This window comes from Pseudomonas sp. 2835 (assembly GCF_050435905.1).
GTDB lineage: Bacteria > Pseudomonadota > Gammaproteobacteria > Pseudomonadales > Pseudomonadaceae > Aquipseudomonas.
In genome coordinates this window covers 1-55,016 of sequence record NZ_JBNDLE010000017.1, presented here as the reverse complement: position 1 = coordinate 55,016, position 55,016 = coordinate 1, and the positions used below count along the sequence as shown (strand labels likewise).

The 55,016-nt window shown below is 63.8% G+C and carries 56 protein-coding genes and 1 riboswitch (1 of these 57 running past the window's edge); of the genes, 20 read left to right on the top strand and 36 right to left on the bottom strand.

Annotation, left to right across the window (positions count from 1 at the left end; all coding sequences use genetic code 11):
- The 12 genes from ABIE20_RS21135 to cobO form a co-directional block, all read right to left on the bottom strand.
- Positions 1–55, bottom strand: partial view of an MFS transporter gene (locus ABIE20_RS21135; RefSeq protein WP_429507104.1) — the beginning only. 1,148 nt of this gene lie to the left of the window's left edge; the window shows 55 of its 1,203 coding nt (coding positions 1–55); it begins with the start codon at positions 53–55; the stop codon falls past the left edge of the window.
- A gap of 62 nt (positions 56–117) precedes the next feature.
- Positions 118–522, bottom strand: coding sequence for a MarR family winged helix-turn-helix transcriptional regulator (locus tag ABIE20_RS21130; RefSeq protein WP_429507102.1), 405 nt, complete (start codon positions 520–522; stop codon positions 118–120).
- A 50-nt stretch (positions 523–572) separates the two neighbouring features.
- Entirely contained in the window at positions 573–1,301 is a 729-nt protein-coding gene (locus ABIE20_RS21125; protein WP_429507100.1) for an adenosylcobinamide-GDP ribazoletransferase, read from the bottom strand.
- Between the two features lies 1 nt (position 1,302).
- Positions 1,303–1,872: an alpha-ribazole phosphatase family protein gene (gene cobC / locus ABIE20_RS21120; RefSeq protein WP_429507098.1), complete on the bottom strand. Its 570-nt coding sequence runs from the start codon at positions 1,870–1,872 to the stop codon at positions 1,303–1,305.
- A complete protein-coding gene (gene cobT, locus ABIE20_RS21115; RefSeq protein WP_429507097.1) occupies positions 1,869–2,924 on the bottom strand; it encodes a nicotinate-nucleotide--dimethylbenzimidazole phosphoribosyltransferase in 1,056 nt (351 codons plus the stop codon). The genes cobC and cobT overlap by 4 nt, the downstream gene beginning before the upstream one ends.
- Positions 2,921–3,442 carry a bifunctional adenosylcobinamide kinase/adenosylcobinamide-phosphate guanylyltransferase gene (gene cobU, locus ABIE20_RS21110; protein WP_429507095.1) on the bottom strand — a complete coding sequence of 174 codons (522 nt, stop codon included), beginning with the start codon at positions 3,440–3,442 and terminating at the stop codon, positions 2,921–2,923. The genes cobT and cobU overlap by 4 nt, the downstream gene beginning before the upstream one ends.
- Position 3,443: 1 nt before the next feature.
- Positions 3,444–4,898, bottom strand: a complete 1,455-nt coding sequence (locus ABIE20_RS21105; RefSeq protein ID WP_429507093.1) for a cobyric acid synthase — start codon at positions 4,896–4,898, stop codon at positions 3,444–3,446.
- The gene (gene cobD / locus ABIE20_RS21100) at positions 4,895–5,887 is read right to left on the bottom strand and encodes a threonine-phosphate decarboxylase CobD (RefSeq protein WP_429507091.1); all 993 of its coding nucleotides are present in this window, start codon (positions 5,885–5,887) and stop codon (positions 4,895–4,897) included. Before cobD ends, ABIE20_RS21105 begins: the two co-directional genes overlap by 4 nt.
- A complete protein-coding gene (gene cbiB, locus ABIE20_RS21095) occupies positions 5,880–6,788 on the bottom strand; it encodes an adenosylcobinamide-phosphate synthase CbiB (RefSeq protein ID WP_429507090.1) in 909 nt (302 codons plus the stop codon). The genes cobD and cbiB overlap by 8 nt, the downstream gene beginning before the upstream one ends.
- Positions 6,788–7,441, bottom strand: coding sequence for a 5,6-dimethylbenzimidazole synthase (gene bluB / locus ABIE20_RS21090; RefSeq protein ID WP_429507089.1), 654 nt, complete (start codon positions 7,439–7,441; stop codon positions 6,788–6,790). Before bluB ends, cbiB begins: the two co-directional genes overlap by 1 nt.
- Positions 7,432–8,727: a cobyrinate a,c-diamide synthase gene (locus ABIE20_RS21085; RefSeq protein WP_429507088.1), complete on the bottom strand. Its 1,296-nt coding sequence runs from the start codon at positions 8,725–8,727 to the stop codon at positions 7,432–7,434. The genes bluB and ABIE20_RS21085 overlap by 10 nt, the downstream gene beginning before the upstream one ends.
- A complete protein-coding gene (cobO, locus tag ABIE20_RS21080) occupies positions 8,724–9,335 on the bottom strand; it encodes a cob(I)yrinic acid a,c-diamide adenosyltransferase (protein WP_010220352.1) in 612 nt (203 codons plus the stop codon). Before cobO ends, ABIE20_RS21085 begins: the two co-directional genes overlap by 4 nt.
- Before the next feature lie 163 nt (positions 9,336–9,498).
- Positions 9,499–9,722: riboswitch (cobalamin riboswitch) on the bottom strand.
- A gap of 148 nt (positions 9,723–9,870) precedes the next feature.
- On the opposite strand from cobO, the gene ABIE20_RS21075 reads away from it, so the two are divergent.
- Together ABIE20_RS21075 and ABIE20_RS21070 are read left to right on the top strand one after the other, a co-directional pair.
- Positions 9,871–10,449 (top strand): hypothetical protein, encoded by a 579-nt coding sequence (locus tag ABIE20_RS21075; RefSeq protein ID WP_429507087.1) that lies wholly within the window; start codon positions 9,871–9,873, stop codon positions 10,447–10,449.
- Between the two features lie 68 nt (positions 10,450–10,517).
- Complete coding sequence (locus ABIE20_RS21070; RefSeq protein ID WP_429507085.1) at positions 10,518–11,834, top strand: PQQ-dependent sugar dehydrogenase; 1,317 nt, start codon at positions 10,518–10,520, stop codon at positions 11,832–11,834.
- A gap of 60 nt (positions 11,835–11,894) precedes the next feature.
- Here the strand turns inward: ABIE20_RS21070 and ABIE20_RS21065 are convergent, their stop codons facing one another.
- From ABIE20_RS21065 to ABIE20_RS21040, 6 genes are all read right to left on the bottom strand, one after another.
- Entirely contained in the window at positions 11,895–12,542 is a 648-nt protein-coding gene (locus ABIE20_RS21065) for an O-methyltransferase (RefSeq protein ID WP_429507083.1), read from the bottom strand.
- Between the two features lie 17 nt (positions 12,543–12,559).
- On the bottom strand, positions 12,560–13,093 hold the full coding sequence (locus tag ABIE20_RS21060) for a C40 family peptidase (protein ID WP_123567119.1): 534 nt from the start codon (positions 13,091–13,093) through the stop codon (positions 12,560–12,562).
- Positions 13,094–13,227: 134 nt separating this feature from the next.
- Positions 13,228–13,863: a C40 family peptidase gene (locus ABIE20_RS21055; RefSeq protein WP_429507082.1), complete on the bottom strand. Its 636-nt coding sequence runs from the start codon at positions 13,861–13,863 to the stop codon at positions 13,228–13,230.
- Positions 13,864–13,978: 115 nt separating this feature from the next.
- Positions 13,979–14,683: a DnaA regulatory inactivator Hda gene (gene hda, locus ABIE20_RS21050; RefSeq protein ID WP_010220358.1), complete on the bottom strand. Its 705-nt coding sequence runs from the start codon at positions 14,681–14,683 to the stop codon at positions 13,979–13,981.
- Between the two features lie 157 nt (positions 14,684–14,840).
- Entirely contained in the window at positions 14,841–15,914 is a 1,074-nt protein-coding gene (locus ABIE20_RS21045) for an AI-2E family transporter (protein WP_429507081.1), read from the bottom strand.
- 25 nt (positions 15,915–15,939) lie between these two features.
- Positions 15,940–16,989: a DUF2066 domain-containing protein gene (locus ABIE20_RS21040; protein WP_429507080.1), complete on the bottom strand. Its 1,050-nt coding sequence runs from the start codon at positions 16,987–16,989 to the stop codon at positions 15,940–15,942.
- Between the two features lie 346 nt (positions 16,990–17,335).
- Here ABIE20_RS21040 and purM point away from each other — a divergent pair, with 346 nt between their 5' ends.
- The 4 genes from purM (at position 17,336) to ABIE20_RS21020 (ending at position 20,191) form a co-directional block, all read left to right on the top strand.
- A complete protein-coding gene (purM, locus tag ABIE20_RS21035; protein WP_429507078.1) occupies positions 17,336–18,394 on the top strand; it encodes a phosphoribosylformylglycinamidine cyclo-ligase in 1,059 nt (352 codons plus the stop codon).
- Entirely contained in the window at positions 18,394–19,047 is a 654-nt protein-coding gene (gene purN, locus ABIE20_RS21030; protein ID WP_115085736.1) for a phosphoribosylglycinamide formyltransferase, read from the top strand. The genes purM and purN overlap by 1 nt, the downstream gene beginning before the upstream one ends.
- A gap of 8 nt (positions 19,048–19,055) precedes the next feature.
- Positions 19,056–19,766 carry a DUF3108 domain-containing protein gene (locus ABIE20_RS21025; RefSeq protein WP_429507076.1) on the top strand — a complete coding sequence of 237 codons (711 nt, stop codon included), beginning with the start codon at positions 19,056–19,058 and terminating at the stop codon, positions 19,764–19,766.
- Between the two features lie 242 nt (positions 19,767–20,008).
- Complete coding sequence (locus ABIE20_RS21020; protein ID WP_038993913.1) at positions 20,009–20,191, top strand: hypothetical protein; 183 nt, start codon at positions 20,009–20,011, stop codon at positions 20,189–20,191.
- Between the two features lie 47 nt (positions 20,192–20,238).
- Here the strand turns inward: ABIE20_RS21020 and ABIE20_RS21015 are convergent, their stop codons facing one another.
- The 7 genes from ABIE20_RS21015 to ABIE20_RS20985 all read right to left on the bottom strand — a co-directional run bounded on the left by ABIE20_RS21015 (position 20,239) and on the right by ABIE20_RS20985 (position 28,557).
- Positions 20,239–20,778: a DUF2058 domain-containing protein gene (locus ABIE20_RS21015; RefSeq protein WP_115085734.1), complete on the bottom strand. Its 540-nt coding sequence runs from the start codon at positions 20,776–20,778 to the stop codon at positions 20,239–20,241.
- Between the two features lie 23 nt (positions 20,779–20,801).
- A complete protein-coding gene (gene mazG / locus ABIE20_RS21010) occupies positions 20,802–21,632 on the bottom strand; it encodes a nucleoside triphosphate pyrophosphohydrolase (RefSeq protein ID WP_429507075.1) in 831 nt (276 codons plus the stop codon).
- A 78-nt stretch (positions 21,633–21,710) separates the two neighbouring features.
- Positions 21,711–23,951: a GTP diphosphokinase gene (relA, locus tag ABIE20_RS21005; RefSeq protein WP_045195574.1), complete on the bottom strand. Its 2,241-nt coding sequence runs from the start codon at positions 23,949–23,951 to the stop codon at positions 21,711–21,713.
- 99 nt (positions 23,952–24,050) lie between these two features.
- Positions 24,051–25,409 carry a 23S rRNA (uracil(1939)-C(5))-methyltransferase RlmD gene (rlmD, locus tag ABIE20_RS21000; RefSeq protein WP_429507073.1) on the bottom strand — a complete coding sequence of 453 codons (1,359 nt, stop codon included), beginning with the start codon at positions 25,407–25,409 and terminating at the stop codon, positions 24,051–24,053.
- Complete coding sequence (cysM, locus tag ABIE20_RS20995; RefSeq protein ID WP_429507071.1) at positions 25,409–26,311, bottom strand: cysteine synthase CysM; 903 nt, start codon at positions 26,309–26,311, stop codon at positions 25,409–25,411. Before cysM ends, rlmD begins: the two co-directional genes overlap by 1 nt.
- 187 nt (positions 26,312–26,498) lie before the next feature.
- Positions 26,499–27,869, bottom strand: coding sequence for a histidine kinase sensor domain-containing protein (locus ABIE20_RS20990; protein WP_429507070.1), 1,371 nt, complete (start codon positions 27,867–27,869; stop codon positions 26,499–26,501).
- Positions 27,841–28,557, bottom strand: a complete 717-nt coding sequence (locus tag ABIE20_RS20985; protein WP_429507069.1) for a response regulator transcription factor — start codon at positions 28,555–28,557, stop codon at positions 27,841–27,843. Before ABIE20_RS20985 ends, ABIE20_RS20990 begins: the two co-directional genes overlap by 29 nt.
- Positions 28,558–28,770: 213 nt before the next feature.
- On the opposite strand from ABIE20_RS20985, the gene ABIE20_RS20980 reads away from it, so the two are divergent.
- The 4 genes from ABIE20_RS20980 to ABIE20_RS20965 all read left to right on the top strand — a co-directional run bounded on the left by ABIE20_RS20980 (position 28,771) and on the right by ABIE20_RS20965 (position 33,460).
- Positions 28,771–31,524, top strand: a complete 2,754-nt coding sequence (locus ABIE20_RS20980) for a response regulator (RefSeq protein WP_429507067.1) — start codon at positions 28,771–28,773, stop codon at positions 31,522–31,524.
- Positions 31,525–31,600: 76 nt separating this feature from the next.
- Positions 31,601–32,590, top strand: coding sequence for a 2-hydroxyacid dehydrogenase (locus ABIE20_RS20975; protein WP_429507066.1), 990 nt, complete (start codon positions 31,601–31,603; stop codon positions 32,588–32,590).
- A 31-nt stretch (positions 32,591–32,621) separates the two neighbouring features.
- Positions 32,622–33,059: a hypothetical protein gene (locus ABIE20_RS20970; protein ID WP_429507064.1), complete on the top strand. Its 438-nt coding sequence runs from the start codon at positions 32,622–32,624 to the stop codon at positions 33,057–33,059.
- The gene (locus ABIE20_RS20965; protein ID WP_429507063.1) at positions 33,056–33,460 is read left to right on the top strand and encodes an META domain-containing protein; all 405 of its coding nucleotides are present in this window, start codon (positions 33,056–33,058) and stop codon (positions 33,458–33,460) included. The genes ABIE20_RS20970 and ABIE20_RS20965 overlap by 4 nt, the downstream gene beginning before the upstream one ends.
- A 99-nt stretch (positions 33,461–33,559) precedes the next feature.
- Here the strand turns inward: ABIE20_RS20965 and ABIE20_RS20960 are convergent, their stop codons facing one another.
- Complete coding sequence (locus tag ABIE20_RS20960; protein WP_429507061.1) at positions 33,560–34,024, bottom strand: TlpA disulfide reductase family protein; 465 nt, start codon at positions 34,022–34,024, stop codon at positions 33,560–33,562.
- Between the two features lie 86 nt (positions 34,025–34,110).
- On the opposite strand from ABIE20_RS20960, the gene arsC reads away from it, so the two are divergent.
- From arsC to ABIE20_RS20945, 3 genes are read left to right on the top strand one after another with little or no spacing between them, the layout of a single operon-like run.
- Entirely contained in the window at positions 34,111–34,464 is a 354-nt protein-coding gene (gene arsC / locus ABIE20_RS20955) for an arsenate reductase (glutaredoxin) (RefSeq protein WP_429507059.1), read from the top strand.
- Entirely contained in the window at positions 34,461–35,066 is a 606-nt protein-coding gene (gene wrbA / locus ABIE20_RS20950) for an NAD(P)H:quinone oxidoreductase (protein WP_038608072.1), read from the top strand. The genes arsC and wrbA overlap by 4 nt, the downstream gene beginning before the upstream one ends.
- Entirely contained in the window at positions 35,059–35,475 is a 417-nt protein-coding gene (locus tag ABIE20_RS20945) for a DUF2069 domain-containing protein (protein ID WP_429507057.1), read from the top strand. The genes wrbA and ABIE20_RS20945 overlap by 8 nt, the downstream gene beginning before the upstream one ends.
- A 93-nt stretch (positions 35,476–35,568) precedes the next feature.
- On the opposite strand, the gene ABIE20_RS20940 is transcribed toward ABIE20_RS20945, so the two are convergent.
- Complete coding sequence (locus tag ABIE20_RS20940) at positions 35,569–36,240, bottom strand: DNA-3-methyladenine glycosylase I (RefSeq protein WP_429507055.1); 672 nt, start codon at positions 36,238–36,240, stop codon at positions 35,569–35,571.
- 5 nt (positions 36,241–36,245) lie between these two features.
- Positions 36,246–37,070: a tRNA 2-thiocytidine(32) synthetase TtcA gene (gene ttcA / locus ABIE20_RS20935; protein WP_038993896.1), complete on the bottom strand. Its 825-nt coding sequence runs from the start codon at positions 37,068–37,070 to the stop codon at positions 36,246–36,248.
- Positions 37,071–37,337: 267 nt separating this feature from the next.
- Here ttcA and ABIE20_RS20930 point away from each other — a divergent pair, with 267 nt between their 5' ends.
- Together ABIE20_RS20930 and ABIE20_RS20925 are read left to right on the top strand one after the other, a co-directional pair.
- Entirely contained in the window at positions 37,338–37,937 is a 600-nt protein-coding gene (locus ABIE20_RS20930) for a Yip1 family protein (protein ID WP_038993895.1), read from the top strand.
- A gap of 137 nt (positions 37,938–38,074) precedes the next feature.
- Complete coding sequence (locus ABIE20_RS20925) at positions 38,075–38,569, top strand: SprT family zinc-dependent metalloprotease (RefSeq protein WP_010220387.1); 495 nt, start codon at positions 38,075–38,077, stop codon at positions 38,567–38,569.
- Between the two features lie 71 nt (positions 38,570–38,640).
- On the opposite strand, the gene ABIE20_RS20920 is transcribed toward ABIE20_RS20925, so the two are convergent.
- The 4 genes from ABIE20_RS20920 to ABIE20_RS20905 form a co-directional block, all read right to left on the bottom strand.
- Positions 38,641–39,963, bottom strand: coding sequence for a dicarboxylate/amino acid:cation symporter (locus ABIE20_RS20920; protein WP_045195599.1), 1,323 nt, complete (start codon positions 39,961–39,963; stop codon positions 38,641–38,643).
- Positions 39,964–40,234: 271 nt separating this feature from the next.
- A complete protein-coding gene (locus ABIE20_RS20915; protein WP_429507053.1) occupies positions 40,235–41,590 on the bottom strand; it encodes an ATP-binding protein in 1,356 nt (451 codons plus the stop codon).
- Complete coding sequence (locus tag ABIE20_RS20910) at positions 41,587–42,264, bottom strand: response regulator (protein ID WP_010220390.1); 678 nt, start codon at positions 42,262–42,264, stop codon at positions 41,587–41,589. The genes ABIE20_RS20915 and ABIE20_RS20910 overlap by 4 nt, the downstream gene beginning before the upstream one ends.
- A 114-nt stretch (positions 42,265–42,378) precedes the next feature.
- Positions 42,379–42,981 (bottom strand): outer membrane protein, encoded by a 603-nt coding sequence (locus ABIE20_RS20905; RefSeq protein ID WP_045195603.1) that lies wholly within the window; start codon positions 42,979–42,981, stop codon positions 42,379–42,381.
- Between the two features lie 142 nt (positions 42,982–43,123).
- Here ABIE20_RS20905 and ABIE20_RS20900 point away from each other — a divergent pair, with 142 nt between their 5' ends.
- Positions 43,124–43,924, top strand: a complete 801-nt coding sequence (locus ABIE20_RS20900; RefSeq protein WP_429507051.1) for a dienelactone hydrolase family protein — start codon at positions 43,124–43,126, stop codon at positions 43,922–43,924.
- 149 nt (positions 43,925–44,073) lie between these two features.
- Positions 44,074–44,775, top strand: coding sequence for a 4'-phosphopantetheinyl transferase family protein (locus tag ABIE20_RS20895; protein WP_429507049.1), 702 nt, complete (start codon positions 44,074–44,076; stop codon positions 44,773–44,775).
- A gap of 3 nt (positions 44,776–44,778) precedes the next feature.
- Here ABIE20_RS20895 and fhuF read toward each other — a convergent pair whose 3' ends face one another.
- The 3 genes from fhuF to ABIE20_RS20880 are packed head-to-tail and all read right to left on the bottom strand — an operon-like array spanning position 44,779 to position 47,647.
- Positions 44,779–45,315, bottom strand: coding sequence for a siderophore-iron reductase FhuF (gene fhuF / locus ABIE20_RS20890; protein ID WP_429507048.1), 537 nt, complete (start codon positions 45,313–45,315; stop codon positions 44,779–44,781).
- On the bottom strand, positions 45,312–46,928 hold the full coding sequence (locus ABIE20_RS20885) for an ATP-binding protein (protein ID WP_429507046.1): 1,617 nt from the start codon (positions 46,926–46,928) through the stop codon (positions 45,312–45,314). The genes fhuF and ABIE20_RS20885 overlap by 4 nt, the downstream gene beginning before the upstream one ends.
- Positions 46,925–47,647, bottom strand: a complete 723-nt coding sequence (locus tag ABIE20_RS20880) for a response regulator (protein WP_429507044.1) — start codon at positions 47,645–47,647, stop codon at positions 46,925–46,927. Before ABIE20_RS20880 ends, ABIE20_RS20885 begins: the two co-directional genes overlap by 4 nt.
- A gap of 768 nt (positions 47,648–48,415) precedes the next feature.
- Between ABIE20_RS20880 and ABIE20_RS20875 the strand changes: the two genes are divergently transcribed.
- From ABIE20_RS20875 to ABIE20_RS20865, 3 genes are all read left to right on the top strand, one after another.
- Complete coding sequence (locus ABIE20_RS20875) at positions 48,416–51,304, top strand: ribonucleoside-diphosphate reductase subunit alpha (protein WP_429507043.1); 2,889 nt, start codon at positions 48,416–48,418, stop codon at positions 51,302–51,304.
- Positions 51,305–51,539: 235 nt separating this feature from the next.
- A complete protein-coding gene (locus ABIE20_RS20870) occupies positions 51,540–52,787 on the top strand; it encodes a ribonucleotide-diphosphate reductase subunit beta (RefSeq protein WP_045195614.1) in 1,248 nt (415 codons plus the stop codon).
- A 557-nt stretch (positions 52,788–53,344) separates the two neighbouring features.
- Complete coding sequence (locus tag ABIE20_RS20865; RefSeq protein WP_429507041.1) at positions 53,345–53,647, top strand: hypothetical protein; 303 nt, start codon at positions 53,345–53,347, stop codon at positions 53,645–53,647.
- Between the two features lie 54 nt (positions 53,648–53,701).
- Here ABIE20_RS20865 and ABIE20_RS20860 read toward each other — a convergent pair whose 3' ends face one another.
- Entirely contained in the window at positions 53,702–54,694 is a 993-nt protein-coding gene (locus ABIE20_RS20860; protein WP_429507039.1) for an asparaginase, read from the bottom strand.
- Positions 54,695–55,016 lie beyond the last annotated feature (322 nt).

The following is a 55,016-nucleotide window of genomic DNA, read 5'->3' as shown; positions in this document are numbered from 1 at the left end:
GGATCAGCGCCGCGCCAAGCAGAATCCACCCACTGGTTCGCCATACCGATGTCATTTTTGTTGTCTCCAGTGCCGCAAGGTTATGCGGGTATATACCCGCTTATAATCGTAAAACGCTCAGGCCAGCAGCTCCAGCAGGCGCACCAGTTCGTCACGCTGACCTTCGCCGAGGGTCTTGACCAAGCCGCTTTGAGCTTGCTCCCAGGCCGGTTCCGCCGCCTGCAGGCGCGCCCTGCCCTGCTCGGTCAGCAACACGATGCGGTTGCGCAGGTCCTGCCCTTCGGCCAGGGCCACCAGGCCCTCGGCTTCCAGTACCCGCAGGTTGCGCCCCAGGGTACTGCGGTCCAGGCCCATGGCGTCGGCCAGGGTGGAAATACTCGGTTGATCCAGGCGGCGCAAATGGCGCAGCAGGGAAAACTGCGCGACGTTGATCCCGAAGCCTTCGAGGGCCTCGTCGTAGTGTCGGCTCACCCCACGGGCAGCACGACGCAGGTGGGTGCAGATGCATTCGCTGGTCAACATAGTGCGTGTATATACCCGCACTTTGCCAACTGCAAGCTTTTATTCACCGCTCACAGCACCAGGGCGATCAATACCGCCAGCTCCAGCAGCTCGAGCAGTGCCCCGGCGGTATCGCCGGTGGTGCCCCCCAGCCGGCGCACCATCACGTGGCGCAGCCAGGCGAAGACGATGGCGGCCACCAGCAGCACCCATATGCCCTTAAGCCCTGCCAGCAGCACACAGGCCAAAGCACTGACGAGTAACACCAGCTTGCCCGCCCTGCGCGGCAGATGATCGGCAAGCGCCTGGCCGAGCCCGCCGCTGCGCACATAGGGCGTGCACAGGAACAAGCCCAGTAACGCCGCGCGGCCGATCAGCGGTGCGAGCAACAGCAGCAGCCCGTCACCTCGCTCGATCAACGCCAGCACGGCACAGAACTTGAGCAACAACACCAGTACCAGGGTGACCACGGCAATCGGCCCGCTGCGCGGGTCTTTCATGATCAACAAGGTACGCTCGCGGTCGCCAAAACCGCCCAGCCAGGCATCGGCGCTGTCGGCCAGGCCGTCCAGGTGCAAGGCGCCGCTGAGCAGCACCCAGGCACTGAGCAGCAAGGCGGCGTGCAGCAGCACCGGGCTGCCGGCCAGCAGCGCGTTCAGCCCCCAGAGCACCACCCCGAACAACAGCCCCACCAGCGGGTAGCACAGCAGTGAGCGACCCATTTGCTCAGGCGTCGGCATGCCCGGCAGGCGTACCGGCAAGCTGCTGAGAAACTGCAGGGCGATCCAGAACGCAAGCATCTCAGCGCACCTCGCGCAGGCTGCCGTCAGCCAGCAGCTCCAGGCGGCACAAGGCGCCATGGGCCACTTCGACCTGCAGCAGTTGCTCACGTGGCAGACCACGGGCACGGGCCAGCAACAGGCGCATGACGCCGCCGTGGGTGACCAGCAGCAACTGCTGGCCGGCATGGGCCTGGTGCAAGGCGCTGATGGCCTGCAACACCCGTGCGCAGAAATCCACCACCGGCTCGCCGCCTGGCGGTGTATAGGTATAGGGGTCAGCCCAGAACTGGCCGAGCTCGGCTTCGTGAGTGAGCATCAGCTCTGCTGCGCTACGCCCTTCCCACTCACCGAAATGCAGCTCCTGCAGCCCCGGCGCCAAGTGCAGCGGCAGGTTCAACTGCGCGCCAAGCTCCTGGGCAAAGCGTGCGCAGCGCTGCAATGGCGAGCTGACCAATGCATCCCAAGGGCCGGCATCACTCACCGCCGCGCGCATCTGCGCCCAGCCCTTGTCGGTCAGGGCATCGTCGAGGCTGCCGCGCAGGCCGCCACCCAGTTCGGTTTCACCGTGGCGCAGCAGGTCGATGATCATGCCGGGCGATCCGCTACCGCGGCTTCGGCAAAGGTCGCCATCTGCCCGTGCAGGTCACAGGCCAGGCGCAACACCGGCACCGCCAGCGCCGCACCACTGCCCTCGCCCAGGCGCAGGCCCAGCTCCAGCAGCGGCTCGGCGCCGAGCTCGGCAAGCACCCGGCGGTGGCCCGGCTCAGCGCCACGATGGCCGAACAGCAGCCAGTCGCGGCAACCCGGATTGATACGCGTCGCCACCAGCGCGGCAACGGTGCAGATAAACCCATCCACCAGCACCGCAACACCGGCCTGGGCGCAGCCCAGGTAGGCACCGACCAGCGCGGCGACCTCGAAGCCGCCAAAACACAACAGCCGCTGCAGCGGGTCGTCGCCCAGCGCTGCATGCTGCTGCAATGCCCGCTGGATAACTTCGGCCTTGTGCCGCACACCGGCGGCGTCCAGCCCGGTACCCGGGCCGCTGAGTTCCGTGGCCGGGCAGCCGAGCACGGCGCAGGCCAGGGCACTGGCGGCGGTGGTGTTGCCGATCCCCATCTCGCCGCCGATAAACAGCCGGGCGCCGCTGGCAGCCGCGCGCAAGGCACTCTCGCGCCCGCCCTGCAGAGCCTGCACGCACTGTTCGTAGCTCATCGCCGGTACCTGGGCAAAATTGGCCGTACCCGGGCCGACGCGCAGGTGACGTACACCCGGCAGCTCCAGCGCCAGGTCGATGGTGCCCAGGTCGATCACTTCCAGTTGAGCATTCAGCTGCCGCGCCAGCACACTGATCGCAGCGCCACCGCTGACGAAGTTGAGCAGCATCTGCCCGGTCACCGCTTGCGGGTAAGCCGAAATACCTTCGGCGACCACGCCGTGATCGCCGGCAAAGATCGCGATCCACACCTGCTCGACGCTCGGCTTGAGCTGGCCTTGCAAACCGGCCAGTTGCACCGCGAGCTGCTCCAGGCGGCCCAGCGAGCCCGCCGGCTTGGTCAGTTGCTGTTGCCGCGCCAGGGCCTGTTCGCGAACGTTCTGATCGACAGGTCGACAGGCTTCAAGCCACCAGGTTTGACTCATAGTGCAGGTCCTTTCAGGGTAAGCGGCAAGCCGGCGACAGTCAGCACCACGCGCTGGCAGCGCTCGGCAATGGCCTGGTGCAGCGCGCCTGCTTCATCGACATAACGGCGGGTCAGCTCGCCCATGGGCACCACGCCCAGGCCGGTTTCATTGCTGACCAGAATGATTTCGCCCGGCAACTGCGCCAGGCAGTCGAGCAACGCCGTGCGTTCGGCCGCCAGGCGCTCGGGGTTGTCGAGCATGAGCAAATTGGTCAGCCACAGGGTCAGGCAATCGACCAGCAGGCAGCGCTCGGCACAGGCAGTGGCGCGCAGCACCCGGGCCAACTCCAGCGGCTCTTCGATCAACGCCCACTCGGCCGGACGCCGCTCGCGGTGCAACTGCACCCGTGCATTCATCTCGCCGTCGAGCGGTTCGCTGGTGGCAATGTAGGTGACCGCCAGGCCGCTGTGCATCGCCAGTTGTTCAGCCAGGCGGCTCTTGCCCGAACGGGCGCCGCCAAGGATCAGGTTGAGCATTTCAGTTCAGTCCGCAGAGTTGGCGCAGGCGCGCGGTGTCCAGGTGCTGTTCGACCAGGTCGGCCAGGCGCTCGATGTCGCGTTCGCGCAGGGCGTGGTAGTCGATCAGTTCGACCTCCTGCAGCCCGGCCCAGCGCAACAGTGCAGCGCAGCAATGCGGCGCCTCGAACAGCCCATGCAGGTAGGTGGCGAGGATCTGCCCGTCGGCGCTGATGGCGCCATCGGCGCGACCGTTGTCGAGCAATACCGCGGGGCGCTCCAGCGCCGGTCCCTGGGTTACCCCGGCGTGAATTTCGTAACCGCTGATGGCTGCCTGCTCCAGTTGCAGGGTGCCGGCAACATTGCGCAGCTGCTTTTCGGCTTCCAGCACGGTGACAAAATCCAGCAGGCCAAGGCCATCGCTGGCCCCCGCTGGCCCTTCCAGGCCCAAGGGGTCTTGCACCCGTCGGCCGAGCATCTGCAGCCCGCCGCAAATACCCAGGACCTTGCCGCCATAACGCAGGTGGCGGCTGATTGCCTCGTCCCAGCCGCGCTCGCGCAACTGCGCCAGGTCGCCGCGCACGCTCTTGGAGCCGGGCAGGATGATCAGGTCGGCCGGCGGGATTGGCTGACCGGGGCCGATGAACTGCAGGTCGACCTGCGGGTGCAGGCGCAGCGGGTCGAAATCGGTGTGGTTGCTGATGCGCGGCAGCACCGGCACGATCACCTTGAGCTGGTGCCCGGCCTTGAGGCCCTGGCGCTGGTCGATCCCGTCTTCGGCTTCCAGGTGCAGGTCCATCACATAGGGCAGCACGCCCAGCACCGGTTTGCCGGTACGCTCTTCAAGCCAGTCCAGGCCCGGCTGGAGCAAGGCGATGTCGCCACGAAAACGGTTGATGACAAAGCCTTTGACCCGCGCCTGCTCGCTCGGTGAGAGCAGCTCCAGCGTGCCGACCAGATGCGCAAAAACGCCGCCACGGTTGATATCGGCAATCAGGATCACCGGGCAGTCGACCGCCTCGGCAAAGCCCATGTTGGCAATGTCACCGGCACGCAGGTTGATCTCGGCCGGCGAACCCGCGCCTTCGACCATCACCACCGGATACGCCGCGCTCAAGCGCTGGTGCGAGGCCAGTACGGCCTGCATGGCGATGATCTTGTAGTCGTGATAGGCCACGGCATTCATGCTGGTGACCGCCCGGCCATGGACGATCACCTGGGCGCCGGTGTCGCTGTTGGGTTTGAGCAGCACCGGGTTCATGTCGGTGTGCGGGGCCAGGCCCGCAGCCTGGGCCTGCACCGCCTGGGCACGACCGATCTCGCCGCCCTCGGCGGTCACGGCACTGTTGAGCGCCATGTTCTGTGGCTTGAACGGCACCACGGCGATGCCCTGGCGCAGCAGCCAGCGGCACAGTGCGGTCACCAGGGTGCTCTTGCCGGCATCGGAGGTGGTGCCCTGCACCATCAGGGTGGTCATGGGTATTCCTTGCGGTATTCGCTGAAGGCCTGGGCCAGGCGCTGAAAGTCCTGTTCACTGGCCGGCAGGCCGAAACGCAGGCTCGGCGGCTGGCTGAACAGGCGCAGGAGGATGCCGCGCCGGGCCATGAATTCATGCAGGCGCGGCGCCTGCTCGGTAACCAGGTACTGGAACAGGTCGCAGCTGCCGCTGGGGTCAAAACCTGCTGCACTGAGCACCGCGGCCAGGCGCTGGCTGGCAGCGGCGCAGCGGATGATCTGCTGCTGGTGGGCGGCGCCGTCGAGCAGGCAGGCCTGGCCGAGGATCCGCGTCGGGCCGCTGATGGTCCAGGGCCCGAGCTGTTCGGCGAGCAGTTGCAACAACTGGCGCTCAGCGAGAACAAAGCCCAGGCGCACACCCGCGAGGCCAAAGAACTTGCCGAACGAACGCAACACGATCAAACCGCTGCGCTCGGCATGGGCGCCAATGCTGTGCTGCGGGGTGTTGTCCATGAAGGCTTCATCAACCAGCAGCCAGCCACCTCGGCGGGCCAGGCGCCCATGCCATTCCAGCAGTTGCTCGGCAGCAATCAGCTGGCCGGTGGGGTTGTTGGGGTTGACCACCACCAGCACGTCGAGGCTGTCGAGGTAGTAATCGACCTGGTCCAGCGGCAACTCGCGCACTCGATGGCCTGCGCGGCGCCAGCCTTCGGCGTGCTCGGCGTAGCACGGCGACAGCACCCCGACCGTGCCGGGGCGGCGCAAGCGTGGCAAGGCCTGGATCGCTGCCTGGGAGCCGGCCACTGGCAACAGTTGCTCGACCTGGTAGTAATCACGGGCCGCCTGTTCGAGGCCGTCTTCGGTTTCGGGCAAACGCGCCCAGGCCCGTAGCGGAACTTCGGGGATGGCGTAAGGCCAAGGGGCAATGCCGCTGGACAGGTCCAGCCAGTTTTCGCGGGCGATGCCGTATTGCTGCACTGCGCGTTGCAGGCGACCACCGTGTTCAAGCATAGAATTCAGCCCCCAGGCACAACACCAGCAACCACAACCACACCCCCTGGCAAACCAGTCGCCAGCCGCGCTCGATGGCGTCGGCATCGGCCTGCGGGCCTTCGCCCAGTTGCGGGCGCTCGTGCAGCTCGCCGTGGTACACCGCCGGGCCGCCCAGCTCGACCCCCAGCGCTCCGGCCCCGGCCGCCATCACCGGCCCGGCGTTGGGGCTGTCCCACAACGGTGCCTGGCGCCGCCAGCAGCTCAGGGCCAGGCGGGTCTTGCCCAGCAGTGCGTAGGTCAGGGCCACCAGGCGCGCAGGAATGTAGTTGAGCAGATCGTCGATTTTCGCTGCGGCCCAGCCGAAGCGCTCGAAGCGTTCATTACGATAGCCCCACATGGCGTCGAGGGTGTTGCTCAGGCGATAGAGCACCACCCCCGGCACGCCAGCGACGACAAACCAGAACAAGGCGGCGAACACCGCATCGCTGCCGTTCTCCAGCACCGACTCGGTGGCGGCGCGGGCCACTGCGGTTTCATCCAGTTCGCGGGTTTCGCGGCTGACCAGATAACCGACGCGCTGGCGAGCTTTGTCCAGGTCGCCCTGGCGCAAGGCTTCGGCCACCGGCGTCACGTGCTCGCCAAGGCTGCGCAGGCCGAGGGCGCAGTACAGCGCCAGCACTTCGACCAGCCAGCCAATGTATGGCAGCCAGGACAACAGCATGGCGACGAAAGTCAGCGGCACCACCGCCAGGAACCAGGCACTGACGCCATGGCTGCGCCAGCCGCGGCCGCCGGCATTGAAACGCTGTTCCAGGCGCCCGGCCAGGCGCCCGAAGGCTACCAGCGGATGCCGGCGCTTGGGCTCGCCCAGCAGCGCATCCAGCGCCACCCCGGCCACTGTCAGCAACGCCACGCTCATCAAGACTCTCCCCACTGGTTTTCAAACAGCATGTCGTTCAGCGGCCGCGCCGTGGTCCAGCCTTCAAGCACCAGCATCGGTGCCGGGTAAAATTCCTGAACCGGGCCCAGGCAGAGGATTGCCAGCGGCTTGGCACCGGCCGGCATGCCCAGCAACTCGGCCAGGGCCTGGGGCTCGAACAGCGACACCCAGCCCATGCCCAGGCCTTCGGCGCGCGCCGCTAGCCATAAGTTCTGGATCGCACAGGACAACGACGCCAGGTCCATCTCCGGTAAGGTCCGGCGGCCGAAAATGTGCGCTTCGCGTTCATCCATCAGTGCCGCGACCAGCAGCTCGGCGCAGTCGCTGATGCCTTCGACCTTGAGCTTCATGAAGTCGTCGGAGCGCTCACCCAGGGCGTGCGCCGTGCGCAACCGCTCCTCCTCCACCAGGGCCTGGATACGCTGGCGCAGTGCGCGCCGGGTGATGCGGATGAAACGCCAAGGCTGCATCAGGCCGACGCTGGGTGCCTGGTGCGCAGCCTCAAGCAGGCGCGCAAGCAGCTCGGGGGCAACTTCGCCACCGCTGAAGTGACGCATGTCGCGACGCTCGCCGATGGCGCGGTAGACCGCCGCGCGTTCGGCCTCGGTAAAAGCATGTTCAGTCATGGACACAGCAGCGCCGCCGACGCCTGGGGGTTGGAAGCAAAATAGAAGTGCACGTAGGAAGCGGTCAAGCGGCCCTGGCGATACACCGCCTCGGCACCACGGCCGCCGTTGGGGCTTTGGCCGCGGGCAATCGGTTCAAGCCCGGTGCTGGTCAGCGAATGATGGTAGGTGTGCCCGCGCAAGGTGCCTTCGGGCAGCTCCACGGCCTGCAGGGCCAGGGCGGCCAGGCGCTTTTGCATCACCGCCTCGCCTGCCAGCAGGCCAAGCAGTTCGGCACGTTCGCCGGCAACATCGGTGAGGGCATCGAGCAGGTAGAGCATGCCGCCGCATTCGGCAAGCAACGGTTTGCCGGCGTGATGATGGGCGCGGATGGCGTCGAGCATCGATGTGTTGGCCGCCAGGGCCTGGTGGTGCAGCTCCGGGTAACCACCGGGCAGGTACAGGCTGTCGGCGGCTGGCAAGCTTGCATCGTGAAGCGGCGAGAAGAACGCCAGCTGCGCGCCCATGGCCCGCAGCAGGTCGAGGTTGGCGCCGTAGGTAAAGGCAAAGGCTTCGTCGCGGGCAACCGCGATGCGCACGCCTTGCAGCAAGGGCTCGATGGCAAGCTCGGTTGGCGCGGCGAAACGCACCGCTGGCGGCAACGCCGCATCGCAACTGGCGCCCAGGGCCGCTGCGGCAGCATCCAGACGCGCATCGAGGTCGTTCAGTTCACTGGCTTGCACCAGCCCCAGGTGCCGGCTCGGCAGCTCGATGCCGGTTTCTCGCGACAGCCCGCCGTACCAGCGCAGCCCTTCGGTCAGGCTGCCTTCGAGCAACTGGGCATGGCGCAGAGTACCGACACGGTTGGCCAGTACCCCGGCAAACGGCAGGTCCGGCTGATAGCGCGCCAGGCCCAGGGCCAGGGCGCCAAAGGTCTGGGCCATGGCGGTGCCATCGATCACCGCCAGCACCGGCACGCCAAAATGCCGGGCCAGGTCGGCGCTCGAAGGCGTGCCGTCGAACAGCCCCATGACCCCTTCGATCAGGATCAGGTCGGCTTCAGCCGCCGCTTCCCACAACAGCCGACGGCTTTCCTGCTCGCCGACCATCCACAGGTCAAGCTGATACACCGGCGCACCGCTGGCGCGCTCGAGGATCATCGGGTCGAGAAAGTCAGGGCCACACTTGAATACCCGGACCTTGCGGCCCTGGTTGCGATGCAGGCGCGCCAGAGCGGCGGTCACCGTGGTCTTGCCCTGGCCGGAGGCCGGTGCGGCGATCAGTACCGCCGGGCAGTGGCGCGCATCACTCATAGTTCGACGCCCTTCTGGGCGCGGATGCCGGCCTGGAAAGCGTGCTTGATCATGCCCATTTCGGTGACGGTGTCGGCCAGCTCGATCATTTCATCCTTGGCCGCGCGGCCGGTGACGATCACGTGCTGCATAGGTGGGCGCGCCTGCAGGTCGCTGAGCACCTGGTCGAGGTCAAGGTAACCGTGCTTGAGGGCGATGTTCAGCTCGTCGAGCACCACGAAAGCGATCGACGGGTCCTGGAGCATCTGCCGCGATACCGCCCAGGCGGCTTCGGCGGCGGCGATGTCGCGCTGGCGGTCCTGGGTTTCCCAGGTAAAGCCCTCGCCCATCACGTGGTAGCGCACCTGCTCGGGAAAGCGCCGGAAGAACAACTCTTCGCCAGTGCTGTTGCGGCCCTTGATGAACTGCACCACGCCGCACTGCATGCCGTGGCCCATGGCCCGGGCGAGCATGCCGAAGGCCGAACTGCTCTTGCCCTTGCCGTTGCCGGTGAGCACCAGCAGCAAGCCGCATTCGTTGGGCGAGTTGGCGATGCGCTCGTCGATCACGGCCTTTTTGCGCTGCATGCGCGCCAGGTGGCGTTCGTCGCGCTCGGTGGATTCAGTCATGAGGTTCTCCGCAAACCACTGTCGGCCGATCCGCAACGAGCGCAGCAGCCGGTGGCTGCTCAAGGTATCGAAGGAACGGGCATGACAGATGAATGGATATGGCAGACGGAAAACGCGCAGGGCTGCGGCACAGGCCGGAGGAACCGCGCATCACCCTCCGTGATGCCGTTGGCTGTTACAGGCCGGTCTCCGGGCTTGTGAGCGGGGCCATGGACACCCGGGACCGCACGCCTTCCCGAGTGCAAACACCCAGTGGCCCTGTGCGACCTTGACTCACCTACCGTTGCGGGGGCAGCGCCGGATTCGCGCGCCTCGCGCGCCCACCGGCTTCCCTGTTTCACCCTGCCAGGCCATCGCCTGCAGAGCACCTGAAACAAGTCGCGAAGGTTAGAGGGTTGCACCCGGAGCGTCAATGAAAGGCGCTGAACTGGCCTGGATCAATGGCGCCTTTGACATCTTGTGTAACAGTGACATCAGTGATATCAAATAGCCATATCTTCGGCTGTACTCGATCACAACTATAAGGGAGAGCAGCATGCAAGGCCTGATCATCAATAATGCGCGCCTGGAATTCCTGCGCCCCGCCCTGGAACGCTGGGTCGATTGCATCGACCGCTTCAACCAGACCCTCGGTGACGGCGAGGCGCCCTATTGGCACGGCGCCCAGGCCAACCTCGGCCTGCTTTCGGCCGCTGCCTGGCAGGCCGAGCTGGTAACCCTGCAACAGCACCAGAGCAAAAAGCAGCGCGATGACGGTGATCGCGAAGGCCGTTGCGACCTGTACATCGCCAACCGCGAAGAAGCTGCCTACCTGCAGGCCAGCCAGCGCTGGCCGCGGATCGCCAAGCTCGACCTGAACAACGCCCTGGGCGAAACCGTCTACGCCGCGCGGCAGATCGCCGCGCCCAGCCAGCTCAAGGTCGCCGCATTGTTCGCCAGCCCCTGGAAAGCCGGCCAGCACGCCAGCCCCGAAGAGCTGCAGGACCTGGTCGACGACCTGCAAAAGCACAATGCCTGCGCCATTGCCTGGTACTTCCCCTACGCCTACCGCAAGCTGCACAACGAAGCCGGCCAGTATCACCCCGGCATCGCCCTGTTGCTCAAGCAGGCCTGACCCGGGGAACCTCCCACGCGTGGCACGCCTCTACTGGCAATAGCGGCGATCATTGCGAGGGATACGACATGGGCATAAAACCGATTGCACTGCTGCTGGCAGTGACTGCGGGGTTAAGTGGCTGCGGCGAGAACGCACGCCTTGAAGTCAGCGACGGGGTTGGCCCGTCGCCGCAATTGCCCGAACCGAACAAGACCCTGATCCCCACCGTCAACATCGCCCCCGCCATTGGCTGGCCCCAGGGCATGGCGCCCAAGGCCGCGCCCGGCACCCAGGTAGCGGCCTTCGCCGAAGGCCTGGACCACCCGCGCTGGCTCTACGCCCTGCCCAATGGCGACATTCTGGTGGCTGAAACCAATGCCCCGCCCAAACCCGATGACGGCAAGGGCATTCGCGGCTGGGTGATGGGCAAGGTCATGGGCCGCGCCGGCGCCGGCGTGCCCAGCGCCAACCGCATCAGCCTGCTGCGCGACAGCGACCATGACGGCGTGGCAGAAACCCGCACACCCTTTATCGAGAATCTCAACTCGCCCTTCGGCATGGCCCTGGTCGGCAATGACTTCTACGTCGCCGACACCGATCGCCTGCTGCGCTTTCACTACGAACCCGGCGCCACCTCGATCAAAGGCCCGGGCACGCCGATTGCGGATTTGCCAGGTGGCACCCTGAACCATCACTGGACCAAGAACGTGATCGCCAGCCGTGACGGCAAGAAGCTTTACGTCACCGTCGGCTCCAACAGCAATGTCGGCGAAAACGGCATGGACCAGGAAAAGGGCCGCGCGGCGATCTGGGAAGTCGATCCGGCCAGCGGCCAGACGCGCATCTTCGCCTCGGGCCTGCGCAACCCCAACGGCCTGGCCTGGGAGCCGCACACGGGGCAACTGTGGACCGCGGTCAACGAGCGTGACGAGATCGGCAGCGACCTGGTGCCCGACTACATTACCTCGGTCAAGGATGGCGGCTTCTACGGCTGGCCTTATAGCTATTTCGGCCAGCACATCGATCAGCGGGTCAACCCGTCTGATCCGAACCTGGTCGCCAGCGCCATTGCCCCGGACTATGCGGTGGGGCCGCACACAGCGTCACTGGGCCTGACCTTTGCCGAACCGGGCGTGCTGCCGGCACCTTTCGAGCAAGGCGCGTTCATTGGCCAGCACGGCTCGTGGAACCGCAAGCCGCACAGTGGCTACAAGGTGATCTTCGTGCCCTTCAGCACTGCTGGCAAACCTGCGGGCAAGCCGATCGACCTGCTGACGGGATTTCTCAACGACGAAGGCAAGGCCATGGGCCGGCCGGTCGGGGTGATCAATGATCAACGCGGCGGGTTGCTGGTAGCCGATGATGTCGGGAACACGATCTGGCGGGTGAGCAAGGCCCGGTGAACTGGGGCCGCTGTGCGGCCCATCGCCGGCAACGCCGGCTCCCACAACCCCTGGGGGAACCTAGCGCTTGCGGCAGAGGGTCAGGCCATCGCCAATCGGCAGCATCGACAGGTCCACCCGTTGGTCGTCCTTGAGCGTGCGGTTCAGGGCCTGGATGGCCCGGGTGTCTTCGCTGTGCGGTTTTTGCTCAAGCACCCGCCCGCTCCACAAGGTGTTGTCGAACAGCACCAGCCCGCCGACCCGCAGCAGGCGCAGGGCCTCTTCCAGATAGTGCGGGTAGTTGGCCTTGTCGGCATCGATGAAGATCAGGTCATAACGCGCTGAAGGCAATGTCGCCAGGGTCTGCAACGCCGGCGCCAGGCGTAGCTCGATGCGCTCGGCGACCCCGGCCTCCTGCCAATAGCGCCAGGCCACGGCGTTGTAGCTGCCTTCAAGGTCGCAACAGAGCAACTGCCCGTGCGCCATGGCCTGGGCCATGCACAGTGCGCTGTAGCCGGTGAAGGTGCCCACCTCGATCACCCGCTCGGCGCCGATCAGGCGTACCAGCAGCGCCAGCAACTGGCCCTGCTCCGGTGCCACCTGCCAGCGCGCTTCGGGCAGGGCCTGGGTTTCTTCTCGCAACCGGGCAAGCAGCGGCGTCTCGCGCAGCGACACGCTTTGCAGGTAGTGGTAGAGGGGGTCGTCGAGGTAGAGCGTCCGGGCGGTCATCGTCTACCTCGCACAGGTCAGGGGTTGCGCGCCAGGTGCGCTGGCTGTATCACGCGCTTGGCGTTCAGGTAGGTCTTTTGCCAATAGCTGTTGGACAGGTAGTCCAGGCGCACCGTTCCGCCGGTAGCCGGGGCATGGACGAAGCGCCCTTCGCCGACATAAATGCCGGCATGGCTGACCTGCGAGCCACCATTGGTGGCGAAGAACACCAGGTCGCCCGATTGCAGGTCGTTGCGCTCGATGCTCGGTGCGCGGATGCCGATCATTTCCCGGGTCGAACGCGGCAACGAGATGCCGGCGGCATCACGATAGACGTAGCCGATCAAGCCGCTGCAATCGAAACCCGAATCCGGGGTGTTGCCGCCCCAGCGGTATGGCGTGCCGACCAGGCCCAAGGCGCGGAACAGCACGTCTTCAGCAACCGGGGAGAAATACACTTGCGGGGCCATGACTGCCGGTTCGACCACTTTACGCGGGGCCGGGGCATGACTTGAGCAGGCACCGAGCAGTGCTGCGAGGGAAAGTAGAGCGAAGCGCGCCATCATCGCCATGGTCAGAACATCCTGTCTGAAGCCGCTTCGGCCAAGAGCCGAAAAGAGTTGAGAATTTAGATTAGACGCTTTCTGTAAACACGCACGGCGACGAGCTTTTCAGCTACGTCGCCGTGGTCAAACCTGTCGAAGGATCAGTTGCGCGAGAGCGTGGTCGCGGCCGGAGCCATGGCCAGTGCACGCTTGGCTTCGATGAAGGTCTTGCTCCAGTAGCGATCACCGAGCTTGTCGATGCGCACGCCACCGCTGCGGCGGCTGCTGGAATGGATGAACTGGTCGTCGCCGAGGTAGATCCCGGCGTGGCTGACGCGGCCGCGACCATTGGTGCTGAAGAACAGCAGGTCGCCTGGCTTGAGGTTGTTGCGAGCAACCAGCGGGGCCTTGACGTTGATCATTTCGCGGGTGGAGCGCGGCAGGTTGAGGCCGGCTTCTTCGCGGAACAGGTAGCCAATGAAGCCACTGCAATCAAAGCCGGTGTTCTCGGAGGTACCACCGAAACGGTAGCGGGTACCGATCAGCGACATGCCGCGTTCGAGAATGTTGTCGGCCAGGGCTGGCAGTTGGTAAGGCTTGCTGCTGGAGAAATCTTGCAGCTCTGCTTCGGTGGCCAGCTCTTCCTCGAACGTCGCCTGGACGGAGGATTTGGTCAGAACCTGAGCGGAAACCGGTTGCTGCTGAACCTGCTGCTGCGATACGGGACCTGTCGTCGCGCAGCCAAAAAGCAGGGTCACGAGTGCGAGGGGCACGAGGGGTGCGAAGCGATTTAGCATGGGCACGACCGTGTCTGGAATTTAAAGAAGTCGAGACTATGCCTTCTATCGCATCGATTTGCAAATTCAATCGAAAAAAATGTGACTTTTATGTGCCGAGGCTCTAGCTCCTGCCTTACCAGCCCAAAGTTTCTTTCAAAAACGGGATGGTGAGCTTGCGCTGAGCCTGCAAAGAGGCCTGATCGAGGCGCTCGAGCAGGTCGAACAGTGCGCTCATGCTGCGGGTACCCCGGGTAAGAATGAAGTGTCCGACCTCGTCGGTCAGGTGCAGGCCGCGGCGCGAAGCACGCAGTTGCAGGGCGCGCAGCTTGTCTTCGTCCGACAGCGCACGCATCTGGAAGATCAGCGCCAGGGTCAGGCGCGACTTGAGGTCGGCGAGCTTGATCGGCAGTTCGCGGGGCGAGCTGGAGGCTGCGAGCAGCAGGCGCCGGCCGCTGTCGCGCAGGCGATTGAAGAGGTGGAACATCGCCTCCTCCCACTCCGGCTTGCCGGCAATCACATGCAGGTCATCGAGGCAGACCAGTTCGTACTGTTCGAGGTTGTCGAGCAGTTCGACGCCGCGGTCGAGCAATTGCGCCAGGGGCAGGTACACCGCCGGCTCACCCAGTTGCTCGAAGCGCAGGCAGGCGGCCTGCAGCAGGTGGGTGCGGCCCACGCCCTGTTTGCCCCACAGGTAGATCAGGCTTTCGGTCCAGCCGGCGTCGGCTTCGCAGAGTCGCTCGACGTAGCCCAAAGCGGCGGCGTTGGCACCCGGATAGTAGTTGATGAAGGTGGCGTCATCACGCAGACGCACACCCAGGGGCAACTGGATCGGTTTCATGCTGGCTGGGCCGTTCCGGGGAACCGCAAGGGGCCTTTTGTGAAAAGTCTGCAAAGTTTATACCCGTGGCGCCCCTCGCACAATCGGCGCATACCACAAGTAAAATCAAAGGCTTGCATTAGCGGGTAATGGCCAATGCAAGCCAGGTGCTATCAAGCTAGAGATCCGGGTCGATTTCGCCCGCATAGATATCCGACTCTTTATACAGGTCATGCACATGGCGCAGCAGCACCATGATCACCGCCGCCACCGGCAAGGCCAGCAGCACCCCGGTAAAGCCGAACATCTCGCCACCGGCGAGGATGGCGAAAATCACCGCCACCGGATGCAGGCCAATGCGGTCACCGACCAGCAATGGCGTCAACACCATGCCCTCCAGGGCCTGGCCAATCATGAACACTGCAGCGATGCCCAGCAGCGGGTACGGGTCGCCACCAAACTGGAACAACCCGGCGATCATCGCCGCACCGATGCCAATGATGAAGCCCATGTACGGCACGATCGCCGCGAGGCCCGCCAGCAGGCCGATCAGCAGGCCCAGCTCCAGGCCCACCAGCATCAGCCCCGAGGCATAAATGATGCCCAGCGCCAGCATCACCAGCAGTTGGCCGCGAACGAAAGCGCCCAGCACTTCATGGCACTCACCGGCCAATGCCACCACCCGTTCCTCGCGCTGGCGCGGCAGCAGGCTGCGGATCTTGGCCATCATCAGGTCCCAGTCGCGCAGCAGGTAGAAGCTCACCACCGGGATCAGCACCAAGTTGGCCAGCCAGCCGATCAGGGCCAGGCCCGAGGCGGTGGCCTGGGACAGGATGACCCCGACGATGTCGGTGGTCTGGCCCATGTGCTCGCTGATGGCGGCCTTGATCTTGTCGAACTTCCAGAAGCCATCGGCCAGGCCCAGGCGCGTCTGCACCCAGGGCAGGGCCTGGTGCTGCAGCCAGTCGAGCATCTGCGGCGCCAGTTCGTACAGGCGCACCAGCTGCTTGGCCAGCATCGGCACCAGCACCAGTAGCAGCAAGGTCAGCAGCAGGGTGAACAAGGCGAACACCACCACCACGCCCCAGGTGCGCGACAGGCCGGCGCGCTCCAGCCGATCGACCAGCGGATCGGCCAGGTAGGCCAGCAGGATGCCAACCAGGAATGGCGAAAGGATCGGGTGCAGCCAATAGAGCAAGGCCGCGCACAACAGCGCCCCGCCTACCCATACCCAGCGACGTGTATCAGTCATGAACGGCTCCCGGCCAGGTCAGGGTTTACCAACGAAAACGCAGCCCGTTGAAAGGTTGCGGGGCGGCGGCCTGGGTTGCCCCGGGGTTGCCCGGATCGGCAGCCACAGGTGCCGCTGGCGCTTCGGCCGGCAGTTCCTGCAATTTGGCCAGGCCCAGTTGCGCGCGCAACTGATCGCTATTGCCGGTGACCTGGTAGGTCAGGGTATCGCCCTGCACCACCTTGAGCCGCGCGCCGTAAGGTTCGAGCACCCGGCCCAGTTCGGCATAGCGCTCCAGGGTCATGCCCTGGACCTGCACCTGCATCTCGCTGCTGGCGCCCGGACGGGCGACGAAGCGCGGGGCCAGGCGGTTGCTGACGGCGAGCATGACGGCATCGGCCAGGGCCGCCTGATCGGCGCCCTCGGCGGTGCCCTGCTCGCGCTGGTCGCCCAGCCACAGGCGCCACTTGCCCTGCCATTTGCCATCGGCTTCGCTGGCGTGCACCGCCAGCAAGGCATCGGCGCCGTAACGCTCGGAAGCCTCGCGCAGCGGCGCCGGATCAGTGCCCTCAAGGTTCTTGCCGGTCGCCACCAACTGTTCCTGCAGGTCGGCCAGCGGCAAGCGCAGCGGCAGGCCGCGGTGCTGGGCGGCACGGCGCAGCGGTTCGGCGCTGCCCTGGCCGTCGCCGACCAGGTTCGAACCTTCGACGCTGTCGTTCAACCACCAGCCGAGGATCGAGGGCCGGTTGTTGCCCCACAGGGCCAGGCCTGCCTGGCGCAAGGCGCGCTCGGTGCTGCCCGGGTCGAAGTCGACCAGCACGGTTTCCGGCGGGCCGGCTTCGAAGCCGAACTGGCTGATGATCTGTTGCGGGTCTTTGCGCAGCGCAGCCAGGTTCGGGCTTTGCGCGGCCTTGGCGTCGCCGGTCAGGCGCAGCACCAGGGTTTCGAGGGCTTTTTCAGTGGCCTGGGTGCGGGCTTCGGCGCCCTGGCCAGTGACCGGTTCGCGGACCTGATAGAGGCCGGAGAGGGTTTCGGCCTGAGCCGAGAGGCCGAACAGGGCCAGACAGCCGGCGGCCAGGTAATTACGCAAACGCATGGAGGATTCCTGTCCTGGTAATAAAGAAGCGTGGGCGACAAAAATGGACGCAGCTCAGACCGCAGCACCCGGTAAAACATTCAACCGCTGGCGGCAAATTCTGCCCATCGCCTTTGCTATACCTTATACAGCCTGCGCCGCGGCAACCAGTCGCGCGCTGTTAAAGCGTATTTTTCGCAACATTTAAGGCCCTGCCCGTCGGCCTGAGGATGGCCGCTAGGGGGCAACCCTGATAAAATCGCGCGCCTTCGCAGACCGGCGACGGTCAGGCAGCCGGATTTCCTCCGCCTTGCCTGGCAGGTCACGGTCGATTCCCCTGAATCCCTCCCCCCTAAAGGCCTGGATCATGAGCAAGCAACCCTCCCTGAGCTACAAGGACGCCGGTGTAGACATCGACGCCGGTGAAGCATTGGTCGAACGCATCAAAGGCGTTGCCAAGCGCACGGCGCGCCCGGAAGTCATGGGCGGCCTGGGCGGTTTTGGCGCCCTCTGCGAGATCCCGGCCGGCTACAAGCAGCCGGTTCTGGTCTCCGGCACCGACGGCGTAGGCACCAAGCTGCGCCTGGCACTGAACCTGAACAAGCACGACAGCATCGGCCAGGACCTGGTCGCCATGTGTGTCAACGACCTGGTGGTCTGCGGTGCCGAGCCGCTGTTCTTCCTCGACTACTACGCAACCGGCAAACTCAATGTAGAGGTCGCCGCCACCGTGGTGACCGGTATCGGCGCGGGTTGCGAACTGGCTGGTTGCTCCCTGGTCGGCGGTGAAACCGCTGAAATGCCAGGCATGTACGAAGGCGAAGACTACGACCTGGCCGGTTTCTGCGTCGGCGTGGTAGAAAAAGCCGAAATCATCGACGGCTCCAAGGTTGCCACCGGCGACGCCCTGATCGCCCTGCCATCGTCCGGCCCGCACTCCAACGGCTACTCGCTGATCCGCAAGATCATCGAAGTTTCCGGCGCCGACATCGAAACCGTACAGCTCGACGGCAAGCCGCTGACCGAACTGCTGATGGCCCCGACCCGCATCTACGTCAAGCCCCTGCTCAAGCTGATCAAGGACACCGGCGCGGTCAAGGCCATGGCCCACATCACCGGTGGCGGCCTGCTCGACAACATCCCGCGGGTACTGCCAAAAGGCGCCCAGGCCGTGGTTGACGTCGCCAGCTGGGAGCGCCCGGCGGTGTTCAACTGGCTGCAACAGCAAGGCAACGTCGACGAGCACGAAATGCACCGCGTATTGAACTGCGGCGTCGGCATGGTCATCTGCGTTGCCCAGGACCAGGTCGACAACGCCCTGAAAGTCCTGCGTGAAGCCGGCGAGCAGCCATGGGTCATCGGCCAGATCGGCGTCGCTGCCGAAGGCGCTGCCCAGGTCGAGCTGAAGAACGTCAAGGCACACTGATGCCGAGCAAGACCTGTGATGTCGTGGTGCTGTTGTCCGGCACCGGCAGCAACCTGCAAGCATTGATCGACAGCACCCGCACCGGCGACAGCCCGGTGCGGATCTGCGCAGTCATCTCCAACCGCGCCGACGCCTACGGCCTGCAGCGCGCCAAAGACGCCGGTATTGCCACCGCCGTGCTCGACCACAAGGCCTTCGACGGCCGCGAGGCATTCGACACGGCACTGGTCGAGCTGATCGACGGCTACCAGCCGCAGCTGGTGGTGCTGGCCGGTTTCATGCGGATCCTCAGTGCCGGCTTCGTCCGTCACTACCAGGGCCGCCTGCTGAATATCCACCCTTCCCTGCTGCCCAAGTACAAAGGCCTGCACACCCACCAACGGGCGCTGGAAGCCGGCGATGCCGAGCATGGCTGCAGCGTGCATTTCGTCACCGAGGAACTCGATGGCGGGCCGCTGGTCGTACAGGCAGTAATACCGGTAGAGTTGGATGACACGCCAGAACGTCTGGCACAGCGGGTTCACAGCCAGGAACACCTGATCTATCCGCTGGCGGTGCGCTGGTTTGCCGAGGGCCGTTTGCGCCTGGGCGAGCACGGTGCTCTACTGGATGGCCAGCCTCTGGCGGCCAGCGGCCACTTGATTCGACCCTAGGAGAAATTATGCGTCGCGCCCTGCTCTTCGCTCTCGCCGTGCTCGCGCTGCCGTTGCAGGCAGCCGATCTGAAGCCTTTCTCGGCCAGCTACACTGCCGACTGGAAGCAGCTGCCCATGAGCGGCACTGCCGAGCGCAGCCTGGAAAAGAACGCCAACGGTACCTGGAACCTCAACTTCAAGGCGTCGATGATGATCGCCAGCCTGACTGAGCAAAGTACCCTGAAGCTGGACAAGGACACCCTGTTGCCACAGACCTACCACTTCGAACGTGGCGGCCTGGGCAAGGCCAAGAAGGTCGATCTGGATTTCGACTGGACCAGCAAGAAGATCACCGGCAGCGACCGCGGCGACGCGATCAACCTGCCGCTCAACCGCGGTGTACTGGACAAGTCCACCTATCAGCTGGCCCTGCAGCACGACGTGGCAGCTGGCAAGAAGAGCGTGAGCTACCAGGTGGTCGATGGCGACGAGATCGACACCTACGACTTCCGCGTCCTGGGCAGCGAAAAAGTCACCACCAAGACCGGCCAGGTCGATGCCATCAAGGTCGAGCGCGTGCGCGACCCGAGCCAGAGCAAGCGCATCACCGAGCTGTGGTTCGCCAAGGACTGGGATTACCTGCTGGTGCAACTGCGCCAGGTCGAGACCGACGGCAAGGAGTACGTGATCGTACTGCAGGACGGCACGGTCGACGGCAAGACGGTCAAGGGCAACTGATTGCCTGACTGCTGGTAACACCCGAAACCCCGCCAAGTGCGGGGTTTCTTTTTACACCCTTGGTAGGAGCGGGCTTGCCCCGCGATCGCAGGCTACCAGTCACATCGCATCGCGGGGCAAGCCCGCTCCCACAGGGACATGAAAGATGTTTCATGCGCCGTTTATTTACTTAGCCTGCTAACAAATTCTATAAAAGAGACCTGCGACACGGTGCCGCAGTTAACTGAAAGTGGAGTTTGCAGATGACTGTCAAAGTAACTGAGCGCGACGAAAGCAAAATGTCTCACGAAGGCCTGGCTGCAGGCGTGCGCATCTGGGATGTGCATCAGCAGGGCGAGTTGGTCGGCATGTTCCACAACGAGCATGAGGCCCACAGCTACCGTATCGAGCTGGAATACCTCGAGAACAGACGGCAACAGCAATAACCCCCTTCAGAATAAAACAAACCCCGCCGAAGCGGGGTTTGTCGTCTTTACCACATCAGATCGTCAGGGATCACGTAGGCCGCGTACGGATCGTCGGCATCCGGCTCTTCAACCTGGGTGTTGAGCAGGACAATGCGCTGCGGGTCGCGCTCCTGGATCTTCAGCGCCGCTTCACGGGGAATCACTTCGTAACCGCCGCCATGGGCAACGATCGCCAGCGAGCCACTGCTCAGCTTGCTGCGCATCAGGGCGTTGACCGACAGGCGCTTGACCTTCTTGTCGTCGACGAAGTTGTAGTAGTCCTCGGTGGTCAGCTTGGGCAGGCGCGAGACTTCGATCAATTGCTTGACCTGGGCGGCGCGGGCCTTCTGCTCGGCCTTCTCCTGCTGCTGGCGGTTGAGCTCCTGGTCGCGCTTGGCTTTTTCCGCCATGGCTTCCTTGGCCAGCCGCTGCTGGGTATCGTCGACCTCGACCTGGCCTTTGTGCTCCAGGCGCTTTTGTTTCTTCTGTTCTTTACTGACCTGCTTGACCTGTTTCTGGTTGACCAGACCGGCCTTGAGCAATTGGTCGCGAAGGGAAAGGCTCATCGTTCACTCACTTATGCAACAGCTCAGCCGCAGCTGGGCAGGTTCTTTTCCTGACGTTTGGCTTCGCCCCAGAGCGCGTCCATGTCTTCGAGGGTGCAATCTTCAATCGGACGGCCTATGTCGCGCAATGCCTGTTCGATAAAACGGAAACGTCGCTCAAATTTTTTGTTCGCCCCGCGCAGGGCGTTTTCCGGGTCGACCTTCAGGTGCCGGGCCAGGTTGACTGCAGCGAACAACAGGTCGCCGAGCTCATCGGCCAGTGCCACGCTGTCATCGTCGGCCATGGCCTGCAGCACTTCATCAAGCTCTTCGCGGACCTTGTCGAGCACCGGCAAGGCGTGCGGCCAGTCGAAACCGACCTGGGCCGCACGCTTTTGCAGTTTGGCCGCGCGCGACAGCGCCGGCAATGCTGCCGGCACGTCGTCGAGCAACGACAACTGCTCGGGCTCGCCCTTCTCGGCGCGCTCCTGGGCCTTGATCTGTTCCCAGCGCTGCTTGACCTGGGCTTCGTCTAGCCTGGGTGTGTCGAGGGCGGCGTACAGCTCGCCGCTTGGGAACACGTGCGGGTGGCGGCGAATCAACTTGCGGGTGATGCTGTCGACCACGCCGTCGAACTCGAAACGGCCTTCTTCGCGCGCCAGCTGGCTGTAGTAGACCACCTGGAACAGCAGATCACCGAGTTCGCCCTGCAGGTGCTCGAAGTCGCTGCGCTCGATGGCGTCGGCCACTTCGTAGGCTTCTTCGAGGGTGTAGGGGACGATGGTCGCGTAGGTCTGCTTGAGGTCCCACGGGCAGCCGTGCTGCGGGTCGCGCAGGCGGGCCATGAGGTGGAGCAGGTCGTCTAGGGTATACATCTTGGGTTCCTTATCGCGGGTCAAGCCCGCTCCCACAGAGCATCCCTGTAGAAGCGGGCTTGAGCCGCGATAGCAGTCTTACGGCGTACGGTTACGCCGCGTCTCGATGATGTTCGGCAGCTGCGAAATCCGCCCCAGCAAGCGCCCGAGGGCATCAAGGCCCGGGATCTCGATGGTCAGCGACATCAGCGCGGTGTTGTCTTCCTTGTTCGAGCGGGTGTTGACCGCCAGCACGTTGATCCGCTCGTTGAGCAGGACCTGGGAAACGTCACGCAGCAAGCCCGGACGGTCGTAGGCACGGATGATGATATCCACCGGGTAGGTCTGTACCGGCACAGGGCCCCAGCTGACCTGGATGATCCGCTCCGGTTCGCGCCCGGCCAGTTGCAGCACCGAGGCGCAGTCCTGGCGGTGGATGGTCACACCGCGGCCCTGGGTAATGTAGCCAACGATCGCATCGCCCGGCAGCGGCTGGCAGCAACCGGCCATCTGCGTGAGCAGGTTGCCGACGCCCTGAATCTGGATGTCGCCACGCTTGCCCGGCTTGTAGCCGGTAGCCTTGCGCGGCACCAGCTCGACGTGATCGCTGCGTTCGGGCTCGACCAGTTGCTGCGCGGCGTTGACCAGGTGCGCCAGGCGCAGGTCACCGGCGCCCAGCGAGGCGAACATGTCCTCGGCGGTGCGCAGGTTGGCTTTTTCCGCCAGGCGTTCGAAGTCGACCTGCGGCAAGCCCAGGCGGTTGAGTTCGCGTTCGAGCAGGGTCTTGCCGGCGGCGACGTTCTGATCGCGGGCCTGCAGCTTGAACCAGTGGACAATCTTCGCCCGTGCCCGCGAGGTGGTGACGTAGCCCAGGTTCGAGTTCAGCCAGTCGCGGCTGGGGTTGCCGTGCTTGCTGGTGATGATCTCGACCTGCTCACCGGTCTGCAGGCTGTAGTTGAGCGGCACGATGCGCCCGTTGATCTTCGCCCCGCGGCAGTTGTGACCGATCTCGGTGTGCACCCGGTAGGCAAAGTCCAGCGGCGTGGCGCCCTTGGGCAGGTCGATGGCGTGGCCGTCGGGGGTGAACACATAGACCCGGTCCGGCTCGATATCAACGCGCAGCTGTTCGGCCAGGCCGCCGATGTCGCCCAGTTCTTCGTGCCATTCCAGCACCTGGCGCAACCAGGAGATTTTCTCTTCGTAGTGGTTGGAGCTGGGTTTGACGTCGGTACCCTTGTAGCGCCAGTGCGCGCAGACGCCGAGCTCGGCCTCTTCATGCATGGCGTGGGTGCGGATCTGCACCTCGAGGACCTTGCCCTCAGGGCCGATCACCGCCGTGTGCAACGAGCGGTAGCCGTTTTCCTTGGGGTTGGCGATGTAGTCGTCGAACTCTTTGGGAATGTGCCGCCAGAGGGTGTGGACGATGCCCAGCGCGGTGTAGCAGTCGCGCATTTCCGGGACCAGCACGCGCACCGCGCGCACGTCGTAGATCTGGCTGAACTCCAGGCCCTTGCGCTGCATTTTGCGCCAGATCGAATAGATGTGCTTGGCCCGGCCGCTGATGTCGGCGTTGACCCCGGTGGCCAGCAGTTCGTTCTGCAGCTGGTTCATCACGTCGCTGATGAAGCGCTCGCGGTCCAGCCGGCGCTCGTGCAGAAGCTTGGCGATCTGCTTGTACTGATCGGGTTCGAGGTAGCGGAAGGACAGGTCTTCCAGCTCCCACTTGATATGACCGATACCCAGGCGGTGGGCGAGCGGTGCGTAGATGTCGAAGACTTCGCGGGCGACGCGGTTGCGCTTCTCGTCGTCGGCGCCCTTGACCGCGCGAATCGCGCAGGTCCGCTCGGCCAGCTTGATCAGTGCCACGCGCACATCGTCGACCATGGCCACGAGCATCTTGCGCAGGTTCTCGACCTGCGCCTGCGAGCCCAGCACCAGTGACTGGCGCGGGCTGAGGCTGGCGCTGATGGCGGCCATGCGCAGCACGCCGTCGATCAGCTTGGAAACCACCGGGCCAAAGCGCTGGCCGACTTCAGCCAGGGTCACCTTGCCTTCGCGGACGGCGCGGTAGATGACCGCGGCGACCAAAGAGTCCTGGTCGAGCTTGAGGTCGGCAAGGATTTCGGCGATTTCCAGGCCGGCCTGAAAACTCGACGTGCCATCGGCCCAGGAATGCTTGGCCGGGTTGCCCTTCTTCTCGATGTCCTGGGCGAACTCGCAAGCGGCCTTGAGGGCCTCCCGGTCCAGCGCCAGGTCGACGCTCACCACATGATCCAGCCATGCTTCGAGATTGATACTGCCGTCGGTGTTGACCGGCTGGTGCACTCTCACCTGTACCATCTTTGTTTACCTTTCCCTACAGCGCATTCGCGATGCGCTTGAAATCACTGGTGCTGCCCCTGCCGGACCCAAGGTGCAGCGCCGAACGCGTCAGCCTGGCTAACCCGCTTCGAATAACGCCATGGCTTCGACATGCGCCGTTTGAGGAAACATGTCGAGAATCCCGGCACTTTTTAACCGGTAACCCTGCCTGACCAGTTCAACGGTGTCGCGGGCCAGGGTCGCCGGATTGCACGATACATAAACAAGACGTTTCGCGCCGAGGTCTGCGATTTTTCGCACAACCTCAAATGCACCATCACGCGGTGGGTCCAAGAGTACCGCAGAAAAGCCTCCTGCGGCCCAGCCCGACGCCGCCAAAGGCTGCGATAAATCGGCCTGAAAAAACTGCGTGTTATGCAAATTGTTGCTACGGGCATTGGCGGCCGCCCGCTCGACCATCGCCTGCACCCCTTCCACCGCCACCACTTCCCGCGCCTGCCGGGCCAGCGGCAGGGCAAAATTGCCCAGGCCGCAGAACAGGTCGAGCACGCGTTCATCGGCCTGCGGCGCCAACCAGGCCAGGGCCTGCTCGATCATCGCGGTGTTGACCTGGGCGTTGACCTGGACGAAATCGCCCGGTCGGTACGCAAGCTCAAGGTTCCAGGGTTCAAGGCGGAAACCGAGGCTCTGACCGGCGTCCAGCGGCAAAGGTTCACCCTCGCCTTGCAGCCACAGCTGTACACCGGCTTCGGCGCAGAACGCCTGCAGGCGCGCCAGGTCGCCCTCGCCCAATGGCCCGGTATGGCGCAACAGCAGCGCCAGTGCGGTACCGCTGAACAATTCGACGTGCCCTACCAGTTGCGGCTTGCTCAGGCTGCGCAACAGCGTTGGCAGGTGGCGCATGATCGATTGCAAGGGTTGTACCAGCACCGGGCAGTCGTCGATGGCGACAATGTCCTGGCTGGCTTCGGCGCGAAAACCGACGTCCAGATGTTTCGCCTTGTTATCCCAACGCACGGCAACCCGTGCCCGGCGCCGGTAGCCGAATTCCGGCCCGGTCAGCGGTGCAGCCCAATGCTCAGGCTGCACGCCAGCGACGCGCTGCAACTGCTCGGCCAACAGGCGTTGCTTGAGCGCCAGTTGATCGGCATGGGGCAGGTGCTGCAGGTTGCAGCCGCCACAGCGGTCGAAATGCTTGCACGGGGCTTCGCGGCGCGCCGGGCTGGCAGTGAACACCCGCTCAAGGCGGGCCTCGACCACCTTGCCGTGGGTGTTGAGCACCCGCGCTTCGACGTCTTCCTCGGCCAGGGCGCCACTGACGAACCAGGTGCGACCGTCGAGAAAGGCGATGCCACGGCCGTCACCGGCCAGGCGCTCGATGCTCAGGCGCTGCTTTTTGCCGGTGGGGATCTGTGGCGCACGGGTGCCACCGGCCGGCTGAAAGCGCAGGCCGCTGTTGCGTTTGTTCTTGGACATCAGTTCACTGAATCGAAAATGCCGGTCGACAGGTAACGGTCGCCACGGTCGCAAATGATCGCCACCATCACGGCGTTTTCCAGCTCGCGGGACAGGCGCAGCATGGCTGCCACTGCACCACCGGAGGACACGCCACAGAAAATGCCCTCTTCACGGGCCAGGCGGCGGGTGGTTTCTTCGGCTTCGCTCTGGGCCATGTCGACCACGCGATCAACGCGCTCGGACTGGTAGATCTTCGGCAGGTATTCCTGCGGCCAGCGGCGAATGCCGGGGATGGCCGAGCCTTCCATCGGCTGCAGGCCGACGATCTGCACCGCCGGGTTCTGCTCCTTGAGGTAGCGCGAGCAGCCCATGATGGTGCCGGTGGTGCCCATGGAGCTGACGAAGTGGGTAATGGTGCCCTGGGTCTGACGCCAGATTTCCGGGCCAGTGCTCACGTAGTGGGCTTCAGGGTTGTCGCCATTGCCGAACTGGTCGAGCACCAGCCCACGGCCTTCGGCCTGCAGGCGGTCGGCCAGGTCGCGGGCGCCTTCCATGCCTTCTTCCTTGCTGACCAGGATCAGCTCGGCGCCGTAGGCGGTCATCGCCGCCTTGCGCTCGGCGCTGGAATTGTCGGGCATGATCAGGATCATCTTGTAACCCTTGATCGCCGCCGCCATGGCCAGAGCGATGCCGGTGTTGCCCGAGGTCGCTTCGATCAGGGTATCGCCCGGCTTGATCTGCCCACGCAGTTCGGCCCGGGTGATCATCGACAGCGCCGGCCGGTCCTTGACCGAGCCTGCCGGGTTGTTGCCTTCGAGCTTGAGCAGGAGGGTATTGCTGGTTTCGCCGGCAATGCGCTGCAAGCGGACCAGAGGCGTGTTGCCGACGCAATCGGCGATGGTTGGGTACTGCAAGGTCATGGCGTATTCGCAATCCAGACTGCGGGGGCGCCTATCATACCGGCAAACGGGATTTGCCCATATCACGCAATGTGTTGGGGTTATAGCTGCGAGCTATAAGCAATAGATCTTCCACAGTGGATTCGCGTGCACCTGAACCCTGTGGGAGCCGGCCTTGCCGGCGATGGGCCACGAAGCGGACCCGCGATCACACTGCTGGCAGTTGCATGTTCAGGCGCAAGCCCTGCCCGGTATTCTGCGCCCACAAGCGCCCGCCCTGACGGACGATGGCGTTACGGGCAATGCTCAGGCCCAGCCCGAAGCCGCCATCACCGGGCCGCGATCCGTCCAGCCGGGTAAAGGGCGCGAAAATGCGCTCCAGCTCACGTTCCGCCACGCCCCCGCCCTGGTCTTCCAGCCAGATCAACCAGTCATCGCCCTGGCGCCGACCATCCAGGCGAATCACACCACCGGCTGACGAATGCCGGATTGCATTGCGCAGGATGTTCTCCAGGGCCTGGGCCAGGCTGTTGAGGTTGCCCTGCACCCAGCACGAGGCATCCAGGGCGCAGTGCAGTTGCGCAGCCGGCCAGGCACTTTCGTAGCAGGCGTCTTCGGCGAGCATCTCCCACAGCGCCTGGACCTGGATCGGCTCCTTGCTCAACGGCGCCCGCTCGGTGTCGAGCCAGGCCAGTTGCAGGGCATCTTCGACCAGATGCTGCATGCAGTCGATTTCGCGGCCCAGGCGTACGCGCAGCTGTTCGGCATCCGCCTCGCTGTCGCAAGCTACGCGCAAGCGGCTCAAGGGCGTGCGCAGTTCGTGGGAAAGGTCGCGCAACAGCTGCTGTTGCAGCGCCACCGTGCCCTGCAGGCGCTCGGCCATGTCGTCGAAGGCGCGCCCCAATTCGCCCAGCTCGTCCTGGCGGCTGGTGGTGCTGCTGGCGACCCGCGCCGAGAGCTGGTCGGCGCGCCAGGCGTTGGCCTGCTCGCGCAACTGGATCAGCGGCACAATCAGCATGCGGTAGAGGCCGACGCACAGCAGCAAGGTAAACAGGCCGGGGATGATGCCATTGGTCACCACCCGCCACAGCACCCGGTATTGCCCGGGCGCCAGGCGTTGCGGCAGCTCCATGACCAGGGTGCCCAGGTGCGGCTGCTGCGGGAACGGCAGGCGCATCCACGGCATGCCGATCGAGCGCGGGCTCACCGGCCAGTCGATGCCACGCAAAAATGTCAGGCGCCGGCTTTCAACCTCGTTGAGCGGCGCGCTGCTCAACGACTGCAGGTCAGGGCCGATCACCCCGACCCAGCCGGATTCCTTTTCACGCAGTAGCGCCAGCCAGGCGTCGATACCGGCCTGCCCGCCTTGCAGCCAGGCCTGCTCGGCTTCGCTGGCATAACCTTGCAAGGTGCTTTTGGCCTGCTCGGAAAGGAACGCGTTCTGGGTGTCCATATGCCGGCCCCAGGTCCAGCTCAGGCCGATCATCAACAGGCAGAAACCCACCAGAAGGATGGCCAGTTTCCAGAACACGGAGTGACGATTGGGCACTTCAGTGGACCTCGACGGCACTGAGCACATAGCCCTTGCCCCACACCGTGCGCACCTCGCGCTCAAAATAGCCGATGGCCTTGAGCTTGCGGCGGATCTGGCTGACATGCATGTCCAGGCTGCGATCGTGACGGGCATAACCGCGCTGCAACACCTGCTGATAAAGGAAGGCCTTGCTCAACACTTCTTCATCGCTGCGTTGCAGGGTATCGAGCAAACGGTACTCGCTGAGGGTCAGACCCGCCCATTGCTCGCCATAGCTGACATCGCAGGTTTCGTCATCAAAACGCAACTCCCCGGCCTGCACCTGCGCGGGTTGCTGATGTCGACGCTCCAGCGCCACCCGGCGCAGGATAGCTTCGATACGCACTTGCAACTCGACCATGCTGAAGGGCTTGGGCAAGTAGTCATCGGCACCGCGCTGGAAGCCGGTGATGCGGTCGGCCTCGGCGCCCAGCGCCGACATCAGGATCACTGGCGTCGAGCTGCTCTGGCGCAGTTGCGCCAGCACATCCAGGCCATTGAGGCCGGGCAGCAGGATATCCATCAGCACCACGTCAAAGCAGCTCTTTTGCGCGACCTGCAGGCCATCGTTGCCATTCTGGCACCAGGTGACCTTGAAGCCACCGCGTTGCAGCTCTTCACGCAGGTACGCACCCAGGACTGGATCGTCCTCGATGGCAAGGATGTTGGAGGTGCGAATAGATACAGGAGTCATTGGCCGATGCTAGCAATTCTCAATCACGCGATTATTCGGCATTCGCTGCGCACAGGCAACCGGGGCTCGACCAAAGCCCCTTATACAGTTGGCAATCGACAAAAGCAGATACAAATGAGTGCATTACGCGAGTAGGCGCGGTACTTTTCCGACTTGGTCCGTCAGCAGGAGCTGGCGGAGGCTTACAGCGCTTACCGGGCACAGGAGAGTGGCGTGCTGAATAGATTGGGGATCAGAAGCCGCGTGCTGTTGCTCGCCTTGTTGCCAGCCGGCCTGATGGCGCTGGTATTGGGCGGCTACTTCACGTGGCTGCAGCAGAGCGAGCTGCAGACCCAACTGCTGCAACGCGGCAAGATGATTGCCGAGCAGCTGGCCCCGCTGGTGGCGCCGGCCCTGGCGCGCCACGACCCGGCGCAGCTGGAGCGCATCGCCGCCCAGGCCCTGGAGCAGTCCGATGTTCGTGCCGTGGCTTTTCTCGGCCCCGATCGCAACGCCCTGGCCCACGCCGGTCCGAGCATGCTCAACCAGGCGCCCACCGGTGGTGGTACGCAGTTGCTGCAGCGCACCGGCAATGACGCCACCCGTTACCTGCTGCCAGTGTTCGGCCGTCACCGCGACCTTGCCGGCGAGCTGATCCCCGGGGAAGCCGACCGCCTGCTCGGCTGGGTTGAAATCGAGCTGTCCCACGACGGCACCCTGCTGCGTGGCTACCGCAGCCTGTTCACCAGCCTGCTGCTGATCCTCCTGGGCCTGGCCGCCACTGCCCTGCTGGCCTTGCGCATGAGCCGCACGATCAACGGCCCGATTGGCCAGATCAAATACGCGGTCACCCAGTTGAAAGACGGCAACCTCGAAGAACGCCTGCCGGCCATGGGCAGCTACGAGCTGGATGAGCTGGCTGCGGGTATCAACCGCATGGCCGAGACCCTGCACAACGCCCATGAAGAACTGCAGCACAGCATCGACCAGGCCACCGAAGACGTACGCCAGAACCTGGAAACCATCGAGATCCAGAACATCGAACTGGACATGGCGCGCAAGGAGGCCCTGGAGGCCAGCCGGATCAAATCCGAGTTCCTCGCCAACATGAGCCATGAGATCCGCACACCGCTGAACGGCATCCTCGGTTTCACCCATTTGCTGCAAAAAAGCGAACTGACCCCGCGCCAGCTCGACTACCTGGGTACCATTGAAAAGTCCGCAGGCAGCCTTCTGGGCATCATCAACGAGATCCTCGACTTCTCCAAGATCGAGGCCGGCAAGCTGGTGCTCGACAGTATTCCGTTCAACCTGCGCGATTTGATCCAGGACACCCTGACCATCCTCGCCCCGGCGGCCCACGCCAAACAGCTGGAGCTGGTCAGCCTGGTGTACCGCGATACGCCGCTGTCGCTGGTCGGTGACCCGCTGCGGCTCAAGCAGATCCTCACCAACCTGGTCAGCAACGCCATCAAGTTCACCCGCGAAGGCACCATCGTTGCCCGGGCCATGCTCGAGGATGAGCGTGAAGACAGCGTGCAATTGCGCATCAGCGTTCAGGACACCGGTATCGGCTTGTCCAGCCAGGATGTGCGGGCGCTGTTCCAGGCCTTCAGCCAGGCCGACAACTCGCTGTCGCGCCAGCCCGGTGGCACTGGCCTGGGCCTGGTGATTTCCAAGCGCCTGATTGAACAGATGGGCGGCGAGATCGGCGTCGACAGTACGCCCGGCGAGGGCTCGCAGTTCTGGATCAGCCTGAGCCTGCCCAAGGCCCGCGACGATGCCGAAGACCTGCCGATGCAACCGCTGGTGGGCCGCCGCGTAGCGATTGTCGACAGCCACGAACTGGCGCGCCAGGCCCTGGAACATCAACTGGAAGACTGTGGCCTGAGCGTCAGCCTGTACACCACCGTCGAACAACTGCTGCACGCGGTCGAAGCCGCGACCCTGGCCGGGCAACCCTTTGAGCTTGCGGTGCTTGGGGTCAACCTCGACAGCCTCTCGCCGGAGCGCCTCGGCCAGTACATCCAGCAGCTGGAAAACCTCGCCTGCCAGGCCCTGGTGCTGTGCCCGACCACCGAACAGGCGCTCTATCATCCGTACCTGCCCAACGCCCACGGCCAGTTGCAGGCCAAGCCTGCCTGCACGCGCAAATTGCGCCGGGCCCTGGTCGAGATGGTCCAGCCACGGCGCCCGGGCAGCGAGAGCAAGCCGGTGTCCGACCAGCCGTTGCCCAAAGTGCTGTGCGTCGACGATAACCCGGCCAACTTGCTGCTGGTGCAAACCCTGCTCGAAGACCTCGGCGCCGAAGTGCTGGCGGTCGACAGCGGCTATGCAGCGGTTCAGGCGGTGCAGGACGAGCGTTTCGACCTGGTGCTGATGGACGTGCAGATGCCCGGCATGGACGGGCGCGAATGCACCGAGCAGATCCGCCAGTGGGAAAGCAGCCAGAGCGGCCCGGCGCTGCCGATCGTGGCCCTGACCGCCCACGCCATGGCCAACGAGAAACGCGCCCTGCTGCACAGCGGCATGGATGACTACCTGACCAAGCCGATCAGCGAGCGCCAGCTGGCCCAGGTGGTGCTCAAGTGGACCGGCATGGCCCTTGGCGCGCCACGCCCGGAACGCCCGCTGGAGCGCACACCCGACAGCAGCGAACTGAAGGTGCTCGACCCCGAGGAAGGCCTGCGCCTGGCTGCTGGCAAGCCGGACCTGGCCGCCGACATGCTGGCAATGCTGCTGGCGTCGCTGGACTCTGACCGCGAAGCGATTCGCGCCGCCCGCGAGGCAGCCGACCGCAATGGCATGATCGAGCGCGTGCACCGGCTCAACGGCGCCTCGCGTTACTGTGGCGTACCGCAACTGCGCGCCGCCTGCCAACGCAGTGAAACCTTGCTCAAGCAGGATGACCCGCAGGCGCCGCAAGCCCTGGATGAACTGGACCGGGCCATCACCCGGCTTACCGCCCAGGCGCGCATGAGCGCCTGACCCCTGGCTGACCTGGGGCAAGGCCTAATCCTTGCCCCTTGGTTAAACTTTCCGGCAAAGCCTTCAGGAACATCCCATGCGCGTATTGTTTTTCAGCAGCCAGACCTACGACCAGGACAGTTTCACCAGCGCGTCACCGGCGCCAAAGATTGAGCTGCACTTTCAACCGGCGCGCCTGACCGAAGACACCGCGCCGCTGGCGGCCGGCCACGAAGTGGTTTGCGCCTTCATCAACGACGACCTCGGCGCTGGCGTGCTGGAGCGCCTGGCCGCCGCCGGTACGCGCTTGATCGCCCTGCGCTCGGCCGGTTACAACCACGTCGACCTGGCTGCCGCCAAACGCCTGGGCCTGGCCGTAGTGCGAGTACCAGCCTATTCGCCCCACGCCGTGGCCGAGCATGCGGTGGCGCTGATTCTGGCGCTCAACCGGCGCCTGCACCGGGCGTACAACCGCACCCGCGAAGGCGACTTCACCCTGCACGGCCTGACCGGTTTCGACCTGCACGGCAAGACCGTCGGCGTGATCGGCACCGGGCAAATTGGCGCAGCCTTCGCGCGGATCATGGCCGGCTTCGGTTGCCAGTTGCTGGCCTACGACCCCTACCCCAACCCCGAACTGCTGGCGCTCGGCGCACGTTACCTGAGCCTGCCGGAGCTGCTGCGCCAGGCCCAGGTCATCAGCCTGCACTGCCCGCTGACCGACGACACCCGTCACTTGATCAACGCCAAGAGCCTGGCCGACCTGCAACCTGGGGCCATGCTGATCAATACCGGCCGCGGCGCCCTGGTCGACACCCCGGCGCTGATCGAGGCGCTGAAAAGCGGCCAGCTCGGCTACCTGGGGCTGGATGTCTATGAAGAGGAAGCCCAGCTGTTCTTCGAAGACCGCTCCGACCTGCCGTTGCAGGACGACGTGCTGGCGCGGCTGCTGACCTTCCCCAATGTGATCGTCACCGCCCACCAGGCCTTCCTCACCCGCGAAGCGCTGGCCGCCATTGCCGCCACCACCCTGGACAACATAAGCCGCTGGGCGGCAGGCAATCCGCAGAACTTGGTCGAGGGTTGATGCTAGGATACGCGGCAGATTTGGAGGACCCATGGTCGAACACGATTTCCGCTACACCCTGTTTAACCCGCAACACACCCTGATCGAGTGCCGCGCCCTGGTGCCAGGCCGCTATCAAGTGACCGGCAACGGCGGCTCGATCCAGAAGAACGACGTTCTGCTGGTGACCCTCAAGGGCAGCAAGGACTTGTCCATGCGCCTGACCGTTGAATCCGTACGCCATTTGATCAACCCGACCGGCCAATGGGTCGCGGTAGCCAGCGGCCCGGTGTTCGGCGAACTGGCGATCCACACCTGGGAGGTCAACTGCGACAGCTGCCAGGCCAACCTGAGCTTCGAATTCGCGGTCGACGCCAAACTGGGTAAAAAAGCCCAGCAACCGGCCGCCAGCTCACGCATCGCCGAGCTTGGCTGGATCAGCCGCGGCGACAAACACCTGTGCCCGAAATGCAAGGAGACGCCCCAGTGAAAACGCTGTTGCTCTCAGCCCTGATCGGCACCGCCCTGCTGGGTTGCGCCGCCGAGCCGATGAAGCTGGAACAGGAACGCAGCTACCTGCTGGAATGGATTGGCGAACGTCCGCTGATGGACTACAGCCACCTGACCCTGACCCTGGCCGCCGACGGCCGCGCCTACGGCAATGGTGGCTGCAACCACTGGTTCGCGCCGTACCAGCTGGACGGCAACAAGCTGAGCTTCGGCAAGGTCGGCAGTACCCGCAAACTGTGCGCACCGGCTTTGATGGAGCAGGAAAAGCGCTTCCTGCAAGCGCTGGAAACCGTACAACGCTGGGATATCTCGCCGATCGAGCAGGTGCGCTTCTGGCCAGCCGAGGGCAAGCCGCTGCGTTTCTGGCCTGAGGAGGGTTGACTTAAGCGGCAAGCTTCAAGCTTCAAGCCGCAAGTAAGAGCAGACTGTGCGCGGTCTGGCTCTATCTTGCAGCTTGTCGCTTGTAGCTTGAAGCTGCTGTCATGCGCCTTTCAGCGCCTTGATCTTCTGGTTCAAACCCTCAAGGGTCTGCTCGCCCAGCAACTGCTCACGCACCTTGCCCTTGTCATCGATGATGTAGGTCACCGGCAAGGCTTCGCTGCGCGGCAATTGGTAACGCTCGGCCGGGTCGCTGGCCAGTACGGTGAAGCCGATACCCAGGGCTTCGCTGGCCTTTTTCAGGTCTTCACCCTGCAGGCCGTCGAAATTCACCCCCAGCACCTGCACGCCCTGCCCCTGCCATTGCTTGGCAGCTGCGTTGAGTTCGGGAATTTCGATACGGCACGGGCCGCACCATTCCGCCCAGTAGTTGAGCACCAGCCAGTGCCCTTCAATCTGCTCGGCTTTCACCGCCTGGCCGTGCTGGTCCAGGCCGTAATCTGCACCGCAACCGCCGAGCAACAGGCTCGCGGTGATGGCCAGTGCTGCTGCCAAACGCCTTGTCATGGGTCAATCCTTCTCGAAGATTCAAGCAAAATGCGAAGTCGCTGCGGTTAGAATAGCCGCCACACCCTGCTGGATGCGACCCGAACATGACTGACCTGACCCTCTATCACAATCCGCGCTGCTCCAAATCCCGTGGTGCCCTGGAGCTGCTCGAAGCCCGCGGCCTGGCCCCGACCGTGGTGCGCTACCTGGAAACCCCGCCGACTGCCGAAGAGCTCAAGGCCCTGCTCGGCAAGCTGGACGTCAGTGCCCGCCAGCTGCTGCGCAGCGGCGAAGACGAATACAAAGCGCTCAATCTGGCCGACGCCAGTCTCAGCGAGGCGCAGTTGATCGAAGCCATGGTCCGGCACCCGAAGCTGATCGAGCGGCCAATCCTGATCGCCGGTGACAAAGCCGTGATCGGCCGGCCACCGGAGAAAGTGCTGGAGATCCTGCCGTGAGCGCGCCGTATATCCTGATCCTGTTCTACAGCCGCCACGGCTCGACCAGCGAGATGGCCCGGCAAATTGCCCGCGGCGTCGAGATGGCCGGTCTTGAGGCACGCATCCGCACGGTACCGGCGATTTCCACCGAGTGCGAAGCCGTCGCTCCGGACATCCCGGAAACCGGCGCCCTGTATGCCACCCTTGACGACCTGCGCCATTGCTCGGGCCTGGCCCTGGGCAGCCCGACGCGCTTTGGCAACATGGCCGCGCCGCTCAAGTACTTCATCGACGGCACCAGCAGCCTGTGGCTGAGCGGCGGCCTGGTCGGCAAACCGGCGGCGGCGTTTACCTCCACCGCCAGCCTGCACGGCGGCCAGGAATCGACCTTGCTGTCGATGCTGCTGCCACTGATGCACCACGGCATGCTGATCATGGGTCTGCCCTACAGCGAGTCGGCGCTGCTGGAAACCCGTGGCGGCGGCACCCCTTACGGCGCCAGCCACCATGCCGGCGCCGACGGCAAGCGCGACCTCGATGCCGACGAAATCGCCCTGTGCCGCGCCCTGGGCCAGCGTCTGGCGACCACCGCCAAACTGCTGGAGAACGGCCGTGGCTAAAAAGCCCAAGGTACTGCCGTCGCTCGAATGGCTGGCGCCGCGCCTGCGCCTGACCCGGGCGCTGAGCCTGGCGAGCTTTTTCGGCCTGATCGCCCTGCTGACCCTGAACAACCTGCTGTTCGCCGACCTGCACGGTGCGCGGGTCGGGGTGATCCTGGCGATCGAGCTGGTGCCGCTGGCCCTGCTGCTGCCGGGCATGCTGCTGGGTAACGCCCGCGCTCATGCCTGGACCTGCTTCGTGGTCAACCTGTACTTCATCAAGGGCGTGCTGGCCGCGTTCGACCCGGCCAGGGCGCTGTTCGGCTGGCTGGAAGTGGCGATCAGCCTGGCGCTGTTCGTCAGTGCCTTGCTGTACGTGCGCTGGCGCTTTCAGTATGAACGGCGGTTGGCGGGGGAAGGTTCGAACTAGGCGGTGAGTTCATCGCGGGGCAAGTCGGGTCGCCGCACCGCCCCACAGGGTTTTGTGGGGGCTGGCTTGCCAGCGATGATGGCACCACCGATCTCAGTGATTGACGGTATGCGCCAGCATCACCGACAGCTGACACAGTGGCCGCCCGCTTTCGGCATGCCACTGGTTGAAGGCCTCCTGCACCAGGGCCAGGTCGCGCTGGCTGGTCGGCGGCTTGTCAATGATGTCCTGGGCGATCAGCGCCGCAGCCATGTCATTGGTGGGGATGAACGTGTCCTTGCCGCACATGCGCAAGAAACGCGGCGCCGACAGCCCGCCCAACTGGTTGCCATGCTTGGCCAGGTACTTCCACAGGCCGACGATATCGGTCACCGGCCAGTCGGCGATAAACGCGCCGAAACTGCCGTGTTGCTTCTCGATGTCGAGGATCATCTGCGCATTGCGCGGCACGCTCTTGAGCTTGCCCAGGTGGCGGATGATCCGCGTGTCCTGCATCAACCGCTCCAGGTGCTCGGCGCCCATCAGCACAACCTTTTGCGGGTCGAAGCCAAAGAACACCTGCTCGAAAGCCGGCCACTTGGCGTCCACCAGGCTGTGCTTCAAACCGGCGCGAAACACCCGCAGGGCCAGGGTCGACAGGTACCGGTCGGCGCCGATCGCGCGCAGCTGCTCGGGGCTGTTCGCCTGGGGCAGGTGCGCTTCGAGGGCGGCGGCCGAGCCGAAGCGGTTCAGGCAGTACTCATGCAGCCATTGGTAATCACGCATGGCCGTCAGATGTTCAGCACGTCGACAAAGCGCGGGGTGGCGGTCTCGTCGATCTTCAGGCTGGTGAAGTCGAACAGGTTGCGGTCAGCCAGTTGCGACGGCACCACGTTCTGCAGGCCACGGAAGATGTTCTCGGTACGCCCCGGGGTCTTGCGCTCCCACTCCACCAGCATGTCCTTGACCACCTGGCGTTGCAGGTTTTCCTGCGAGCCACAGAGGTTGCACGGGATGATCGGGAATTCCTTCATGTCCGAGTAGGCCTGGATGTCCTTCTCGCTGCAGTAGGCCAGCGGGCGGATCACCACGTTGCGCCCGTCATCGGCACGCAGCTTGGGCGGCATGGCCTTGAGGGTGCCGTTGAAGAACATGTTGAGGAAGAAGGTCTCGACGATGTCGTCGCGGTGATGCCCCAGGGCCATCTTGGTTGCGCCGATTTCGTCGGCGAAGGTGTACAGGGTGCCACGACGCAGGCGCGAGCACAGCGAGCAGGTGGTCTTGCCTTCCGGGATCAGTTCCTTGACCACCGAGTAGGTGTCCTTCTCGACGATGTGGTACTCGACGCCGAGGGCCTCGAGGTAGGCCGGCAGCACATGCTCGGGGAAGCCCGGCTGCTTCTGGTCCATGTTCACCGCGACGATGTCGAACTTGATCGGCGCCACTTTCTGCAGGTGCAGCAGAACATCGAGCATGGTGTAGCTGTCTTTGCCGCCGGACAGGCAGACCATGACCTTGTCACCGTCTTCGATCATGTTGAAGTCGGTGATGGCTTCGCCGGCGAGACGACGCAGGCGTTTTTGCAGTTTGTTCTGGTTGACCGAAAGGGTGCCCATAGCGCTTGGAATCCGCGAGGTGTGACAAAAGCCGAGCATTTTACCCTTAAACCGCCAGTGGGCGTAGGCCAATCCGATAAAGACTGCATCGTGATTAAGCAGAGGCCTGACAGCGCGATTTGCTCTAAAAAGCCGGCTTTATGCAGCGAACGCCTTCCTATACTGCGACATAAGGCCACACAAAGGTGACCTCCAACCTCTGGCCCAGACTTGGGGCCGCAAGCGCTCCAGTGGGGGGCGATGGCAACAACGAAAGGAGTGACCGGCATGATCCATCACGTTGTTGGGCTGTTTACCCATCCCGATCAGGAATGGAAAGAAATACGCGGTGAAGAAGAAAGCATCAGCCACATGTACCTGACCCACACGTTGATCCTCGCCGCGATCCCGGCGATTTCGGCGTTCATCGGCACCACCCAGGTCGGCTGGGTCATCGGTGATCGCGCGCCGGTCATGCTGACCCAGGAAAGCGCGCTGTGGATGACCATCATGTCCTACCTGGCCATGCTCGGCGGCGTGGCGGTGATGGGCGCATTCATCCACTGGATGGCCCGCACCTATGACGCCAACCCAAGCCTTGCGCGTTGCATTGCCTTTGCCACCTACACCGCGACGCCGCTGTTCGTCGGCGGCCTGGCGGCGCTGTACCCGCACCTGTGGCTGGGCATGATCGTCGGCACCGCAGCGGTGTGCTACACGGTCTACCTGCTGTATGTCGGCCTGCCGACTTTCATGAACATTCCATCCGATGAGGGCTTTCTGTTCTCAAGCTCGGTGCTGGCGGTGGGCCTGGTGGTGCTGGTCGCCATCATGGCCTTTACCGTGATTGTCTGGGGACTGGGCGTGGGGCCCGTCTACACCAGCTAGAGCGAACCATTAGAAACAGCAACATAGGCGCAACACCCTCAGGCCGCCGCAAGGCGGCCTGATACTGTGCGCTGACAGGTGGCTCGGCAGCGTCGCCGCGGTTGCGGCATAATTGTCGGCCAGGAGTGTTCCCCGATATGCCCGAACTGCTCAAATCCCGCGTCGAAACCTGTTACCAGCAAGCCGAAACCTTTTTCAAACGCCCCTTCCCGCGCCCCGAAGTCAGCTTCAAGCTGCGTGGCCAGAAGGCCGGCGTCGCGCACCTGCACGAGAACCTGCTGCGCTTCAACCTGCAGCTGTACCGCGAGAACAGCGAAGACTTCCTCAAGCAGACGGTGCCTCATGAGGTCGCCCACCTGGTGGCCCACCAGCTGTTTGGCGACCGCATCCAGCCCCATGGCGAGGAATGGCAACTGATCATGCGCGGCGTGTACGAACTGCCGCCGCACCGCTGCCACAACTACGCGGTCAAACGCCGCACGGTGACCCGCTACATCTACCGCTGCCCGTGCGCCGGCAGCGACTTCCCGTTCTCGGCGCAACGCCACAGCTTGGTGCGCCAGGGGCGGCGGTACCTGTGCCGGCGCTGTCGCAATACCCTGGTGTATAGCGGCGAGACCCGGGTGGAATAAACCCATCGCGGGACAGCAGCCACAAAAAAGCCCATCCGAAGATGGGCTTTTTGCGTTACAGCGCCTGCCTGTTAGCGCGCAGGACCTTCAGCCACACCGAGGTCATCCATTGGGCGGGTGTCGGTCAGCGGCGAGCCACCGGAAGCCAGTTCGGCGTGCAGCTTGTCTTCATCCAGCTCCTTGACCCACTTGGCCACGACTACAGTGGCCACGGCGTTGCCGATCAGGTTGGTCAGGGCGCGGGCTTCGGACATGAAGCGGTCGATACCAAGGATCAGCGCCAGGCCGGCAACCGGCAGGTGGCCGACGGCCGACAGGGTTGCGGCGAGGACGATGAAGCCACTACCGGTAACGCCGGCAGCACCTTTGGAAGCAACCAGCAGCACCAGCAGCAGGGTGATCTGGTGGGTGATGTCCATGGTGGTGTCAGTCGCCTGGGCGATGAACACGGCGGCCATGGTCAGGTAGATCGAGGTACCGTCGAGGTTGAACGAGTAGCCGGTCGGGATGACCAGGCCAACCACGGATTTTTTCGCGCCCAGACGCTCCATCTTGGTCAGCATGCGTGGCAACGCCGACTCCGAAGAGGAGGTACCCAGGACGATCATCAGCTCTTCGCGGATGTAGCGGATCAGCTTGAGGATGCTGAAACCGTGGGCGCGGGCGATACCGCCGAGCACCACCAGGATGAACAGCACGCAGGTGACGTAGAAGCAGATCATCAGCTGGCCCAGTTGCACCAGCGAACCGACGCCGTACTGGCCGATGGTGAAGGCCATGGCACCGAATGCACCGACCGGCGCCAGCTTCATGATCATGTTGATGATGTTGAACATGACATGGGCAAAGCGGTCGATCAGGTCAAGCAGCGGCTTGCCGTAGGCACCCAGGCGATGCAGGGCAAAACCGAAGATCACCGAGAACATCAGCACTTGCAGGATGTCGCCGTTGGCGAAGGCGCCGACCACGGTATTAGGGATGATGTTGAGCAGGAAGCCGACGGTGGTCTGCTGCGCGCCGGCGGCGGCGTAAGCGGCCACGCTGCTGGCGTTGAGGGTGCTGACATCGATGTGCATGCCGGCGCCAGGCTTGACCACGTTGACCACCACCAGGCCGATGATCAGGGCGATGGTCGAGACGATTTCGAAGTAGAGCAGCGCGTAGCCACCGGTCTTGCCGACCGATTTCATGTTCTGCATGCCGGCGATGCCGCTGACCACGGTGCAGAAGATGATCGGGGCGATGACCATTTTGATCAGTTTGACGAACCCGTCGCCCAGCGGCTTCAGGGCCACGCCGGTTTCAGGGTAGTAATGGCCCAGCAGGATACCGATGGTGATCGCTACTAACACCTGGATATACAGCGATTTGTACAGTGGCTGACGCGTCGTCATGGCTAATTCCTCAAGGGTACCGGCTCATCCTTCCCAGGATGCGGGGTACCTAAAGCGCGAACCCTCCTGCACTGGAGGGATTTGTTGTGTCGAGCTGCCTGGCAGAACTCTGATAAGTCCATAGCAAGCCCGATGCCAAAATGCGCTTTAACGGTGCAGGCCCCGGTTCTACGGGGCTGCGATGCACAAAGAGGTTGCAAGCCGAGGGGATGGTGTTGGCGGATTTCCGCACGCCACGCAAAAGTTTGAGGCAATGATGGCGGTAATCCGCCTAGGTATTTCGCTCCAGTTCAAAGCGGATGCGAAAGGCCGCACCGCCCAGGGGCGAGTCGTCGAGGGTCAGCGTTGCGTCGTAGCTTTCAATGATGTCCTTGACCACCGCCAGGCCAATGCCCTGCCCCGGGTTCTGCCGGTCGAGGCGTTCGCCACGCTGGAGGATGCGCTCACGCTGGTCGGGTGGCACGCCCGGGCCGTCGTCCTCGATACACAGCACCACCTGTGCCTCATTGGCTTGCAGGCTGATGCGCACCTGGTTCAGGCACAGGCGATAGGCGTTCTCCAGCAGGTTGCCGAGCAGTTCGAGCAAGGCGCCCTGCTCCATCGGCACCAAGGCGTGCTCCGGCACATCGACGCTGATATGCACGTGCTTGTCGCGGTAGACCTTGGCCAGGGTGCTGCACAGGCTGTCGAGCAAGGGCCGCAACTGCACCTGGTGGCGCACCAGGCCGCTCTTGCGCAGGCTGGCGCGCTGCAGCTGGTAGTCGATCTGCTGGCTCATGCGTTCGATCTGGCTTTGCAGCACCCGCGCCTGTTCTCGGTCTTCGCGGCGCTGGGCCATGCTTTCACTGACACCCTGGAGCACGGTCAACGGGGTTTTCAGGCTGTGGGCCAGGTCACCGAGGGAATCCCGATAGCGCCGGCGCTGTTCGCGCTCGCTGCGCAGCAGACGGTTGAGCGAATCGGTCAGGCGCAGCAGTTCCCGCGGGTGCTCACCACTCAAGCCCTCGCGAGCGCCGGATTCGACGTCATCCAGCTCGCGGCTCATCTGCCGCAACGAGCGCAGACCCCAGGTCAGGCCGGCCCAGAGCAGCACCAGCAACGCCAGCAATGCTGCACCAAATCCCAGGTAAAGTTTTTCGCGCAGGCCGTCGAGGGTGTGCTGGTATTCACGCACCGGCTGCAGGGCCACGATACTGAAGGCGGCGGTTTTGCCGCCGAGCAGCTTGACCTCGACGTCATAGACGAAGAACTCCTCGCCATCGTCCTGTCGAATCCTCGCGAACTCGTTGCCGCGTCCGTCATAGCGCGGGGTGTAGTTGATGTTCTCGTCCGCCGTAGCGCGCGAACGCCACACCAGGTTGCCCTGGCGGTCGTAGATGTAGCCAAGCAGGCGGCTGTCAGGCAGATTGAATTTCTCGTCGGGCAACAGCACCGGCATCTGCAGGTTGCCGTCCTCGATGCGCGCAGCGGAAATCAAGGTGGTGACGTCCGAGGCCAGGCGCTGCTCGATCGACTCCTGCAAGGCCAGGCTGAAGGCCTTCTGCAAGGCCGGCAGCAAGCCGAGCATGAACAGCAGCGCCAGCACCGCGGCCGCCAGCATCAAGCGCAGACGTAACGAACGGATCATCGGCAACGCTCGGTAAACAGATAACCCAGGCCGCGCACGGTATCGATCGGCTTGAAGCCATTGCTGCCCTCAAGCTTGCGCCGCAGGCGGCCGACCAGCACCTCTATGACATTCGGGTCGCGCTCGTCATCGTCCGGGTACAGTTGCTCCATCAGGCGGTCCTTGGCCACCACCTGCTGGTGATGACGCATCAGGTATTCGAGGATGCGGTATTCATAGGCGGTCAGCGCCAGGGGCTGTTCGTCGAGGGTGGCCTGCTTGCGGTTGAGGTCAAGCACCAGCGGGCCTGCGGCGATGGTCGACTGGGTAAAGCCGCTGGAGCGGCGCAGCAAGGCATTAAGGCGGGCTTCGAGTTCTTCGAACTGGAAAGGCTTGACCACGTAATCGTCGGCGCCGGCAGCCAGGCCTTCGACCTTGTCCTGCCAGTTGCCGCGGGCGGTGAGGATCAGGATCGGGAAGCTCTTGCCCTGGGAACGCAACTGGCGGATCAGGTCGAGCCCGCTCATGCCCGGCAGGCCCAGGTCGATCACCGCCAGGTCATGGTTGAACTGCTCGGCCTGGTACAGGGCCTCCTCGGCATTGGCCACCGCTTCGACCACATGCCCGCTTTCCGTCAAGCGGCTGTACAAGTGATGACGCAAGAGTGCCTCATCCTCGACCACCAGCAGTTTCATACGCTCCTCCAGACCCGTGCCGGCCTTCATTGGCCAGTCAATTTTGTAGACGAATGCAGAATAACAGCGAACCGGCCGTGCGCATGCAGGCCGGTTCGGACATCGCCAGGCGACTTAGAACGCGTAGTTGGCCGACAGATAGGTCTGGGCGCTGCTGTTCAGGCGCAGGCTGCCGACTTTCGGACCGTCATGCTCGGACAGCTCGGTGCTGGCGTTGCTGCGCAGGTAACGGTAGCCCAGTTCAACCGAGGCATTGTCGCTGACTTGCTGCAGTACGCCGGCCTGCAGGCCGATGGCGTAGCCGGTGTCGGTGTCGCGGCTGTAGCCGGAGGACTCCATGCTCATCTTGGTCAGGCCGGCGCTGGCGCCGCCGAACAGCTTGGTGGTGTTGCCCAGTGGGTAGAACATGTCGTAGCTGCCCAGGAGGTTTTCCTGGCGCACTTTCAAGCCGCTGTGGTCGTTGGAGACGTTGTCGTAGGTCAGGTAGTAGCGGCCCTGGTCGTTCATCTGGCCGACGCGGATGCCATAGGTGCTGTCCTTGCTGATGATGCCGTCGGTGTTCAGGTGATCGGTGTTGCGGGTCAGCAGGCCGGACTTTTTCATCTTGTCGCTGGTCTGACCATAGGTGACGCCGGCGAAGGTTGTATCAGCGGCCTGGGCGGCGGCGCTGGCGCCAAGGAAAGCAACGGTGAGCAGCAGGGTATTGAGCTTTTTCATCGTGTGGTACTCCAGGTGATGCACTGTGTTGGTGTGGAAGCTAGAGTAAGCAAGCCGTCCTGAACCGCCGCTGAACCCAGGCTGAACCTCAGCTGAACAGCTGCACTGTGTGCAAAACCGACTGCAATCAAGGAGTACGACCATGCGTTGTCTGCTCGCTCTGGCCCTGATCGGTGCCGCCAGCCTGGCCCAGGCGGCGGTGCAAACCCGTGAGATCCCCTACCAGGACGCCGACGGCAAGCGCCTGGTCGGCTATTACGCCTACGACGACGCCGCCGAGGGCAAGCGCCCGGGCGTGGTGGTTGTGCATGAATGGTGGGGGCTCAACGACTACGCCAAGCGCCGTGCCCGCGACCTTGCCGGGCTTGGCTACAGCGCCCTGGCCATCGACATGTATGGCGACGGCAAGAACACCGAGCACCCGGCTGATGCCCAGGCCTTCATGGCCGCCGCGCTGAAAGACCCGAACGCGGCAGCCGAGCGCTTTGATGCCGGAGTTGAACTGCTGAAGCTCCAGCCGCAGACCGACACCCAGCAAATCGCCGCCATCGGCTACTGCTTCGGCGGCAAGGTGGTGCTCGACGCCGCGCGCCGCGGTGAAGCGCTGGCCGGAGTGGCCAGCTTCCATGGTGCGCTGGTCACCAACACCCCAGCAACACCGGGCAGCGTCAAGGCCAAGATCCTCGTGGAGCATGGCGCCAACGACAGCATGGTGACCGCGGAGCAGGTGGAGAAATTCAAGGAAGAAATGGACGCAGCCGGGGCGACCTACGAGTTCGTCAGCATTCCCGGAGCCAAGCACGGCTTTACCAACCCCGATGCCGACCGCCTGAGCCATGGCGAGCATGGCGGGCCGGATATTGGCTATAACAAGGCCGCGGATGAAAGCTCGTGGGCGGATCTGCAGGCGTTCTTCAAGAAGATCTTCAAACCACAACCTTAGGTTCCCTTTAGACTCTGCCGGCCTCATCGCTGGCAAAGCCAGCTCCCCCAAAGGCCCTGCACTCACCGCCCCCTGTGGGAGCCGGCCTTGCCGGCGATGGCCGGTGCAGGCACTGGCACGCCGGCAGCAGCCACGGCACAATACCGGCCATGAACCGACTGCCCACCTGCTGCCTGCCGCTCCTGCACCACTGGCCCCTGCCGCGTCCGGTCCCCGGCGCGATCCTGGTCAGTTGCCCGTTCGACCCCGCCCTGCTCGCCAGCGACGATTTCGTTCGCGCCGGTATCGAGCAAACCGCCAGCCTGCAACGCTCGGTGGCCAAGCGCCAGGCCGAGTACCTGGCCGGCCGGGTGTGTGCCCGGGCCGCCTTGATGCGGCTCGATGGCCGTGATTATGTTCCGGGCACCGATGAAGACCGCGCGCCGATCTGGCCGGCTGGCATTTGCGGCTCGATCACCCACGGCAAAGGCTGGGCCGCCGCCGTGGTGGCGCGCAGCAGCGATTGCCAGGGCCTGGGCCTGGATCAGGAATGCCTGCTCAGCGACGAGCGCGCCGAGCGCCTGGCCCGGGAGATTCTCACCGAAGCCGAACTGCAGCGCATGGACCCCAGCCAGGTAGGCCTGAGCGTGACCCTGACCTTCTCGCTGAAGGAAAGCCTGTTCAAGGCGCTCTACCCGATCGTCAAGCAGCGGTTTTATTTCGAGCACGCCGAGGTGCTGGAGTGGTCCGCAGACGGCCATGCGCGTTTGCGCCTGCTCACCGACCTGTCGACGCACTGGCACCACGGCCGGGAGCTTGAGGGGCAGTTCTGCCTGCAGGATGACCAGCTGTTGAGCCTGGTCAGCGTCTGAGTTTCAGGGCAGCAACGGGCAATGCTCGCAATGCCCGACCCAGTCGACCTTGTAGCTCAGGCAGCAGGTGCGGCGCCGACGCCGTCCGGCAGCATCCTGGCTTACAGCGGCGTATAACGGGCTGCCGGGTGTTTCAAGCAGTACCTGCAAACCTGCGCTGTCGATACCCTCTTGCAGCGACTGCTCAAGACAATCACCGGCATTGCCCCACAATACCGCTGTCGCTAGCGCTCCCAACTCGGCCAGACGCGCAATCAACGGTTGCAGATGCTCAGGCAGGAGGTCCTGGCAGGGGGCGCCGTCGGCGATCAGCGCAAGCGGCAAGCCGCGCTCATCCAGCAGCACCGATGTCTGGCTGAAAGCCGCCAGGCTTGCACCCTCGCGCAACGTCCGCCAGACCAGCGCGAAATAGTACTTGGACCACTGCGAGACCAGCACCGGCCGCTGCGCCGGCATCAACTCGGGCCCATACAACGCCAGCAGCAAGGCATCGAAGCGTGCATCGTCGAGCAGGGCCTGCAGGGCAATCGGCGAGCTCATTCGCCATCCTGGCTGCGTGGCCAGTTGAGGCTGAAGCAGGCGCCGCCCAGGCGCTCGCTGCGCCCCACAGACGCCCGCCCGTTATGCCAGTAGATGATCCGACGCACAATCGACAACCCCAGGCCATGCCCGCCGGAGGCGCGGGTGCGGCTGTCGTCGAGGCGGGTAAAGGGGGTGAAGATGCGCTCCCAGACGCTTTCCGGCACGCCGGGGCCGTCGTCCTCGACGTCGATCCGGCAGCGTTGCAGGCCCAGCTGATAACTGAGGCTGACCTGTGATTCAGCGTGGCGCATGGCATTGCTGACCAGGTTCTGCAGCGCCCGGTGCAGGTAGCGCGGCTCGGCCTCGACCCACGGGCCCTGCCCGTCCGGCCCCTTTTCGCCGCCCTGGCAGGGGCCGCGCAGCACCCGCACCTCGCTGCGCAGCGGCGCCAGCTCGGCGATCACCTGGTCGAGCAAGGCATCCAGGTCAACCCGCTGAAAATGCAGGGCCGGCGCGCCCTGCTCCAGGCGCGCGTAAGTGAGCATCTCATCGACCAGCTTGTCGAGGTCCTGGATATCGCCGTCCATGCCGGTCAGGTACTTGTCCCGGGCCTGGTCGTTGCTGGCACTGGCGATCATCTCCAGGCCAAAACGCAGCCGCGCGACCGGCGTGCGTAGCTCGTGGGACACCGCGCGCACCAGTTCGCGCTGGATGGTCAGCGAGCGTTGCAGGTGTTCGGCCATGCCATTGAACGCCGCGGCCAGGCGCCCGACCGAATCGGCATCATCGGCTGCCACGCGAGTTTCCAAGCTGCCCTGGGCAATCAGCGTTGCGGCGGCTTCAAGCCCCGACAGGCGCCGCTCCAGCTGGCGCACCAGCAGGTAGACGATCAGGCCGATCAAACACAGGCCCAGCACCGCAATCAGCACCAGCAACTGCGGCGGATAAGGGTTCATCTGGTACAGCGGGCCGATTTCCAGCACCCAGGGCGTGCCGACAAGGCCTGCGAACACGCGGATCGAGTCGCCGTCCTTGCCCAGCGCCATCACCGTGTCGCCTTCATCTATACGCCGGCGCTGGTCTTCGTCCATGTCGGTCTGGTTGACCCGCTGCAGGCGCAGGTCGAAACCAAAACCCTTGCTCTGCTTGAGGGCGGCCAGGCGCTGGGGCTGCTCGGCCACCGGGTAGCGCACCAGCTCATCGGCGAGCAGATAAATAGTGGCGCGGGCCAGTTGCTCGCTGATCTGCTGCACTTCGCCGACCAGCAGCAAATCCTGATCACCGACCTGGCGCAGTACCTTGGCCGCGTGCGGGCCGGTCTTCTCTACCAGTACCTGGCCGCGCTGCAACTGGCTGCGCTGGCTGCCGTCCAGGGCGGTACTGCTCAGCACCTGCAGTTCCAGGGGAATCCCCAGCAGGCGCTCCCAGATCAGCAGCGCGCGCTTGCGCTCGACAGCATCCAGCGGCGCCAGGTTGTCAGCCATCAGGGTAAAGGTGCCGTGGGCCAGGCGTTCGCGGTACTGGCCGGCGCGCACCTCGTTGAGCAGGTGCAGGCTGAGCACACCGAGCACGGCCACCAGCACCAGGGCCGCGAGCATGCCGCCATAGATGCGCAAAAAGATCGAGTTCATGGCACCTGGCCCATGGCTTCGGCCGCTTCACGAACGAACAGGTAGCCTTTGCTGCGGATGGTCTTGATCATCCGCGGGTGCTCGGGGTCGTCGCCTATTTTCGGGCGGATGCGCGAAATACGCACATCAATGGAGCGGTCCTGACCGTCATAGCCGACGCCGCGCAGGGAAGTGAAGATCTCCTCGCGCGACAAAGTCCGCCCGGCGTTGCTCACCAGCAGCCATAAAAGGTCGAACTCGGCGCTGGTCAGTTCGATGCCGCTGTCGTACAGCCAGGCCTCGCGCAAGGTGTTGTCGACCCGCAACGGGCCGAACTGCAATGCTTGCGGCGCCTGAGCCTCGGCCGGCGCCTCGCTGCGCCGTAGCAGGGCGTTGATGCGTGCCAGCAGCAGGCGCGGGCGCACCGGCTTGCACACATAGTCGTCGGCGCCCAGGTCCAGGCCCTGGATCTGATCCAGGTCGTCGCTGCGCGCGGTAAGCATCAGGATCGGCCCGGGGTACTGCTTGCGCACCTTGCGGCAGATGCTCAGGCCGTCCTCACCGGGCAGCATCAGGTCGAGGATCACCAGGTCGGGCTGCTCGGCGACGATCCGCGCCGCCGCCCGGGCACCATCGCCCTCCACGTCCACGACAAAGCCATTGGCCTGCAGGTATTCACGGGTCAGGTCGGCCAGCCGCTGGTCATCCTCGACGATCAATACCCGACTGCTCTGCTCCACGGCTCACCTCAACAGCTTGTTGTTATAAAGAGTGCCCAGATCACCAAAAGGCAACATTGGCCCCGGATACTACGTCGGGCACTGACGCCTGCCAACCGCCGTTACCCGCAGCAAAAAACCAGCGGGCAAGGCGCTCGGACAAGCCGATTTTTTGTGATAGGGTTCGCGCCCGCAAAATCCGCCTGCGACCCTTTGCCCCGCGAAAAAATCGGTGACGGGCGGTCATTGCGCGCTAAGACGCGGCCTACAAGGGGTTGAGTGAAATCACTCACAAAATACGCACAAGTTATCCACAGAGCGCGACCTTGCATTACCCCCAAGACCGCATTATCTTGTATCCCAAGCGAAACAAAACACTACATCTTGGGGTTTCCTGAAAATCCCAAGCACAAGTCAAGCAAAGAACTCAAGCCCTCAACGGCTAGATTTTTTGCTTGAACTTTAGAAGAGATCAGCAGCCAAACCGCTCCTGCGCAGGCTTCCGTTGCAAACCCTTGGAGGGTGTTGTTTCGGGTACGGGTGTTGCAAGCCATCGGCACACCCGACAGCAACAGTTTTGAGTCGTAGATTCAAGACCTTTGACTTCGGCCAGGGAGCGGCAAGCATTTGCCCTAATTCCTGAACTGTCCCGAAGTGAGTATGCCCGACCTGTGCGGCATGCCGGAACGCTCGTTCCTGCGCGCCCCCAAGGTCGGTTGTTGGGCTTTCGGACGGAACGGTTGGCGCTCACAAAGCGCCTAAACATACTTAGAGAACGTGGAGACACCCATGCAAACCGACACAACTCGCGAGAACCCGCTGGCTTTGGCGCCGCAGGCCGCTGATTCGAACCAGGATCTGGCTGCCACCGCCCCGGGCCAACTGCGCGTGATCAAGCGTAACGGCACTGTCGTCGCCTACACCGATGACAAGATCACCGTGGCCATCACCAAAGCGTTCCTCGCAGTTGAAGGCGGCACCGCTGCCGCCTCGTCGCGCATCCACGACACCGTTGCCCGCCTGACCGAACAAGTCACCGCGACCTTCAAGCGTCGCATGCCTTCAGGCGGCACCATCCACATCGAAGAAATCCAGGACCAGGTCGAACTGGCCCTGATGCGTGCCGGCGAGCAGAAAGTCGCCCGTGACTACGTGATCTACCGCGACCAGCGTGCCAAGGAACGTGCCACCCGCGGCCACGCCGAAGACGCCAGCGTGCAGCCACACCCAAGCATCCGCATCACCCGCGCCGACGGCAGCCTGGCGCCACTGGACATGAACCGCCTGAACACCATCATCAGCGAAGCCTGCGAAGGCCTGGCCGAAGTCGATGGCGACCTGATCCAGCGCGAAACCCTGAAGAACCTCTACGACGGCGTGGCCCTCACCGACGTCAACACCGCCCTGGTGATGACCGCCCGTACCCTGGTAGAGCGCGAGCCGAACTACTCGTTTGTTACCGCTCGCCTGCTGATGGACACCCTGCGCGCCGAAGGCCTGGGCTTCCTCGAAGTCGCCGAGAGCGCCACCCACCACGAAATGGCCGAGCTGTACGCCAAGGCCCTGCCCGCCTACATCGCCAAGGGTGTCGAGTTCGAACTGCTCAACCCTGCCCTGGCCGACTTCGACCTGGAAAAACTGGGCAAGGCGATCAACCACGAGCGCGACCAGCAGTTCACCTACCTGGGCCTGCAGACCCTGTACGACCGCTACTTCATCCACAAGGATGGCGTGCGCTTCGAGCTGCCTCAGGTGTTCTTCATGCGCGTGGCCATGGGCCTGGCACTGGAAGAGAAAGACAAAGAAGCCCGTGCCATCGAGTTCTACAACCTGTTGTCGTCCTTCGACTACATGGCGTCGACCCCGACCCTGTTCAACGCCGGTACCCTGCGTCCACAGCTGTCGAGCTGCTACCTGACCACCGTGCCAGACGACCTGTCGGGCATCTACCACGCGATCCACGACAACGCCATGCTGTCGAAATTCGCCGGTGGCCTGGGCAACGACTGGACCCCTGTGCGTGCACTGGGCTCCTACATCAAGGGCACCAACGGTAAATCCCAGGGCGTCGTGCCGTTCCTGAAAGTGGTCAACGACACCGCCGTCGCCGTTAACCAGGGTGGCAAGCGCAAGGGCGCTGTCTGTGCCTACCTGGAAACCTGGCACCTGGACATCGAAGAGTTCATCGAGCTGCGCAAGAACACCGGTGATGACCGTCGTCGTACCCACGACATGAACACCGCCAACTGGATCCCTGACCTGTTCATGAAGCGCGTCTTCGATGACGGCAAGTGGACCCTGTTCTCGCCATCGGAAGTGCCAGACCTGCACGACCTGACCGGCAAGGCCTTCGAAGAGCGCTACGAGTACTACGAAGCCCTGACCGAGTACAACAAGATCAAGGTGTTCAAGACCATCCAGGCCAAAGACCTGTGGCGCAAAATGCTCTCGATGCTGTTCGAGACCGGCCACCCATGGCTGACCTTCAAGGACCCGTGCAACCTGCGTTCGCCGCAGCAGCACGTGGGCGTGGTGCACAGCTCGAACCTGTGCACCGAGATCACCCTGAACACCAACAAGGACGAGATCGCGGTCTGCAACCTGGGCTCGATCAACCTGCCGAACCACATCGTCGATGGCAAGCTGGACACCACCAAGCTGCAGCGCACCGTCAACACCGCCGTGCGCATGCTCGACAACGTGATCGACATCAACTACTACTCGGTGCCGCAAGCGCGTAACTCGAACTTCAAGCACCGTCCGGTCGGCCTGGGCATCATGGGCTTCCAGGACGCACTGTACCTGCAACACATCCCTTACGGCTCCGACGCTGCCGTCGAGTTCGCCGACAAGTCGATGGAAGCGGTCAGCTACTTCGCCATCCAGGCGTCCTGCGACCTGGCCGACGAGCGTGGCGCCTACGAGACCTTCCAGGGCTCGCTGTGGTCCAAAGGCATCCTGCCGCTGGACTCGCAACAGATCCTGATCGAAGCCCGTGGCCAGAAGTACATCGACGTCGACCTGAACGAAACCCTGGACTGGGCGCCGGTGCGTGCCCGCGTACAAAAAGGTATTCGTAACTCGAACATCATGGCCATCGCGCCGACCGCGACCATCGCCAACATCACCGGCGTATCGCAGTCCATCGAGCCGACCTACCAGAACCTGTACGTGAAATCGAACCTCTCGGGCGAATTCACCGTGATCAACCCGTACCTGGTTCGCGACCTCAAGGCCCGCGGCCTGTGGGACTCGGTCATGATCAACGACCTGAAGTACTACGACGGTTCGGTGCAGCAGATCGAGCGCATTCCGCAAGAGCTCAAAGACCTCTACGCGACCGCCTTCGAAGTGGAAACCAAGTGGATCGTCGACGCCGCCAGCCGCCGTCAGAAGTGGATCGACCAGGCCCAGTCGCTGAACCTGTACATCGCCGGCGCTTCGGGCAAGAAGCTCGACGTGACCTACCGCATGGCCTGGTACCGTGGTCTGAAAACCACCTACTACCTCCGTGCCCTGGCCGCGACCAGCACCGAGAAGTCGACCATCAACACCGGCAAGCTCAACGCCGTTTCCAGCGGTGGCGACAGCGCCCCGGTACAAGCAGCGCCAGCCGGCCCTGCCCCAGTGCCGAAGGCCTGCGCGATCGACGAGCCGGATTGCGAAGCCTGCCAATAAGCGCCTGAAGGCTGGCCAGCTCTCCTGTGGGAGCTGGCTTTGCCAGCGATAGGGCCGGCCCTGCCGCCCTCTTCGCCAGGCCGAACAACAAGGTCGGGGCCACCCCGACCTCCCCCGAGGGCCTCAGCCCCGGGAAGCATTCCAAGATTTTGCGTGCACCGCAGTACCCAACCGCAAGCACCGCAACCAAGATCCACCGGCCATACTGATATGGCCCTCAAGCAGGAGACCCACCATGCTGAGCTGGGACGAATTCGATAAAGACGAAGGCGAAGAAGCCGCCAAAGGCACTACCGCCACTCAAGCTGCTGCCGCAGGCATCGACAAGCTCGATAACGCTGGCGGTGTGGCTGCCCTGGAAGCGCGCGCCGTGACTGCCGACGACTCCGAAGCGGTCAAACGCGCCAAGGCTGCCCTGGACAAACTCGACATCGCCGAAGGCCTGGCTGAGCTGGAAGGTTCTGCTGCCCGCGTCGCGGTTGACGAAAAGCGCATGATCAACTGCCGCGCCGACCTCAACCAGCTGGTACCGTTCAAATACGACTGGGCCTGGCAGAAGTACCTGGACGGCTGCGCCAACCACTGGATGCCGCAAGAGGTCAACATGACCGCGGACATCGCCCTGTGGAAAAACCCGGAAGGCCTGACCGACGACGAGCGTCGCATCGTCATGCGCAACCTGGGCTTCTTCTCCACCGCCGACTCCCTGGTTGCCAACAACCTGGCCCTGGCCGTGTACCGCCTGATCACCAACCCCGAGTGCCGCCAGTACATCCTGCGCCAGGCCTTCGAAGAGGCGATCCACACCCACGCCTACCAGTACTGCATTGAATCGCTGGGCATGGATGAAGGCGAGATCTTCAACATGTACCACGAGATCCCGTCGGTCGCTAAAAAAGCCGCCTGGGGCCTGAGCTACACCCGCGCGATCTCCGACCCGGAATTCAACACCGGCACCGTCGAGACCGACAAAGAGCTGCTGCGCAACCTGATCGCCTACTACTGCGTCCTGGAAGGCATCTTCTTCTACTGCGGCTTCACCCAGATCCTGTCCATGGGTCGTCGCAACAAGATGACTGGCGTTGCCGAACAGTTCCAGTACATCCTTCGTGACGAGTCCATGCACCTGAACTTCGGTATCGACGTGATCAACCAGATCAAGATCGAAAACCCGCACCTGTGGGATGCCGAAATGAAGGAAGAGGCCTCGCAGATGATCCTGCAGGGCACCCAGCTGGAAATCGAATACGCCCGCGACACCATGCCTCGCGGCGTGCTGGGCATGAACGCCGCGATGATGGAGGACTACCTCAAGTTCATCGCCAACCGTCGCCTGTCGCAGATCGGCCTGAAGGAAGAGTACCCAGGCACCACCAACCCGTTCCCATGGATGAGCGAGATCATGGACTTGAAGAAAGAGAAGAACTTCTTCGAGACTCGGGTTATCGAGTATCAGACTGGTGGGGCGTTGAGCTGGGATTGATTTCCACGTTCATATTCGACAACAAAGGCTGCTGCGAGGCGGCCTTTTTTATTGGCCTGCTCACGCCTTTGCAAAACGCGCGAGTACGACCTCGACGAAGCAACGCAGCCTGGCCGTGCGCTGACGGTTTACCCCTAAGCATCTGCCGGCTCGGCGAGCGGCAATCCGCCACCAGCTTTATCAGTTCGTCGCGTTGCAACTTATCTGATCCGTATTTTGCCGCGCCATCTGAATCTGTTTCGGTAACAGCGCCGGAGCGAAAATAGTCCTGCGCCCCGCTCTACCGGGCGCATTTCGCGACTGCAGCCTGGCGCTGCACCGCAAAACCTTCATCTGGAGCGCTCCATGGGTAAGCTTGCAATCTTCGTCGTGGGTTTTCTGGCGCTGGCCATTGCGATTGGCGCACTCGGTACCATTTCTCCCCTGTAAACAACGCTGTCCTTCAACCTTCTGACTCAAGCCTCCAGCATCGCGTTGACGATGGCGCCGCATCCGCCGCCAACCTGTGCGAAAATAGGGGGCTTTTGTTCATATGTTTGGAGATGTACAGCTTGGTAATGCACTACTCAACCAGCGGCGACGCAGTCGCTTGCGGTCGCGCCGGTAATAACCTCACCAGCACCTCCACCCCTGACCAGGTTTCCTGCAAGTCGTGTCAGCGGTCCCTGGTCAAGACGGAGTCGCCTGCGTCGGCCAAGAAATCCACCCCGTCCCTGGCAGAGCTGCGTAAACAACGCATGGCCAAGGCCAACCCTGCCCCGAGCACGTTCTGCTTCAAGGCCAACTGGCGTACACGCCTGAGCGCCCTGCCTGGCAGCAGCCGCCTGCCGCGCGGCGTAGTGCCTCAGCGCTTCGTCTAAGCGCCCCTGCGAAGACACGTGGGCGCCGACACGCGGCCCCACGTGACCTTCCCCTCATCGCGGCTGACGATACCCGGCCAGCCAGTGCTCCAGCTCGTCATCCATCCCGCAGCCGATCAGCACCCACAGCAATACCCGGCATTTGCGCGGACACAAGAAACCCGCCATCAGTGCGCCTTTGCGTTGCAGATCCATTTCCCCACCGTCGAAGCCATAGGTGTGATTTGCCGTAGGCCCCGAACCGGTACGCGAGGCAATAATCACCGGCATCCTGGTGGTGATGTATCCCACGCATTTGGCCCAGGCTGCCGACACATGCCCGGCGCCGAACCCGGCGATCACCAGCCCTTCATACCCAAGCCCGGCGACTTGCTCGAGCAGCAGGGTATCGGCGGCAAAATCAGCCTCCAGCAGCGCCACACGCTGATCCAGGCGCCAGGGTTCGGGTAACGGCTGGCGCGGCCTGGCAGGCTTCAGGTAACAGGCACGCCCCTCTATCAGCAGGCCTTCGCAGCCGAAGTGCGGTGAACTGAATGCGGCCATGGCCAGGCTCTCGGTTTTACGCACATGGGCAGCGGCATGGATCTGATCATTGATCACCACCAGCACACCGCGGCCGCGACTCTGCGCATCCAGCGCCACCCGCACCGCTGCCAGCAGATTGGCCGGGCCATCGGCGCCGGGCTCGCAGGCGGCACGCATCGCGCCGGTGAGGATCAACGGCGCATCAAAGGGCCAGAGCAGTTCGAGAAAGAACGCCACCTCCTCCAGGGTGTCTGTGCCCTGGCTCAGCACCACCGCGTGTGCGCCCTCTTCCACCTGGCCTTTGGCCCAGTACAGGACATCGATCAGTTGAATGAATGACAACGAGGCACTGGGTAACATCTGCAGGGTTTTCGCCGAGATGTGCGCAAGATCTGCAAGCTGGGGCGCGTCGGCGAGCATCTGCAAGCTATCCAGGCCCGGCGTGACACCTTCGCCTTCCGCTGACTGGAGCATGCTCAGGGTACCGCCCAGGGTTCCTATGGCGAGTTTGGGCAGAGTCATTTGTCAGCTCCTGTGACCAGGCTGATGAACCGGGCGGGGCTGATCGGGGCAGCATTAGCAGACATGGGCGTTGGCCTTCTTATCGTTATTGGAGGGACGCCAGTTAAGCGGACACTCGGTTAGATAAGACAGTCAGGCGGGTCTGAAGCTGGGGCGGGAATGGTCTTGGGTTGGGGAAAGGGCAATCATGCTAGCGGGAGTTTCCAGCTGATCAAGCGGTGCCTGCATCGCCGGCAAGGCTGGCTCCCACAAGGGCCACGACTAGCAGTTAGATCGCCAGAAAGACAAAACCCCTACCTGCATGCGCAGATAGGGGTTTCGG

Excerpts from the sequence above, each read along its gene's own strand:
- ABIE20_RS21130 (WP_429507102.1), bottom strand. The coding sequence starts at position 522 with ATGTTGACCAGCGAATGCATCTGCACCCACCTGCGTCGTGCTGCCCGT.
- ABIE20_RS21125 (WP_429507100.1), bottom strand. The coding sequence starts at position 1,301 with ATGCTTGCGTTCTGGATCGCCCTGCAGTTTCTCAGCAGCTTGCCGGTA.
- cobC (WP_429507098.1), bottom strand. The coding sequence starts at position 1,872 with ATGATCATCGACCTGCTGCGCCACGGTGAAACCGAACTGGGTGGCGGC.
- cobT (WP_429507097.1), bottom strand. The coding sequence starts at position 2,924 with ATGAGTCAAACCTGGTGGCTTGAAGCCTGTCGACCTGTCGATCAGAAC.
- cobU (WP_429507095.1), bottom strand. The coding sequence starts at position 3,442 with ATGCTCAACCTGATCCTTGGCGGCGCCCGTTCGGGCAAGAGCCGCCTG.
- ABIE20_RS21105 (WP_429507093.1), bottom strand. The coding sequence starts at position 4,898 with ATGACCACCCTGATGGTGCAGGGCACCACCTCCGATGCCGGCAAGAGC.
- cobD (WP_429507091.1), bottom strand. The coding sequence starts at position 5,887 with ATGCTTGAACACGGTGGTCGCCTGCAACGCGCAGTGCAGCAATACGGC.
- cbiB (WP_429507090.1), bottom strand. The coding sequence starts at position 6,788 with ATGAGCGTGGCGTTGCTGACAGTGGCCGGGGTGGCGCTGGATGCGCTG.
- ABIE20_RS21085 (WP_429507088.1), bottom strand. The coding sequence starts at position 8,727 with ATGAGTGATGCGCGCCACTGCCCGGCGGTACTGATCGCCGCACCGGCC.
- cobO (WP_010220352.1), bottom strand. The coding sequence starts at position 9,335 with ATGACTGAATCCACCGAGCGCGACGAACGCCACCTGGCGCGCATGCAG.
- ABIE20_RS21075 (WP_429507087.1), top strand. The coding sequence starts at position 9,871 with ATGCAAGGCCTGATCATCAATAATGCGCGCCTGGAATTCCTGCGCCCC.
- ABIE20_RS21070 (WP_429507085.1), top strand. The coding sequence starts at position 10,518 with ATGGGCATAAAACCGATTGCACTGCTGCTGGCAGTGACTGCGGGGTTA.
- ABIE20_RS21065 (WP_429507083.1), bottom strand. The coding sequence starts at position 12,542 with ATGACCGCCCGGACGCTCTACCTCGACGACCCCCTCTACCACTACCTG.
- ABIE20_RS21060 (WP_123567119.1), bottom strand. The coding sequence starts at position 13,093 with ATGGCGATGATGGCGCGCTTCGCTCTACTTTCCCTCGCAGCACTGCTC.
- ABIE20_RS21055 (WP_429507082.1), bottom strand. The coding sequence starts at position 13,863 with ATGCTAAATCGCTTCGCACCCCTCGTGCCCCTCGCACTCGTGACCCTG.
- hda (WP_010220358.1), bottom strand. The coding sequence starts at position 14,683 with ATGAAACCGATCCAGTTGCCCCTGGGTGTGCGTCTGCGTGATGACGCC.
- ABIE20_RS21045 (WP_429507081.1), bottom strand. The coding sequence starts at position 15,914 with ATGACTGATACACGTCGCTGGGTATGGGTAGGCGGGGCGCTGTTGTGC.
- ABIE20_RS21040 (WP_429507080.1), bottom strand. The coding sequence starts at position 16,989 with ATGCGTTTGCGTAATTACCTGGCCGCCGGCTGTCTGGCCCTGTTCGGC.
- purM (WP_429507078.1), top strand. The coding sequence starts at position 17,336 with ATGAGCAAGCAACCCTCCCTGAGCTACAAGGACGCCGGTGTAGACATC.
- purN (WP_115085736.1), top strand. The coding sequence starts at position 18,394 with ATGCCGAGCAAGACCTGTGATGTCGTGGTGCTGTTGTCCGGCACCGGC.
- ABIE20_RS21025 (WP_429507076.1), top strand. The coding sequence starts at position 19,056 with ATGCGTCGCGCCCTGCTCTTCGCTCTCGCCGTGCTCGCGCTGCCGTTG.
- ABIE20_RS21020 (WP_038993913.1), top strand. The coding sequence starts at position 20,009 with ATGACTGTCAAAGTAACTGAGCGCGACGAAAGCAAAATGTCTCACGAA.
- ABIE20_RS21015 (WP_115085734.1), bottom strand. The coding sequence starts at position 20,778 with ATGAGCCTTTCCCTTCGCGACCAATTGCTCAAGGCCGGTCTGGTCAAC.
- mazG (WP_429507075.1), bottom strand. The coding sequence starts at position 21,632 with ATGTATACCCTAGACGACCTGCTCCACCTCATGGCCCGCCTGCGCGAC.
- relA (WP_045195574.1), bottom strand. The coding sequence starts at position 23,951 with ATGGTACAGGTGAGAGTGCACCAGCCGGTCAACACCGACGGCAGTATC.
- rlmD (WP_429507073.1), bottom strand. The coding sequence starts at position 25,409 with ATGTCCAAGAACAAACGCAACAGCGGCCTGCGCTTTCAGCCGGCCGGT.
- cysM (WP_429507071.1), bottom strand. The coding sequence starts at position 26,311 with ATGACCTTGCAGTACCCAACCATCGCCGATTGCGTCGGCAACACGCCT.
- ABIE20_RS20990 (WP_429507070.1), bottom strand. The coding sequence starts at position 27,869 with ATGTGCTCAGTGCCGTCGAGGTCCACTGAAGTGCCCAATCGTCACTCC.
- ABIE20_RS20985 (WP_429507069.1), bottom strand. The coding sequence starts at position 28,557 with ATGACTCCTGTATCTATTCGCACCTCCAACATCCTTGCCATCGAGGAC.
- ABIE20_RS20975 (WP_429507066.1), top strand. The coding sequence starts at position 31,601 with ATGCGCGTATTGTTTTTCAGCAGCCAGACCTACGACCAGGACAGTTTC.
- ABIE20_RS20970 (WP_429507064.1), top strand. The coding sequence starts at position 32,622 with ATGGTCGAACACGATTTCCGCTACACCCTGTTTAACCCGCAACACACC.
- ABIE20_RS20960 (WP_429507061.1), bottom strand. The coding sequence starts at position 34,024 with ATGACAAGGCGTTTGGCAGCAGCACTGGCCATCACCGCGAGCCTGTTG.
- arsC (WP_429507059.1), top strand. The coding sequence starts at position 34,111 with ATGACTGACCTGACCCTCTATCACAATCCGCGCTGCTCCAAATCCCGT.
- ABIE20_RS20940 (WP_429507055.1), bottom strand. The coding sequence starts at position 36,240 with ATGCGTGATTACCAATGGCTGCATGAGTACTGCCTGAACCGCTTCGGC.
- ttcA (WP_038993896.1), bottom strand. The coding sequence starts at position 37,070 with ATGGGCACCCTTTCGGTCAACCAGAACAAACTGCAAAAACGCCTGCGT.
- ABIE20_RS20930 (WP_038993895.1), top strand. The coding sequence starts at position 37,338 with ATGATCCATCACGTTGTTGGGCTGTTTACCCATCCCGATCAGGAATGG.
- ABIE20_RS20925 (WP_010220387.1), top strand. The coding sequence starts at position 38,075 with ATGCCCGAACTGCTCAAATCCCGCGTCGAAACCTGTTACCAGCAAGCC.
- ABIE20_RS20920 (WP_045195599.1), bottom strand. The coding sequence starts at position 39,963 with ATGACGACGCGTCAGCCACTGTACAAATCGCTGTATATCCAGGTGTTA.
- ABIE20_RS20915 (WP_429507053.1), bottom strand. The coding sequence starts at position 41,590 with ATGATCCGTTCGTTACGTCTGCGCTTGATGCTGGCGGCCGCGGTGCTG.
- ABIE20_RS20910 (WP_010220390.1), bottom strand. The coding sequence starts at position 42,264 with ATGAAACTGCTGGTGGTCGAGGATGAGGCACTCTTGCGTCATCACTTG.
- ABIE20_RS20905 (WP_045195603.1), bottom strand. The coding sequence starts at position 42,981 with ATGAAAAAGCTCAATACCCTGCTGCTCACCGTTGCTTTCCTTGGCGCC.
- ABIE20_RS20900 (WP_429507051.1), top strand. The coding sequence starts at position 43,124 with ATGCGTTGTCTGCTCGCTCTGGCCCTGATCGGTGCCGCCAGCCTGGCC.
- ABIE20_RS20895 (WP_429507049.1), top strand. The coding sequence starts at position 44,074 with ATGAACCGACTGCCCACCTGCTGCCTGCCGCTCCTGCACCACTGGCCC.
- fhuF (WP_429507048.1), bottom strand. The coding sequence starts at position 45,315 with ATGAGCTCGCCGATTGCCCTGCAGGCCCTGCTCGACGATGCACGCTTC.
- ABIE20_RS20885 (WP_429507046.1), bottom strand. The coding sequence starts at position 46,928 with ATGAACTCGATCTTTTTGCGCATCTATGGCGGCATGCTCGCGGCCCTG.
- ABIE20_RS20875 (WP_429507043.1), top strand. The coding sequence starts at position 48,416 with ATGCAAACCGACACAACTCGCGAGAACCCGCTGGCTTTGGCGCCGCAG.
- ABIE20_RS20870 (WP_045195614.1), top strand. The coding sequence starts at position 51,540 with ATGCTGAGCTGGGACGAATTCGATAAAGACGAAGGCGAAGAAGCCGCC.
- ABIE20_RS20865 (WP_429507041.1), top strand. The coding sequence starts at position 53,345 with ATGCACTACTCAACCAGCGGCGACGCAGTCGCTTGCGGTCGCGCCGGT.
- ABIE20_RS20860 (WP_429507039.1), bottom strand. The coding sequence starts at position 54,694 with ATGACTCTGCCCAAACTCGCCATAGGAACCCTGGGCGGTACCCTGAGC.